The following is a 44751-nucleotide window of genomic DNA, read 5'->3' on the forward strand; positions in this document are numbered from 1 at the left end:
TCCTGATGCCGCTGCCCTTGGGATTCACTGGCGCGCGGCTCGACCGCGCCGACCAGGTTCGCACCGATGCTGCGGCCTTCGCGGCGGCGGTCGGCGATCCGCGCGCGCTGTGCCTCGTCCTCGACGGGATCGACTTCGTGCCGGGCGAGGGCGGAGGCCTGCGCTGGGAGCCGTTCGACCCCGCCGACGAGCGCGCGCCGATGCTGCTCGGCATCGACGACGCCGGGGTGCCGCATTTCGTGCGCGAGCCCGCACCCGGCCAGCGGATCGACGCGCGCTCGCGCACGGTGATGCGGCTACTGCCGCTGCTGTCGGGGGAGGAGGCGGCGCTTTATGGCGGCGCGCGCAGCCTGGTCGACTGGCACGCGCGGCACCGCTTCTGCGCCGTGTGCGGCAGTCCGAGCGACCTGTTTCGCGGGGGCTGGGGCCGCAAGTGCGGCAGCTGCGGTTCCGAACATTTTCCGCGCGTCGACCCGGTGGTCATCATGCTCGCCGAATGCGGGGACCGCGTGCTCGTCGGGCGACAGGGCGGTTTCCCGCCGGGTTTTTTCTCGGCGCTCGCGGGTTTCGTCGAGCCCGGCGAATCGCTCGAAGAGGCAGTGGCGCGCGAATTGTTCGAGGAGGCGGGCATCCGCGTCACCGACGTCTCCTATGTGGCGAGCCAGCCCTGGCCCTTTCCCTCGTCGCTGATGATCGGCGCGCGCGCGGTGACCAGCGACCCGGCGCTGACGCTCGACACGACCGAGATCGAGGCGGCGATGTGGGTCGACCGCGCCGAGGTCCGTGCCGCGCTGGCGGGCGAGATGGGCGCAAGCTTCATGGCGCCGCCGCCGCTGGCGATCGCGCGTTATCTGCTGGAAGATTGGGCGGGTTGACGAAGAGGAGGAAGCATATCCTCTTCGAGAGGGCCGGCATCTCCTATATGCCGGCCAGTATGACGGGCTGCGTCCTGGCTTTCCTCTATATCGGATTGGCCGGCCTGTTGATCATCGTGCCGCAGCTGCTCTTTCCCGACAGCGGGGTTATCCGGCTGTCAGATAGCGACATTTCTTTTGTTCTGGTGGTGGGGCCTGCGCTTTGCCAAGCGGCACAGCGCCTAGCGACGCGCGGATCGGCTATCGACGCAGCTTAGAGCCGGTTGCCGGTGATGCGCTTTATTTCCTTGGCGACCATCGCTTCTACGAGCGTCGGCAGATTGGCGTCTAGCCAGTCCTTGAGCATCGGCCGCAGCGCGTCGAGCACGACATCTTCCATCGTGCGGCCGCCGGCAGGCGACGCCGCGACCGCGGCGCTGACCGCCGGCGCGACCGCAGCGGTCAGCGCTTCGAGCGACTGGCGCGCGGCGTCGGCGCTCGCGGCGGAAACAAGCTCTTCGGTGTCCATGGTCTCAGCCGGGCTTGGAGGTGCCACCTCGGCCCCCTGTTCCTGATCGTGGAGTTCGAGGATTTCCTCGACCTGCGCGGGCGCGCGGACGTCGCGCACAGTGCCGGGCGCCTCGTCGCGTGCGATGACGCGCCGAATCGACGACAATATGTCTTCCATCGATGGCTCTCGCGAAAGATCGCCCATTACTGCCCCCATTTGTCCGGTCAGGACCCCACGATATCAGGGCCGCCCTTACAGGCGGTTAACCATCATCTTACTTGTCGGCGGCGGCGCTTGCCAAGCTTTATTGTGGGGCGTTGGCCGGCACGCTCGCGTCGGCGGCGGGTACCGCGCGGGTGTCGGTCGCGACCTGCTGCGGCTTGGGATCGTCGTCCCAGTCGAAAATCTTGCCCTTGACCCGTTCGTAATTGACCTCCGGATCATAGAGCGCGCCGCCCTCGATGCCCAGGTCGCGGGCCTCGGCCTTGCCCATCGCGGCGAGCACCGAGAAAGCGGCGACATAGCTGTTGCGCCGCGCCGACACGAGCTGGACCTGCGTGTTCAGATATTCCTGTTCGGCGTTCAAGATGTCGAGGATCGATCGGGTGCCGACGCTGTTTTCGGCGCGGACGCCTTCGAGCGACAGGCCATTGGCGCTGACGGCCTGCTGCGTCGCGGCGATGATTCGCTCGTTCGCCTGCCACGCGGCATAGGCGCCGCGCGTCTGGGCGATGACGCCGCGTTCGGTCGCGACGTAATTTTCGATCGCCTGGCTGGTACGCGACTGCGCCTGGCGGACCTGCGCGGCGGGGCGGCCGCCTTGGAAGATCGGGATGGTCAGCGACAGGCCACCGACCGCGCTGGTCGTGGTGTTCCGGACCGCAAGGATGTCACTCGAAATCGAGTTGAGGAAATTATTGTAACCCCCGCCGAGCGTCGCCGACAGCTTGGGCAAACGCCCGGCGCGCGCGGTGCCGATGTCGGCGCGGTTGGCTTTGACGAGTTCGTTCGCGGCCTCGATGTCGGGATTGTTATTGAGCGCGATCGCGACCGCTTCCTCGGGATTCGCTGGCAGGTTCGGCAGCGGCGGCGGCAGTTCGAGGTCGACCGGCGCCTCGCCAACGAGGCGCGCATAGGATTCGCGGCTGCCGATCAGATTGGCTTCGGCGGTGCGCAGGTCGCCCTCGGCGAGCGCGAGCCGTGCCTCCGACTGGGCAACATCGGTGCGCGTCAGGTCGCCGATCTCGAAGCGGTCGCTGGTTGCCTGCAGATTGGTGCGCAGCACCGCGACATTCTTTTGGTTGAGCTGGACGATCGCCTGGTCGCGCAGCACATCCATATAGGCGCCGACGACCTGCGCGAAGATGCTCGCCTCGGTCGCGCGCAAATCGGCCTGCCCTGCCTCGACGCGATATTTCGCGGCCTTGACCGCGCTGCGCACCGCGCCGCCCTGATAGATCGGAACCGACATCTGCGCGCCGAGCGACAAGACGCGACCAGGCGAGGTCGGACTGTTACCGGGGATGACGAGATTTTCCTGATAGTCCCCGGTCGCCCCTACACTGGGCAGCCCGCCGGCGCGCTGGATCGGCACATTCTCGTCGTTCGCGCGCTGGCCGGCGCGGGCGGCGGTCAGCGTGGGATTGTTCTCATAGGCCTTGGCGAGCGCCCCTTGCAGCGTTTCGGCGTGCGCGCCGCCCGAGAGCGTCAGCGCACCGACCGCGAGGCCCGCGAGCCAGCGGCTGCGGCGTGCGGAAGAAATCGTCTTGCGGTCGTGCGTCATCGTTGCAGCCTGGAACTGAGGGGAAGGGAAGGCGGTCAGAACCGGAATCCGGCCGGCCGCGCAAAACCCGGCAGCGGCGCGACGTCCATGTCGGCAAAGGGGCGCAGCGCCAGGGTGCCGCCGGTCTTCACCCCCTGGACGAGGCGCGACACCGCGCCGTCGCGGATCGCGGCGACGAGCCGGCCGCCCTCGACCAGCTGGTCGACGAGCGCCGCGGGCAGCGCCTCGATCGCGCCCTCGATGATGATGCGATCGAACGGCGGCTGGTCGGGGGCGCCGGCGCCGAGCGGTCCGGCGATCCAGTTGATCCGGTCGTCTGCCGGCGCCATCGCGGCGAGATCGGCCGATTCTTCGAGCGCGACGACTTCGACGCCAAGCTCGGCGAGGCAGGCCGCCGCATAGCCGGTCGCAGCGCCGACGAGCAGCACGCGCATCGCGGGCCGCAGCGACGCAGCGACGAGCAGGCGTCCGGTGACCAGCGGTGCGTTGAGCGCGCGGCCGCTGCCGAGCGGGATGGCACGGTCCATATAAGCGACACCCGCCATTGCGGGCGGCACATGATCCTCGCGCGCGACCGCGCCCATCGCGGCGACGATCGCCGGATCGATGACGTCGTTGGTGCGCAACTGGCTGTCGACCATCGCCGCGCGCATCTCGGCGGCTGTTGCCTCGTTCAATTTGGGCTCGCTCAATTTCGTCGCCATCAGCGCTGTCCGATTCCTGAAAATGATCCTCTTTGCGGGATGCTCTAGCCGAAGCGATGCTGTATTGCAATGCTAATACAGCAAGGACGCCCGCAGCGCCGCGCATAGCTGGCCAGCCCGGCTTCGCCAAGGCCCATCGGCGAATCCCGCCCCCGCATTTGGGGAATCCTTGACAAGCCGGGCAAAGCCCATCACTAGCGCGGTCCGTCCAACACCCGGCCCATCCGTCAGCGGATGCGGCATATTGGCATGAGGCCCGATGGCGGAGTGGTGACGCAGCGGACTGCAAATCCGCGCACGCCGGTTCGATTCCGGCTCGGGCCTCCACCAATTTTTTCCTTTGAAAACAATAACTTAGCGGAATTTGGTATTCGCCCACATGTCCGTGGGTTACGGCGATATCGCGCCGCTGTTTCGCTCTTAAGAGACTGAAATTGAGAGGAAAATACGCCGTAGTTCTGCGCCGGAATGGGTAGAGTCTCTGCCGCCAAATGTGCAGTGACGGATTCGATTTCTGAGTATCGGTTTGAGCTATCCAGGGAGGACTATCGGTAAGGCTCACATGCGATGCCATCGCCATCGCCGTCCATGCCTTCGCGATAGCCGGGCTCCCCGTGATAGATGGGGGCAGTGCCGGCCGCTCGAGCATCATCGCATCCGGACCATCGATCACCTGCTTGCGGTGCCCGCGCTCGCATAGCCCCCGTTTCTATGGCGATCTCTTTGGCGGTTGATATGACGGCGGCATGCTGTTCCGGGCTTGCAAATGCCCAGCCGCCACCTGCGACGGCGCCGATCAATCCCAGTCCGATTACCATGCCGCCCGACGACGAGGAATTATTCTTGCGCCGTTGATTGTACCGGCGGGGCTCGTGATAGGTTCGTCGGTGTCTCATTCCCTAAAGGTAACGCAGGATAGTAAAAGAGCGGTTCCCTGAATCCGACGCCCCGAGTTACACCACACGAAAGCTCGGTCGAGCGGGCGGATTTTCGAACCGGTCTCCAACGACAGAAGACGCTAATATCATTGCTCGGCCGGGCCGACAGGGCGCGGTAAGAGCTCGTGCAATGAGCGTTAAGTTACTGGTTCAGATCACTTTCTGACAAAGCATTGCGGTCGGTTCGAGTCAGATGCGTGCCTCCAACCATATTCATCGAACCAGAGAATGTGCTGTTTCGGCCGCGAAATGGCGCAATTGCGCGCCCCATCCGTCACGCATCAGTCTCTGCAGGGCGCCATTTCGGTTCGAAACCAACCCGAAAGGTCCAGAGTCTCTGGCCGCTTTTCTGCAGCTACGGATATGAGAATTGTCTGTGATGGGCCGATCGCCGATAAGGCAAGTTTGGGCAGCCTGATGGGTTTAGCTGAAATTCCCTCAGGAGGTGCGCGAAGCCCGTTAACCAAATAGCCAGCGGTATGTTGTCCAGAGCCAATGCCGAACCCAACGTAGCGACCGCACCACGATCGACGGACGATGTGCCGATGTGACGGGCACGTATGGACGTTTCAGCTCGCGGTCCTGTTGACGGCTCTTTTCGATCGCTGCCCGGTTCATCTGTCCTGCCCAGACGATGCGGCCCTTCCTGATTAGATAGTGGGAAGCGCAGGCGAAGTCGTGATTGCCAACAGACGGCCAAATCGAAGCGTTGTCGCCCTCCATGGTTAGGCTGTACTCAGTCCGCACGAGCGGCGTCGAAACCTCCTCCCCGCATCCGCACGCGCAATTGTGCAAGGCGACCTTGCATGTGTGCGAGACATACAGGATGCCATCATCGAGAACCTCCGGGATCTCGTCGACGAACACAGTCTCAAGTCTTTCCATCCGGCTCATGCCGCAGTCCGATTGGCGATGTTATTGCCCTCGATCATGTAGACCGAGTTCATCTCGCCGCGTTCGTCACGGAAGTAGCTCATCCAACGCTGCCAACGCATCACCGCCATCACGGCGCTCAGCGAGTTGACCGCGGCGATCTGGATGTCCGCCCGGTAGATCGCATCCTCCTCATTGTCGTCTCCGAACGGCAGCAACCTCGCTACGTCCGCCCACGGGGTGCCGGGACGGATGAACGTTGCGCGCGCGCAGCCGTCCAGGCACCCCTCCTCCAAGCCGACTCCGATACCGGTGTCGACGAACGGTATGCCCATCTGCAGCAGGCCCTGCGCGATCGTCCGACGCGCCGAACCCTTGTCGACGCAGACGAACACGAAGTCAAAGCCCTCGAGCTCGCCAATGTTGGATTCCGTGAGCTTCACTGGGTGCGGAGAGATGCCGGTGTGCATCCTGGCATAGACCTCGGCGTAGTAGTTCACCTTGAACGGAAACGCCTTCAGTAGCGCCGGCTCCGGCGAGCCTGGTGACCGAAAAAGGTTGTGGTTGAGCAGCTGGTCGCCATCGTAAAGGTGGATCTCCGTCACCCACGTCTTCGACAGGATGTCCAGCAGGAAGGATCCTGTGCCGCCAAGGCCGATAATCGCGACCCGGCCCATCAGCTTCCGGTTCACAGCGCCGATCCGATAGCGGGCCGACGCGGAATCCGGGATTGCGAAGGGGCTGTCATCGTTGGCGATGATGCCCCGTGCGTCGGTCCGAGCGTTGGCCGTCGAGTCGAGCGACCGGGCCGCACCGCCTATCATTCGTTCGTACGCAACCACCTTGTCGTAGATGTTGTCGTAGCGCTGGGTGACCTCCGGTTTCGAAGACAGGTAGTGATCGACGTCCAACTCGCCACAGCGCTGGCGGCACGAACTGTTGACGATGTTCACCATAGGGGAGCCGTCGCGATGGCACGGCATCTCCCCGGCGAAATACATGGTGTGGTCCAGCTGCGGCGTCGCCGTCAGGCCCGTCGCCGCATCAAGCGAGAGGGCGCACGTGAGAATCCCCCGCGCCAACGCGCGAGCCCTCGTGACGTAGGGGATGCCGTGAACAATCAGATGCGAGTTGTTCAGCGCCAGCTCGAAGCCCTCGTCAACAAGGCGCTTCAGGTGCGGATCAAGACTTGTCAGAGCGGCGGACATTGAACACCATCCCGTTCTTCACCTTGATGGTTTCGCCCTCGACGAGATCGCCCTCGGCGCTATGCACGCCGTGGAGATAGGTGATCGTGTAGTTGAATTTGTCGAAGTCGGGGTTCGGATAGGCGATTGCCGCGATCTCGCGGTAGGAGTGCGGGCGCTTCTCAACTGTCCGAGAGCGACCATTGACCTTGATGGTCACGGTCTTGGCCTCCCGGCTGCGGACACGTTCCACGCCCGGCCGGTCCAGATTGACCTCGCCGTCGTGGGGGATGACGGAATCGCCCGCGCTGTCGAGGATCAGCTCGAAGTCGTCGGGCAGACCCGCATAGCGAAGGATGTCGACCGCGGCGATCGCCGGCGCCCCCCATTCCCAGCCGCGCTCGTCCACCGAGAAGGTGAAGATGCGGTCGCTCCGGAAGGACAGGAAGACAGCGGTTTGCCCCTTCTCGAACGTCACCGTGTCCTCGAGGCCGATCGAGCAAGCGACGCCATCGACGATCTGGATCAGGACGAATTCGCTCGTCGGCGTCAGGCCCGCGGTGGCTCTGATCTGATCGCCGAGCTCGATCTTGTCATTGGTGCCATGCGGCTTACCATCGACGGTATACCGAAAGCGTTCGTCGCTACGCGCCAAGTCAGTCATTTCTCACTCCATCTGCCGACCCGAACTAAGGGAGACTGCCAGCGGCCGGCTGCTGCCATCAATTTGGGATGCGCAGCCGATCGGGTATTCGGATGCGAATCTTTTCACGTCCGAATTTCGGGGCAACGGCGCATTAGCTAGAGGCGGCAACAGGAGAGCCTAGTGATTGCTGAAGATGACGATCAGGACCCGGACGATGAGCGGGGCTGCCGAAAGTACACCTTCGAAGAGGTGGTGGAAGGGCTCCGGAGCCTCGGCGCGCCGCAGTTCGCCATCCTGAATGGGGTCAGCAGGGGTCTTGCTGGCACGGCAGGGATGGAACCCGACGAGCTCATGAACGAGGCGTTCGTCCGGGTCATCGATGCGCGCACCTGCCCCGTCGACGTCGACATGGTCGGTTTCTGTATCATGACCATGAAGAGCATCGCGTCGACCGCCCACCGCAAGCGCAAGAAGGAGGTTGCCGAGGGGACGAAGCACGTCCCGATAGCCGCGAACGACGGCGCCCTGGACCCAGCCGATGATGCCGTGTCACCAGAAAATGAGGCACTCTCCCGGATCTTCCATGGCGAGTGCCTAGCGAGGGTGGACGCGGCAATCTCCGACGACGAAGAGTTGCAGCTGCTGGTGATGGGCCTCTGCGATAACCTGATTGGCAAAAAGCTCGAGGAGCTCCTCGGCACCAACACAAAGGGTTTGGCTGCTGCCCGGAAGCGGCTCGCTAAGCGCCTGGCGAAGGCGTTTCCTGCAGGATCGCCCGTTAGATCGAAGGACTGAAGATGGAGGACAAGAAGAATCTGGACCGGCTGCATGATGTGGTGATCGAGGAATTCCTGGCGATGTCCCCCGAGGAGGTGATGGAGTTCACCACGCAGGAGGATCTCGATTCAGTGAAGTCGAACCTCGAGGACGCCATCGCGCAGGTCGGTCGCGCGCGTCTTGCGCGCGCCAAGGCCGCGGCGGCCACAGATGCCCGGCGGCCGCGACCAGTGGGATCTACCGGCGGGGGCGACGCTCTGCGCGCCGCGCGCGCCAACGATGCAGACTTCGACAAGAAGCTCACCCTTGCGGCCCGCAAGGGAGGCGCGAGCTACGAAGCCGATCGCGTTGGGATCGAGGAGGACCTCGACGAACTCCGCCGTTGGCATGAAGACGAGGATTCGGTTTGAACCTTCCCTTTACCCATCCCGAGAGGCTTCTGAAGAGTTTCGGGATTCGACAGCCAGATGAGATCGATCTCGAAGCTATCGCGTGGGAACTCGGGGCGAAGATAAGGTTCCGCGCACTCAACACGTGCGAGGCCAGACTGGTGGGCGCAAACGGAAAGGCGATCATCACAGTCGATGCAAGGATGCCGGTCACAAGGCGCCGGTTCTCGATCGGGCACGAGATCGGTCATTGGTGCCACCACCGCGGCCGGTGTCTCGTTTGCCGGCCCGAGGACATCGGTGGAGTCGGCAGCCGCAGAGCGGATGATCCCGAGCGGGTGGCCGACGAGTACGCGTCCGACCTCATCCTCCCGCGCTACCTGTTGACGCCACTGCTGAGGGATGTCCCCCGGCTCACCGTCGATGCGCTCGTCGAGGTCGCGGTCGAATTCAAGGCCAGCAGGACCGCGACACTCCGCAAGATCGTGGACATCGATCGCTACCCGGTGATGATGGTCTGCAGTAGCCGCTCCAAGCGCAGATATTTCCGGGGATCGCCGTCGGTCCCGGACAAGTGGTTCCCACGCAATGAGGTCTCGCCTGAAAGCTCGGCGTTCGACATGCTCTTCGGCTCAGCGACCGAGCAGTCGGCTCCACGTCCGGTGAAGGCGACGGCCTGGTTCGACCGCCAAGACGCTGGCGGCTTCATGCTTCAGGAGCAGAGCTTCGGCCTCCCCGGTAACGAGGTCATGACCGTGCTCACGTTCACGGACAGGAAGATGCTCGCGGCCTAGCCGACCGGGCGCTTCAATCGGAGATGAGCTTGCGCAGCTTCGTGGCGGTCAGGGGATCCGACAGCCGCCGCGGCACCATGTCCACGGTTCCGGTGTACTGCGCGTGCTCCGCCGCCTCGGACGATGGCTCTCCCTTCGAGTTCTCCACTCTGTGGAAGAAGAGCTGCGCGACCGTCTGACCCGGGTAGAGGGTCAAGGGCGTCTCGCCGAGGTTTCGAAGCTCGAGGGTCAGGCTGCCGGCGAAACCTGGGTGGATGCCCACGGCGGTTGCCACGATGAGCCCCAGCCGTCCCCAAGTCGATCGCCCCACCACATAGGCCATGAGATCGGATGGAAGCCGCAGATACTCGAGCGTCTGGGCCAAGAGAAACTGGTGGGGATGAATGACGATATTCTTGCCGAACGGCACGAATTCTTTCCGGTACAGGGTGGACAGAGAGAGCGGCGTGTCGCCGCTGCCGAACTCGTCAATCGATCCGTGGCGGGAGGGAGAGACAAGCCCGAAGTCGAAGCCTAATCGGACGTCGATCGCCGCCTGTCCAGGCTTGGCCTGCGAGGCCTCGTCGAGAAGAGGACTGACTATCAGTCGCTTCGAGAGATCCTCCGCGTTCAACCTCTGGCGTATCGCCTCGGACGACAGCGCGCTCATACCTGCTCTTCCCAGATCATCCGCGCCTCTGATAGCTCGACGGCCTTGAGCAGCAGCTCGTGCAGCTTCTCCATCTTGGCGGGAAGCTCGTTGTCAGTCGAGACGCCCGAGGGCGTTGGTATTCTGTCCAGCTGAGTCAAAAGTCCCGCCCACCCGACATTCAGGATGCCCGCCAGCGATGTCGCATGGACCGCGCCTCCCTTCCGAATCTCGATCGGAGGGACAAGGTGACGCAGCGGCTCGAGATGCTCGGCAAGATCTTCCCGGAGCCGGGCCGCATCGTAAACCATGCCCGGCTTAGCCGCCCGAACGACCCGTTCGGCCTCATCGAACACCAGAGGCGCGACTGCTTCCGCGAAGGGCATAAGCGCGACGCATATCGCCGCCGTCTCTGCTCCATGCTTCTGCTTGAGCTCCAGGTAAAGGTCGTCCGGGGACGGCAACGGCCTCAGGTGAGGGCTGTTCAAATCCGCGGTGAGTTCTGTCCCGGTCATCTCCTTGAACACCTCGACTTGGCTAGGCGAACTCTGTGCGAGCCGGTCGAGCACCAAGCGGCGCCGCATCTCGGACGGCGGGTGGGATGGCCCAATCCCATAGCCACCGCCAGAGAGCTCGAAGAACGCGCCGAGTGCGAATAAAAAGGCAGGACCGGCCAAGATGCAGCCGATCGCGTCGGATTTCATCTCGTTGACCCACGAAGCGAGCACCTTCTGAGTCATCATCAGATGCGCGGACGTCGAAAGTGTAATCCCTTCCGACGCCAGCCTCGCAGCTAGGTTGTTGATCACCGTTGCTGTGTCGATACTCGAGAGATCGACCTTGATGTCGTTTTGGATCGCATGGCCGAGTTCGTGGCCGACTATCGCGAAATGGGGGAGCATCCCCATTGCTTGGCTGGGGACTGTGACCCGGAGGAATGGCCAAGTGACCGCATCGGCAGCATCGATGAGCGTCTGGCTTGCATCGTTGATGTTGTTTACGAGGGGACGCAGATCGAACCTCGCAAGCTCATAGTTCGCCACATGATCGGCGCGGAAGAAGATAGTGTTGGTGATGCCCAGACCGTCCACCCAGCGCTGAAAAGGTCCGACGATCTGGTGCGGGATTTGTCCGGCATCTGTGCCATGCAGCCTTTGAAGGAAGCTGTAGGCGTGATTGGCGATCATTTCGGAATCGGTGATCAGCAAGGACGCATCGGCATCTGGCAGGGTGGTGTCTGCGGCCTTGGAGAGATATCCCTTGCCCGTGTCAATGAGGCCGGAGACCAAGTCGAGCCACATTCCCGGGCCTGGATGATGCCCAGGGTATGTCTGCCCCCGCAGCCTCGCAACCTCGGCCTCCAGGCGCGTCAGGAAAAACGCGCTGGACTGACGGGCGCTCTCAATGGCGATCCTACTGGAAATTGTAGTCCCGCATGGTCGGGAGCGGCGTCAGGGACCGTTCGCGCTCAAGGGCCTCTAGAAGCCTCGTGAGGAGCTCGTTCACCTGCTGTACGTCCTCCTGCTGGACGTCCTCGCCTGCCTCGACGCGCGTCAGCGTAGTCTTGGCTTCCGCCAGTCGCGCCGGCAAATCCGCGAAGGCATCGCTGAGATAGCGGACGAAGAGAGAGAAGCGCTCGAACGCGGGCTTGTTGTCCAGAGCGAAGGTGAGGTTCTGGGCGTTGAGTACATCGGCACCACGGTCCGCGTCGGTGACGATCTCGAGAAGACCGTGGAGTACACGGTCGCGACCCTGAGGCGGTTCGATGCCCTTCAGCACGGAGATACCGTTCCGCAACACGTGCCTGAGTCCGAGATCTTGAGAGGGCTCCATTTCGAATCGCATATTGTCTCCCCCGGCTGAACTTACAGTGGCACCACGTGGTTGCCTCCGTCCAGCATCGACATTTCTTCCTTCAGTTTTGTTAACATAAGAACAAAAAGTGAACAAATCAAGTTGCCAACGCCGTTCGACCACGGCACTATTTTGAGTTATGTAGCATAACTCAAAATATGACCCAAGAAGTTTCCTTCCCTGCTGTGACCATCGCGAAAGCCGCTGAACTCAGCGGTTTGAAGCAACACATGATCACCTATTTGGGGCGAATCGACGTCATGAAACCGAGTGGCGCATCGGGCCGCGGGCGCACGCGTCGCTACACGTTCAACGACGTTCTCTTTCTCCGCGTAATTGCAGAGCTCCTGCGGAGAGGGATTGAAGTAAAGCGCCTAGGAGCCGCGTTGCGACGTGCAAAGGAAGAGGCGGATGCGTGGGAGGACATCCGTTCGGCGCCGGGTCACTTCCTCGTGACCGATGGTACGGACGTGTACCTCCGTCGTAAGGGGCGCCTAGAATCCAAGAACGTGGACGGTCAATTTGCCTTCGCCTTTGTTTTGGACCTGGCATATGCCCACGGACCTCTGACGGATGATTGGCCTCGAAACGAGGCTAGCAATTGAGGCTGCGACGATGGAGGTGACCAGTTCACCACACGACGTTTTATAAATCCGACGCCAGGGATCGAACAGCATCGTGCTCCGAATTGGTCGCTCACCGACCTGCGTACGAGTAGGTTCGAACTAATTCCATGGCAGGTTTCGGGAACTTCTGCAGATGAGTCGAACGACCAGTTACAGGCGCAAACCCGCCTCACGATGGGTACGATCTTATGGTCTGACCTCGGCTTCATGGGCCGCCACTGCTAAACGAAATGTCTCAAGGATGTCCGCGATACATTCGTGAAGCGCGTTTAAACGAGTTTGAAGAATTTCGGCCAGCCGACGTTCGTCGCCGCGGTCTGCGATCCGCAGATCTTCTCCTCCACCCGCCATGCGGTGGCCAAACGAACCAATGTTGATGAAGCCCGCCTGTATAGATTCGCGATGTGCAATCTTGTCCCGAGTGGATGTGCCACGCTCTGTCCCGATCACAAATGAGAATTGATCGATATGCCGAGCGCAGGCTGCCGACAGAGCGGTCGCCACTGGCGCTGGGTGATATTTGGGCAGGGCTTTAGCAAACTGTCTGAATGAGGATTGATCGACCTTTAGATACGTCGAGATTCCCCAAGTCAGACTGTCTAACGCGCGACGATAGGCGAGGACAAAGGCCTGATACTCGAACGCCCATCGACGAGTGTTTCCGATCCCCGCAACGCTGTTGGGATGCACGGATTTTGAAAAGTCAAAGCGTGCGAGAATCAAGTGCAGCGCGTCTTCAATCTCTTGGATGCGGCCAAGGTGATAAACGCATGCGCGTAGGGCATCGCGGGACGCTTCGAGGCCTGTCATGAAGCGTACATAGCGTCGCTGCTCCGTGGCCGGATCGCTACGCCAAAGGGCGATAAATTCAGGGCGGGTATTCACCCATGCTATGAATTCGACAAATGGCCGATTGTACGCGGCGCTCATCTCAAAATCGGCGACGGATGCAATCTCTTCGATAGCGGTCGATATGTCGTCCCCAAGCAGCAGGCGTAATGTGTCGCGATGTTCGATAAGAAAGTCGTAGGCGACATTGAGATTGTCATTCATTGTTTTCACCAAGCGATGCAAGGGCTGCGGCAATGGCCTGAAGCAGGGCGTGCACGCGAAGGGTGGTTCCTAGTGCCGGGAGCTAACTCCACCCGCGCGCTACTGCTTGCGCGGCCGCGACCAGCAATGCCATATCGTCAACAGCGACGGCAAGCCGATCAAGTCGCGCGTGGATCGCGTTCACGTCTCCGCGCCCATCGAGCGCGATCAGACTCACTTCTTCCATGATCATGCCGACCTGCGTGCAGAGGCTGACTATGAGGTCGCGGCGATCATCGTCCATGCGAGTACGAAGGGGCATGCCGTCAGGGAAGTCCATAACCAGCTTCACGCCGCCTTCTCGAATATCGCCCGCTGCGCCCCCCAGTCGAATGGCCACTCCTGCGCCAGCATCCACTCGGGCGTGACATGGCCCGGCGCTGCTCCGGTCAGCAGCGCGCGCTGAATATCGGGAGCGAGTAGGCCGATAATAATCCGCTGCCGGATCCAGTCCGTCGCAGGCGCTTTCATGTTGGCGTGCCCGGATGTCGCCATAGGCGATGCGCCTATCTCGTCGAGCCGCAGGTGCGCAGTGCGAACAAGCGCGGCAAGGTCGGCCTTGATTTCGGTGCTGGCCATGCCCTTGTCGGGCGATGCTTTGGTCCGTCCCCGCCGATCGGGCGGGAGCGGGACCGATAGGTGTAGCCTGCCATCGTCGATCTTCGCGTCAGCGTCGATCAGCTCGGCGCGGCGGAGCAGCCGCGTGGCGCCAAGCGCGCTATCGTCGGCGATCTGTTCGACGTCGATCTCGACAAACAGCCGGTCGCCCAGCGCCGTAACCTTGGTGATGGCGTCGAACAGATCCGCGTCATGCTGGTCGACAATGAGGTCTTTGAGCCCGGTGCTGATCGCGCGCTCGATCCGGGAGGCCGAGAACCGCTGCCCCTCGCGGTTGGTGGGGATGTTCGCTGTACGGGGAAGAAGGCAGTCGCTGATATAGTAGCGGTACATCTTCTTCCCGCGCCCGTACGAGAAACTCACGCTCATTGGCTGGCCGTCGGAATCATGGATCTTACCGGTGAGCGGCGAGGAGGCCGCGCGGGTCTTGCGGGTGCTGCGCTTGACCCGGTTCGCCTCGAGTTGGTCCTGCGCGGCGTTGAACAGCCCGGCCGGAACGATCGCCTCATGCTCGCCCGCATGCGCCTTGCCCTTGTGAACGGCGAAGCCGCGGTAGACCTTGTTCCGAAGGATATGGGCGAGCGCCCCGACATGGAATGGCAGCCCGCCGTGGGTCTTGCCCGCGCGCGAGGTCCAACGCTTTGACCGTATAGGGGCGCTGGTCGGGGCCGAGAAGCGGCGTCATCAACAAAGTGCCGCCTGCGAGCGAGCGCGCATCGCCGATCGACGAGATGCTGATATCTATCCGGTCGCCAGGATTGGCGGACGCGGGCAGGACCGCAGTCACGATAACGACGGCGACGTTGCGGCTGTTGATCTGCTCCTCAGTCACCGCGGTTCCGAGCCGCGCCAGAACGTTGCGCAGCGCCTGACGGGTCACTTCGCTGCGGCGCGTGTCGCCCGATCCGGCAAGACCAGTGACCAGTCCATAGCCGATCAGCGCATTCTGGCGCCAACCGGCAAATCGTCCTAGCGCCGTCAACTGGACTTCACTGGCCGCGGCGGGGGCAGGGGCTGCCGTGACGACGACGGCCGCCGCAACAAGAAGGGAGAGAAGGCGACGCATGTTAGCCGATCCCGAGGAAGCTGAAGATGCGGTTGATGAGGCCAGGCTTGGCGCTCCGGCTCACGAAGCCTTTGCCGTCGAAATCGATCTGCGCGTCGGCGATCCGCGAGGAGATGACGCTGTTGTCGGCATCGATATCGACGGGCCGAATCCGCCCGCGGATGCGAATATTCCGATGCTCGCCGTTGACCAGCATATTATGCTGGCCCTCGACGAGGAAATCGCCGTTTGGTGCAAGCCCCGTCACTTGCGCCGTGATGCGAGCTACGAGCTGTTCCGAACGGGACACTTCGCCGGTGCCGCTGAAGGTGCCACCAAATCCCAGGCTTCCGCTCTCGTCGATCGAACCGGCGCGCAGCCCTCCCTGCAATTGGGTCTGCTTGCTCGTCCGATTGGTGACCCGGTTCAATGCGCTCGCATTTTCGAAAATGACAATGGTGACCGCATCGCCGACTGCGCCGGCTTTGATGTCGGAGGCGATCGATGGAAAGGACCCGCCCTTGTACAAATCCTCGGCGGCGGCGCCTCCTCCGGCACTGGCGACCGGCAGCAGCGCCGCAAGCGCGATCATCCTATTGCGTGTCATGAGGCCCCCCATCGTCCGCCAGCGGAGCGGATATGATTTTTCCATCGGACAATCGTACGAAGGCGTGCCGTCCTGCCCGCCCGGGTTGCACCAGAACAGCGGCGCGATCGATCGTCATCGGTCCTACCCGCGTGCGCAGCGTCATCGTCTGTCCCGTCGGTTGCGGCAGCAAGCTGGGCAAGGCGACCGGACCGAGGTAGCTGCCAGCTGCCAGCGCGACCGCCGACACGGGCGCGCGTGACGCCAGATCATAAGAGAGGCGTACCCGTTGCCTGCTAGCGTCGCATGCTATGGGGGTTGCACCCCCAGCGTCGATCGGTTCGCCCGCTGCGACGGGCTGGTTGAGCTCGAAGCAGGTGCGCGACGTAGCGCCCATGGCACGCTCGAAGTCGATGCGCAGTGTGCGGGGCTGTTGCGGGGCAAGTTTTACGTTCGGCAAGCGTCGGCGAATGAGCTCTCGCTGATCGGTCTCGGTCAGCAGGATGGTCCGGGCGCCGCCGGGTACGCGAAGCAGCCGCAGGTCACCGGACGTGCTCGCGGGCAGCGTTTCGGTCGCAACCAGGTGGCGCAGCAAGAGATAGTCGCCGCGAACCACGAGGACTTCCTCCCCCGGAACAGCGTCAGCCACAGGCAGGGCTGCGGCCTGCAGCCATAGAAGCCACATCATGGACAAATTACCTTTTCAGGCTATTTGTGATGCCCGCCAGTTGATCCGCGGCCTGAATGATCTGGGCACTCGCCGCAAAAGCCCGCTGGACGGTCAGCAGGTCGACCATCTCTTCGCTGAGATCGACGTTCGAACTCTCGATCCGGCCCTGCGCGAATAATCCTGCGCCATCCTCTCCCGGTGCGGCATCGATCAACCTCGCACCTTCGGCCGGACGATAGAGGCTGCGGTCGAGGCGATCGATATCATTTTCGCTTGCGACGCGAACCAGCGAGAGTTGGCCGAGTTCGACCCCTTGGCTCTCGGGCAGGTCGGCCTTGATCGTGCCGTCCGCCATGATTTCCAGGTTGGTCGCATCGTCGGGAATGGTAATATTCGCGCGCAGCGCATGGCCGCTGTCGCTGGCTAGCAGCCCGTCATCGAGCACCTTGAGCGTCCCGCCTCGCCAAAGCAGAAGCTGGCCGTCCGGACCCATCAGTTCGATGAAGCCCGCGCCCTCAATCGCAAGATCGAGACGATTGCCGGTGACGCGGATATCGCCCTGATGAAAAATCATCTCGCGCGGCGCAAATCGCACGCCGCCGGTGAGGAGATGGTCCTGAGAAGCGAGCAAGGCCGTCTGACTCATCGGCTGCATCTGCCGTGCCATGACCTCGGTAAAATCGCCGTCGACCCGTTTGTATGTCGGAGTATTTACATTGGCGACGTTGTTGGCGATCGTGTCGAGTGCGCGCTGCTGAGCCCGAAGGGCCACGGCGCCGATATCCATTGCCCCGTTCATCGGCCTGCCCTCGCAAAGGTGGTGATCGCTTGCCCAATAAGTTGATCATAATACCGCACGAGCTGGGCGGCACCCTCGGCTTGGCGGACATTTGCCATCATTGCGACCATCTCGTCGCTAAGCACGACATTGGACGACTCGAGCATGCCCTGCCGAATCTCGAAATCGCCTTCTTCGGCGGCGACGGGTTCGTTACTCGCCGGCATGAGGCCACCGAGCGAAAGCTCGCTCGTGCCCTGCGGGGACGTGAACACACCGATCGCGCCGACCGGCGCTCCGCTGTCAAGCATCGTGCCGTCACTCAATATCTTGATGTCGTCGCTTTCCATTATGGCATCGCCGCCGCCGGCGACTTGCAGCACCATGGCGTTCGCATCGCGCAAGCTGCCGTCCGGGCCTTTTGAGAATTGACCCGCGCGGGTGAAGAAATACTGATCGTAATGGCGAACGAGAAAATGACCGTGTCCCACGATAGAAATATCGAGCGGATTTCCGGTTTGTTTCAATGTGCCAGTAGAAGAATCCACGACAAACGCCTGCGAAGGGCGAAATAAATATGATCGATTCGAATCTTCGGATATGTGAGAAATATCGATATTTCTCTTAAATCCTGGGGTCGAAATATTTGCTATGTTTTTAGAAATACTATCAATTTTTCTCTCGGTATGAATCAAAATTGATGCTGCTGTGTCGATTAAATCGCCCAAAGTTGTACCCCCCGTGTATGCACAACAAATCGCCGCTACAGCCAGTGTGAGTCAAGAGCGCGAATGTAGCAATCGGATGAGCTGAGTTCACGATCTGTCATCGCGGCAGCAAGATTTAATACTTGAAGGCTGGGCTAGGTGGCGGCCACGACGAATGAAGTATGACGGGCTGCTGCGACAGCGCCACCTCCGGCTAGGGCAGCGCGCAAAGGTCCACCCATGACGTGGCCTCGCGCCTAGGAGTTTACCTCACAATATCCCGCTATTCTCCACTCAGCTGGGCGAGCTTCGGGTGCCCGGCTCTTTGCGGCATTTGCTCCCGCATCGCCGGGCTGGCCGTGTTCGGCGGTTTCCGAAAAGGGGCTGGAAACGGGCTGCTGTCCGCCAAGCGGAACCGTATTTCACAAATGTGAAAACGATATTCCCAATATTGAAATGCGGCAGGCCGGTAGGTATCGGCCGTGATCATGAGTCGGAATTGGGGGCAGGCGGACGCGTTGCGGCCATTCTGTTGCCGATCCCGGTATCTTCCTTTGGCTATCAAGTTCGGAGAAGCCGCTATGATCAATGCCGGAATGGACGCCGAAGTCTTCGACCAGTTCATCGAGCAGCTCGAACGCTATGTGAAGGAGCGGCTGATCCCGGCTGAACGCGAGATCGTCGAGACCGACCGGATCCCCGACGAAATTTTGGCCGAATTGCGCGATATGGGTCTTTTCGGCCTGACGATCCCCGAAGAATTTGGCGGCGCCGGAATGAACGTCAGCCAATATATCAGGACGATCCATAGGATCAGCCAGGCCATGCCGGCCTTTCGCTCGATCATCTCGATCAACATCGGCATGTTCGCCTCGGCGCTCAAGAATGGCGGGACCGAGGCGCAAAAGGCCGAATGGCTGCCGCGCGTCGCATCGGGCGATATTGCCGCATTCGGGCTGACCGAGCCGGGTTCGGGGTCCGATTCGGCGGGGCTTCAGACGACTGCCGTCGCGACCGACAACGGCTGGGTCCTGAACGGCACCAAAAGATATATCACCAATGCCCCTTTCGCGAAGATCGGCCTGATCATGGCGCGGACCAGCAAGGAGAATCTGCCGAAGAACGCCCATGTTTCCGCCTTTATCGTTCCCCTGGATGCACCCGGCGTTTCGATCGGCAAGTCGGACAAGAAGATGGGGCAGTCGGGCAGCCATATCGCGGACATCATCATGGAGGATGTCCGCGTCGGGGGCGAGGCGCTGCTTGGCGGGGAACTTGGCAAGGGCTTCGCTTATGCGATGATGAGCCTCGACAATGGCCGCATGTCGGTCGGCGCTGCGGCTACCGCCTATGCCCGCCGCGCGCTCGACAGCGCGCTGCGCTACGCGACCGAGCGCAAGGCGTTCGGCGAACCGATCGCCAATTTCCAGCTGATCCAGCAGATGCTGGCGGAGAGCGAGATCGATATCTACGCCGCCGAGTGCATGATGGAGGATGTTACGCGCCGCGCCGATGCGGGCGAGAATGTCCTTCGCAAGGCGGCGGCGTTCAAGGTGTTCGCCTCCGAGATGTGCGGGCGCGTCGTCGATGCCTGTGTGCAGGTCTATGGCGGTGCGGGTTATCTGGCCGAATATGATGCCGAGCGATTCTTCCGCGATGCGCGCATCTATCGCATCTATGAAGGCACGACCCAGATATTGCAGCTCCAGATCGCCAAACATATGTTGCGCGAATTCTCGGCGGCGGCGTGATCCTGTCGGCCCCGGCCTGGCGAGGTCATGCGCCGCGCGCGGATGAGGCGCGTTGATCATGGACCAGTTCGATCGTGCCCTCCAAGCGGCGCAAAGCTATCGCGCTGCGGCGCTGGCGGCGCTGGCGGCGCGGCTGGAGACCATGTCCATCGACCGCGAGCAGCGCGCCGCGCATGGCTTTGCCTGGGTCGCAACAACCGTCGCGGCACTGGAAGCGACGTTGGCGTGGCACGAAGCGAGCAGCGGACAGCGCGTCGACGCGCTGGTCACCGAAATCGCCTTTGCCGAAGGAATCGGCCAGCTCGTCGGCGGGCTGCCGATGGGGCAGAATGAGATTTTCCGCCCGGCTGACCTGGGATTGGTGAAAGCGGCTGCGAAGCTGGCGGCGGATTGCGCGGCGCTGCTCGACGCCGACCAGGCGACGGCGCGCGCCGAACTCGCGGCGCTGCTCGCCGCCGGGCAATGGCCGAGCGAAACGCTGCATGAAGCCGATCTCGACGCGATCCGCGATCAATATCGGCGCTTCACCGACGCCGAGATCGTTCCGCACGCGCATGGCTGGCATCTCGCCAATGCGCTGATCCCCGATAAGACGGTGGCGGCGATGGCCGATCTCGGCACCTTCGGTGTCTGCATTCCCGAAGAATTTGGCGGGCTCGGCCTCGGCAAGCTGGTCATGTGCATCGTCACCGAGGAATTGTCGCGCGGCTGGATCGGCACCGGGTCGCTCGGCACGCGGTCGGAGATCGCGGGCGAACTGATCGTGCTCGGCGGCACCGACGCGCAAAAGGCCGACTGGCTGCCGCGGATCGCGAGCGGCGAGATATTGCCGACCGCGGTGTTCACCGAACCCGATGTCGGCTCCGACCTCGGCTCGCTGCAAACGCGGGCGCGCCGCGACGGCGATCATTGGGTCATCGACGGCGCCAAGACCTGGATCACCCACGCCGCACGATCCGACCTGATGACCCTGCTCGCGCGCACCGTCCCCGATGCGAAGGGCTATGCGGGCCTTTCCATGCTGCTTGTCCCGAAGCCGCGCGGCAGCGAGGACGCCCCCTTCCCCGCAGAGGGCATGAGCGGCAGCGAGATCGAGGTGCTCGGCTATCGCGGGATGCGCGAATATGCGCTCCAGTTCGATGCGATGCACGCGCCCGCCGATGCGCTGCTCGGCGGCGAGGAGGGGCAAGGGTTCAAGCAGCTGATGCGCACCTTCGAAGGCGCGCGCATCCAGACCGCCGCGCGCGCCGTCGGGGTCGCGCGCCGCGCGCTCGAACTCGGGCTCGACTATGCGGTGACGCGCAAGCAGTTCGGCAAGGCGATCATCCATTTCCCGCGCGTGTCGGACAAGCTCGCGATGAGCCTCGTCGATTTCGTCACCGCGCGCGAACTCTCCTACGCCGCGGCGCGTGCCAAGGACGGCGGCAAGCGCTGCGACATCGAGGCGGGCATGGCCAAGCTGCTCGGCGCGCGCGCGGCCTGGTCGAACGCCGACGCCAGCCTGCAGATCCACGGCGGCAACGGCTATGCGATGGAATATGAGATCAGCCGGGTGCTGTGCGACGCCCGCATCCTCAACATCTTCGAAGGTGCAGCCGAGATCCAGGCGCAGGTGATCGCGCGCGGACTGGTTGGCGGCCGCAACTGATCGCGGCTACCGGCGGCCTCCGCCGGTCGCGACCAATTGGTCAGGCGCGAATAGAAGACCAGTTGAGCTCGAAGCGCGCGAGATATTTGCGGAGGCGGTCGGCGTCGTTGGTGCTCTTGCGCACGGAGCGCGAGGCCGCGAACAGGCTACGCCCCGCGTCGGACAACGATGCCGCGCCGCGGCACGCCTCGATGACGAAGGCGAGCTGGACACGGTCGAAGGGGTCGATCGCGGCGAGCCGGTCGGGGCCGAGGATCGCATCGAGGCCGTCGCCGGGCGACGGCTCGCCGCTCCACGTCGCGTGCAGCCGCGCGATTTCGAGTCCCACCGCGTCGCTGTCGATCCGCCCGGTGGCGCTCAGCGTCGCCATGCGGGTGACGCTGGCGGCGAGGTCGCGAAAATTGCCCTGCCATTTCGCTGTCGTGCTTTCGGCGAAACCGAGGTAGCGGTCGCGCGCTTCCTTGTTGAAGGTGACCCGCGCGCCCTCGCGCTCGGCGAAGCGTTCGAGTTCATAGTCGAGGTTGGGGGCGATGTCCTCGCGCCGCGCGGCGAGCCCGGGCAGCGAAAAGGTCCACAGGTTGAGACGAGCGAACAGATCGTCGCGAAAGCGCCCCGTCGCGACCTCGCCCACGAGGTCGCGGTTAGTCCCTGCGATCAGTTGGAAATCGCTCTTCGCCTCGCTGTCGGCGCCGACTGGGAGGAAGCGGCCTTCCTCGATCGCGCGCAGGATCATCGCCTGTTCGTCGAGGCCGAGTTCGCCGATTTCGTCGAGGAAGAGCAACCCCTTGTCGGCGCTCTTGAGCAGCCCCGGACGGTCCTGCGCAGCGCCGGTGAAGGCGCCTTTGCGGTGGCCGAACAGCGCCGACATCGCGCTGTCGCCCTTCAAGGTCGCGCAATTGACCTCGACGAACGGTCCGCTGATCTGGTGGCGCAGCTTCTTGAGCTCGTAGATCTTGCGGGCGAGCTGGCTCTTTCCCGCGCCGGTCGGCCCCATCAGCAGGATCGGCGCGCGGCTGCGCACCGCGACCTGCTCGATCTCCTCGATCATCCGGTTGAAAGCGGGATTGCGCGTCTCGATCCCGCTTTTCAGGAAATTCGCGCTCTCGGCGCTCGCCTCGGCAAAGCGGGTCGCTATCGAATCATAGCGCGACAGGTCGAGGTCGATGACGTTCCACGTCCCGATCGGCTGCGGCGCGCCGCGCTGCGGCTGGGTCTGGAGCAGCCGGCCGGGCAGATAGCGCGCCTCGGTGAGCAGAAAGAGGCAGATCTGTGCGACATGGGTGCCGGTCGTGATGTGGACCAGATAATCCTGCGCATCGGGGTCGAAAGGAAAGTCGCGCGCGAAATCGAGCAGCTTGCCGTAAACTTCTTCGAAATCCCAGGGGTCGTCGAAGTCGAGCAGTTGCTGCACGACCTCGGTCTCGGGCGAGACGTCGCGGATATCGTCCATGACGAATTCGGCGAGGCGGCGATGATGGCTGCCGTGGAGCAGGATGAAGCGATCGACGCGCAGATCCTCCTGCATGCAGATGCTCACTGTCGGGCGCCACTTGTTCCAGCGCGACGGGCCGAATTTGGCGGCGTCGAGAGTCGAGCCGAGGAATCCGATGACGGTGACGGGCTTCATGATTTGATTTATACTGTGATATAAATCACGATACAAGATGATCGTATTCCCGATTATGCGCGATCATTCGTTTCGGGTCGGCGATTTTTTCTATTGATTAAAAACAATAAGTTACCTGAATTTTGGATGCTCGCCATCCAATTGGCACGCCTCGTGCAGTTCTGTTGGCGTCGGGTTCACGTCCCCGGCAGCAGCGGAGCAAGGGGCGGCCGGAATGGGCCGGCCGCCCCCAAGCTCCCGAGAGATTTTCGAAGGAGTTGGACGATGGCCAACAAGACCCTTTTTTCGGCGGCGCTGTCGCGCTTCCTGCCGCGCACCGACACGGTGAACGACGCCGGCGGCGCGGCCTATGCCTATGGCCCCGAAGCCAGGCTCGCGCAGCTTGCCGCGACCGGCACGCTGTCGGACGGCTTCTATTCGGGCGCCGACGCGCAGCTCGCCGACGTTCTGGCGGCAGCGCAGGCGGTGTCGCCCGATTTCGTCGCCAAGGCCGCGGTCTATGCGCGCAAGGCGGGTGCGATGAAGGATATGCCGGCGCTGCTCGCCGCTTACCTGACCGTCGCCGACCCCGACCTCGCGGTCCCGGTTTTCGGCCGCGTGATCGACAACGGCCGCATGCTGCGCAACTTCGTGCAGATCATGCGATCGGGCCAGGTCGGCCGGCGTTCGCTCGGCTCGCGTCCGAAGCGGATGGTGCGCGAATGGCTGGAGAAGGCCTCGATGCCGCAGCTGATGGCCGCGGCGACGGGCAATGATCCCAGCCTCGCGGATATCGTCCGCATGGTCCACCCGGCACCGGCCTCGGCCGAACGCCGCGCCTTTTACGGCTGGCTGATCGGCAAGCCCTATGATGTCGCGGCGCTGCCGGCGGAAATCGCGGCGTTCGAAGCCTGGAAGCGCGATCCCAAAGGGTCGTTGCCCCCGGTGCCGTTCGAATGGCTGACCGCCTTTCCGCTGACCGCGGAGCAATGGGCCGAGCTTGCGGGCCGCATGGGCTGGCAGGCGCTGCGCATGAACCTCAACACGCTGGCGCGCAACGGCGCGTTCGACGTGAAGGGGACGACCGACAAGGTCGCGGCGCGGCTGTCGGATGCCGATACGATCGCGCGGGTTCGCCCGGCACCGTATCAGCTGATGGTCGCGCTCGATCAGATCGGCGATGCGGTTCCGCTTCGCGTGCACGCGGCGCTCGAAGAGGCACTCGAACTGTCGCTCGCGACGGTTCCGGTCCTCGCGGGCCATGTCGTGGTCTGTCCGGACGTCTCGGGCTCGATGAGCTGGGCGGCGACCGGCCAGCGCAAGGGTGCGACCTCGGCGGTTCGCTGCATCGACATCGCGGCGCTGGTCGCGGCGGCGGTGCTGCGCACCAACCGCCAGGCGCGGGTAATGCCCTTCGATGTCGACGTGGTCGGCATGGCGCTCGATCCCAAGGCGCGGGTCGCGGTCAACGCGGCACGGCTGGCGGCGATCGGCGGCGGCGGCACCAATGTGTCGGCTCCGCTCGCCCGGCTGAACGCCGAGCGCGCAAGCGTCGATACGGTGGTGATCGTCTCGGACAATGAAAGCTGGATCGATCCGACCCGGCGCGGCGCCACGGCGACGATGAACGAGTGGAACAGACTGAAGGCCCGAAACCCGGGCGCGAAGCTGATCTGCATCGACATCCAGCCCTATGGCACCACGCAGGCGAAGGATCGCCAGGACATCATGAATGTCGGTGGCTTCACCGACGCGGTCTTCGACGCGATGGCGCGCTTCGCTTCCGGCGAAACGCGCGACTGGGTCCAGATCGTCAACGAAACGGAGGTTTGAAAGGGTCGTGGCGAATGCAGGCAGGACTACATTCCAAGGCGCTTGATCCATTGGGGATGCGCGGGGAGGGATCCTTGCGAGCGGGTTCGATTCCCGTCTGGCGAAAATGTCTTGTCGATACTCGTCGCCACGACCCATCATGACCATTACGGCGAATGCCGGGAAGGACTACAGACGGTCGCGGGTTCGAATCCCGCCGGGTCTTCCTATGGCCCGTAGCTCAGTGGGAGAGCATCAGCCTTCGGGTGTGTCTTTTCTGATTCTCGTCGCCGTGACCCGGCTTGAATTTTGACAGGGTATCGCAGCGAATGCCGGTGGGACTACATCGGCACCATGAAGGCCCGACGAGTAAAGCGCCCCGGCTCCCCAAAAGGGACCGGGGAGATGCGGGTTCGAATCCCGCCTTGCCATGTAGCTTAAGGGCCGCGTCTCACCATCTCTCGTCGCTGCGAGATCCTTGTCGGCCGGCGGATGCCGGACGGGACTACACCTTCCAACGGAGCCCCATGCGGGGCAATGTCTCGTCCAAATCCTCGCCGCCGGCACCCCTTTCACGCTGGCGAATGCCGGTGGGACTACATCAGGGCACCTGAAACGCCGGTTCGAATCCGGTCGGGTCAGCACCGCGAAAGCGGACTGACGCGTCGTCTAGCGGTCGAGGACGCAGGTCGAATGTCTCACCATAACTTCGTCGCCAGCACCGATAACAAGTCGGCGAATGCCGGCGGGACTACAGGGTCAGAGCGTCCATCCCAAGGGGTGGGAGGTCGGCGGTTCAAGTCCGCCCCCGGCTTGCCGGAGTAGCTCAGGAAAAATGTCTCGCCACGCCTCGTCGCCGGCACCATGAAGATGAAGAAGAAGGAGGTCAGCCATGACCCAGACGACCTATGAAGTGCTGAATGTCGAGGGCGGACGCCCGGTCAAGATGTGGACCCGCGGCGTGCCCGTCGAGGACATGGCGCGCGACCAGCTTCGCAAGGCGGCGAGGATGCCGTTCGTGTTCAAGCATGTCGCGGCGATGCCCGACGTCCATGTCGGCATCGGCGCCACCGTCGGATCGGTGATCCCGACCAAGGGCGCGGTGATCCCGGCAGCGGTCGGGGTCGACATCGGCTGCGGCATGATGGCCGCGCGCACCACGCTGATGGCACACGACCTGCCCGACAACCTCGAGGGCATTCGCAGCGCGATCGAAGCGGCGGTCCCGCACGGCCGCTCGGTCGGACGCGGCAAGCGCGACAGCGGGTCGTGGGGCGATCCTCCGGCGGCGATCGTCGACGCCTGGGCGACGCTCGCCGAGCGGTTCGGGCGCATCGTCGCCAAGCACCCGCGCCTGAAGAACACCAACAACCTCACGCATCTGGGGACGCTCGGGACGGGAAACCATTTCATCGAGCTGTGCCTCGATACCGAGGCGCGGGTGTGGGTGATGCTGCATTCGGGATCGCGCGGCGTCGGCAACGCGATCGGCACCTACTTCATCGAACTGGCGAAGAAGGACATGCGCAAATGGTTCATCAACCTGCCCGACGAAGATCTGGCGTACTTCCCGGAAGGGACCGATCATTTCGACGATTATGTCGAGGCGGTCGGCTGGGCGCAGGACTTTGCGGCGCTGAACCGGCGCATGATGATGGCGAATGTCATCGCCGCGCTCCGGTTCCAGATCGCCAAGCCCTTCGAGGCCGAGGCCGAAGCGGTGAACTGCCATCACAATTATGTGACGCGCGAGAACCATTTCGGCGAGAATGTGCTCGTGACCCGCAAGGGGGCGGTGCGCGCGGCGAAAGGCACGATGGGAATCATCCCGGGTTCGATGGGCGCGAAATCGTTCATCGTGCGCGGGCTGGGTAACCCGGAAAGCTTCGATAGCTGCAGCCATGGCGCGGGCCGCGTCATGAGTCGCACCGCGGCGAAAAAACTCGTCACGCTCGACGAGCATATCGCCGACACCGCGGGCGTCGAATGCCGCAAGGACGAAGGCGTCATCGACGAGACGCCGAAGGCGTACAAGCCGATCGAGGCGGTGATGGCGGCGCAGGCCGACCTCGTCGAGATCGTCCATACGCTGAAGCAGGTGGTGTGCGTGAAGGGGTGATCCCCTTCACGCCGCCGTCGGGGGAAGGCATGCACATAATGACCTGCAAGCGATGCGGAGCCGGGCTTTCCCGGCCTGTTTTGCGCGTGCTTTGCGAAGATGCCGAGAGCAGGATCCTTGGCGCTGGAGATTGGCCTGTTGTTCTGGCTTATGAGTTCCAGTGCGAACGAAAGTCGCCGCGCGGTTACATATACCCGCCCGATGCGCGCCACGTCACGGCGTTCTGGCTGCATCCAGATGCCATCGTGACGGGTGCGGTGCTTGACGATCGGGCCCTCGATGAACCGTTGCCCGAAGAACATTACGATCCCGTGCTGCATTGTGGCTGCGGCCAGCGATTTGCGTCGTTCGAGTCAATTTTCGACGCGGTGCCGCATGTTGAAGTGCATGAGCCTGACATCCAATGGAAACCAGAAGAAAAGTGATGACCATCGCACCCGCTATCCGCCGTGAAATCGAAACCCGCCTGGCTGCCGTCGAGGCGGAGGATGACGTGCGGCTTTTGCTCGCGATCGAATCGGGGTCGCGCGCCTGGGGCTTTCCCTCGCCCGACAGCGATTATGACGTGCGCTTTCTCTACGTCCGGCTGCGTCGCGACTATCTGGCGCTCAGCCCGGTGCGCGACGTGATCGAGCGGGAGATCGTCGACGAGATCGACCTCAACGGTTGGGATGTCCGCAAGGCGCTCGGGCTGATGCTGCGCAACAATTCGGTGCTGTCCGAATGGATCGAATCACCGATCCGCTATCGCGACCCCCACCCGGTGATCGCGCGGATGGCCGAGCTCAAGGATCGCCATTTCGATCCCAACGGCTTTGCGCTGCACTATGCCAAGCTCGGCCGGACGGCGATCGCGCGCTGGATGCAGGATGCGCATGAGGTCGCGGTGAAGCGCTATTTCTATGCGCTGCGCCCGGCGCTCGCGATCCGCGTGCTGCGGCGCGATCCGTCGCGCCGGCCGCCGATGCAATTGCAGCAATTGATGGCCGAGGCGGACTTGCCGCGATCGGCCACCGAGGAAATCGAGCGGCTGGTGGCGATGAAGGCGGACACGCGCGAGGCGGGACCGATCGCGCGCGTATCCGAAATCGACGCGCTGATCGCCGACGAATTGACGCGCGCCGACGAGGTCCCCGCTCGGCCGCCAAGCGAAGCATTCGCGGCGCAAGCGAATGCGCTGTTTCTGGATTTGGTAGAAGAATAACAATGATCATCATCGACGGATCGGAAGGCGAAGGCGGGGGGCAGGTGCTGCGCTATGCGTGTGCGCTCGCGCTGCTCACCGGCACGCCCTTCACGATCGAGAATATCCGCGGCGGGCGGGAGAAGCCGGGGCTCATGCGCCAGCATGTGACCGCGATCGAGGCCGCATGCGTGATCGGCGGCGCCGAATGCTCGGGGCTGGCGGTCGGGTCGAACAGCATCAGCTTCCGTCCCGGGCGTGTGACGCCGGGCGACTATCATTTCGCGGTCGGCACCGCGGGCAGCACCGGGCTCGTCCTTCAGGCGATCCTCGTGCCGCTGATGATGGCCGATGGCCCGTCGCGTATCGTGATCGAGGGCGGCACGCACGCGATGGCGGCGCCGCCGTTCGAATTCACCGAACGCACGCTGCTGCCGATCATCAATCGCATGGGACCGACGGTGCAGGCGCGGCTGATTCGCCACGGCTTTTTCCCGCGCGGCGGCGGGCGGATCGAGATCGATATCGCGCCCGCCCCGCTGCGCGCGATCGAGTGTATCGAGCGCGGCGAAGCATACGGGCGTTCGGTGACGGCGCTGGTCGCGGGCATCCCGTTCGATGTCGCCGAGCGCGAGCTCAAGACGGCGCGCAAGATACTGGCGGACTGGCCTGCCGAAGCCTTTGCTACGCGCCAGCTTCCCGCCGAGTTCGGCCCGGGCAATGCGCTGCTGATCGAAACCGCCTTCGAGCATGTCACCGAGGTGATGTCGGGTTTCGGCAAGCTCGGCGTGCCTGCAGAGCGGCTCGCACAGACCGCGTCGCGGCGTGCGGCGGGCTATGTCGGATCGGGTGCCTTTGCCGGACCCTATCTGCAGGACCAGCTGCTGCTGCCCTTTGCGATGGCGGGCGGCGGGGTGTTCACGACGGTCAAGATCAGCCAGCATTCGCGGACCGCGATTGAGCTGATCCGCCGCTTCATCGGGATCGACACCGCGATTGTCGAGGTCGAAGATGGCCCGTGCCGGGTCGCGGTCGGCAAGGCCTGATCCTGCGCGGTGCCGCAAAATAATTAGCAATCTAACTATTGTGGCTCGAGGCCGCTTGTCGCATGGTCGCACGCCGCATCGCTGATGCGGCGTGCGATTGCGGGAGGGAGCGACCAGTGCAGATCATCACCGACGACCGGGCCATCGACGGCGCAGCGCTCAGCGAGCGGGTCGACCGCGCTGCGGGCGCGCTCGCGGCGCGCGGGGTCGGAGCAGGCGACTGCGTCGCGATCCTGCTGCGCAACGACATCGCCTTCATCGAGGCGAGCCTCGCGTGCCGGCGGCTCGGCGCCTATTGCGTGCCGGTGAACTGGCATTTTTCGGCCGAGGAAATCCTCTATGTCGTCGCCGATTGCGGGGCGCGGCTGCTGGTTGCGCACGCCGACCTGCTCGCGCGCGTCGCCGATGCCTTGCCCTGCCCGGCGATTGGCGTGCCGGTGCCGCCGGCGATTGCCGCCGCCTATCGGCTGGCGCCGGTGGCGGGGACGGGCGAAGATTGGGATGCCGTGCTCGCCGCGGCTGAGCCCTGGACCCTGCCGTCGCCGCCGGTGGCCGAATCACTGATCTATACCTCGGGTACCAGCGGCCATCCCAAGGGGGTGAAACGCCGGCCGCCGCAGCCAGACCAGGTCGCGGCGAGCGAGGCGATGCGGTCGCTTATCTATGGCATTGGCGCCGGGGCGCGGGTGATGGTGCCCGCGCCGCTCTATCACACCGCGCCGAACCTGTTCGCGCACCGCGCCGCGGCGCTTGCCGACCTGCTCGTGCTGCCGCCGCGCTTCGACCCGCTGCGCCTGCTCGCCGATATCGAGACGCACCGGATCACACATCTCTATGCCGTGCCCGCGATGTTCAGCCGGCTGCTCGCGCTGAGCGAGGACCAGCGCCGTGCGCACGACCTCTCGTCGCTGCAATTCGTGCTGCACGCGGGCGGGCCGTGCGGGCCCGACGTCAAGGCGCGGATGATCGGCTGGCTGGGGCCGGTGATCGAGGAATATTATGGCTCGACCGAGGCGGGGCCGATCACCCATGTGTCGAGCGGCGAGTGGTCAGCCTGTCCGGGTACGGTGGGTCAGGCGATCCCCGGGGTCGAGATTCGCATCGTCGACGAGGCGGGCGACGCGGTGCCGGTCGGCGAGGTCGGCGAGGTGCAGTCGCGCAATCCGGGCTACCCCGATTTCACCTATCTGGGGCGCGAGGCCGACCGCGCCGCGCTCGACCGCGGCGGCTACCTCGCGTCGGGCGACCTCGGCTATCTCGACGCCGACGGGCGGCTGTTCCTCTGCGACCGCAAGCGTGACCTCGTGATCTCGGGGGGCGTCAACATCTACCCCGCCGAGATCGAGGCGGCGCTGCAGACGGTTGACGGCGTCGCCGACTGTGCGGTGTTCGGCATTCCCGACGACATCAACGGCGAATCACTGCTTGCGGTTGTCGAGCCGGTGGCGGGCGCGGTGCTGACGGCGGAGGGCATCGGCGCGGCGCTGCGCAGCCGGATCGCATCGTACAAGGTGCCGCGGCATATCGAACTCACCGACGCGCTGCCGCGCGAGGAAACGGGGAAGATCCGCAAGCGGCTGCTGCGCGATCCCTATTGGGCGGCGGCGGGGCGGAGCATCTGACGCTCAGACCAGCTTGGTATCGATCGGCAGCCCGCCCTTCAGCGTCAGCGTGACCGGGGTGCGCTCGGCGATGTCGGCGAGGCGCGCCGATTGTTCGGCATCGAGACCGGCGATCTTGAGCGTACGGTCGATGCGGCGGTCGGGATGCTGGCCCGAGAGGCGGAGACCCACCTCGACCGATTCGAGCGGCCATAGCTTGCGGTCGGCGTACATGCGCAGCGTGATCGCGGTGCAGGCGCCGAGGCTGGCGAGCAGCAGGTCGTAGGGCGCGGGGCCGACCGCGCCGCCGCCGAGCGCGGGCGGTTCGTCCGACACCAGCTTGTGGCCGCCGACGTCGATCTCGGTGCGATAGCGGTCCTTGCCGATGATCGCGCTGCCATGCGCCATGCTGATGTCTCCTGTCGTGGGTCAGGCGGCGATGGTGCGCCGGAGCCAGGGAATGAGCAAGGCCTCGACCTCGGCGGCACGCTCGGCCTGAGTCCAGTGGCCGCAGCCTTCGAGCATATGCGCCTCGAGATCGGGGACGACCGCACGCATCAGCGGGACCGGGTCGGCGGTGCCGAGCACCAGCGCGGGGTCGCTGCTGCCGCCGATGAACAGCGCGGGGCGGCGGATGACCGGGTCGAAATGACCGGCCCACTCGAAATCGCGGCCGTGGTTGCGATAGCGATTGAGCGCGCCCGCGAAACCGGTGCGTTCGAAAGTTGCGGCAGCATGGGCGAAATAGCTGGGGTCGAGCCAGCCGGGGAGCGTGTCGGGAAAGCTTATGCCGTCGAGAAGCTGCGCGCCGTGCGGCTTGTCGTTCGGCCAGTCGCCCGGCGCGGCATCGCCCGAGATGCTGTGGTAAAAGGCGTGGAGAAAGCGCGCGGGGTCGGCCTCCAACTCGGCCTCGGCGACGCCGGGTTCCTGGAAATAGGCCTGGTAAAAAAAGCGCCCCTTGTCGGTAAAGCGGCGCTTGAACATCGCATCGAAGGGCGCGGCGGCGCGGCCGAGCCAAGGGATCGACAGCGCGGCGACCGCGCCGAAGCGGTCGGGGCGCGCCATGATCGCATTCCAGACGATCGAGGCGCCCCAATCGTGGCCGACCAGTGTTACGCGTTCGCCGGGCGCGAGCGCATCGGCGACCGCGGCGAGATCGGCGACGATCGCCTCAATGCGATAGGCCTCGACCGCTTCGGGCCGGTCGCTGTCGCATAGCCGCGCACGTCGATCGCCGCGGTGCGATAACCCGCCGCGACAGACGCCGCAGTGAGGCGCTGCCACGACTGGCGCAGTTCGGGAAAGCCGTGGACGAAGAGGACGAGCGGCCCCGATCCGGCGACGTCGGCGGCGATGCGGACGCCGTCGGGCGCGGTGACGTAAGTTGGTGCCTTGCTCATTCCGCCCCGCTTGTCTCGTCGTCTACCGCCAGGCGGTATCGCCCGGAAGACCGAGGCGCAAGGCGGCCTGCCACGCGGGCGAGGTCGGGTCCTTGCGGCGGTCGGCGAGCTTGCCCATCGCCTTGACCATGATCCGGTCGCGGGCGCCGAGGTCGTGCTCGGGGCCGAGTTCGAGCCGCTCGCGCACCACGGGCGGGAGCAGCGACACCGCCGCGCGCGCGAGCGCCTTGTGCAGGAAGCGCGGCACCGAGGGCGCGGCGCGGCCCGAACGGATCATGTCGAGGAATTCGCTGTTGATCGGGTGCGGCTCGAAGCGCGGCAGCAATTGCTCCATCATCGCCAGGAATTCGGCTTCGGACTTGGGCGTGCGCGTGACGCCGTACAGTTCGGCGACGGGCTGGCCGTCGGCCCAGAAGCGCGCCTGCTCGGCCGCCGACAGCGGGCGCACGAAGCGGTGATAGGCGGTGAGGAAACCATATTGCGCCGTGGCATAGACCCAGTTCAAAAGCTCGGGATCGAGCGCCGTATAGGCCTCGCCCTTCGGCGTCTCGCCCGACACCTTGGCGTGCATGCGATTGACCCCGCCGATGACGCGGCGCGCGGCGCTGGCCGGGCCGTAGACTCCGACCATCGCCGCCATGCCGGTGCGCTGCGAGCGGCCGATCGGATCGACCTTGTAGATCGAATGGTCCCACACCCCAGAGCGAATGCGCGCGTCGGCGAATTCGAGCAGCACCGCCGCGACCCCGCCGACCGCCATCGCGATCGGGTTCTTGAAGATGCGCCATTGCAGCGAATCGGGCGCAAGCAGCGAGGCTTCGCCGAACGGCTTGGTGAAATCGATCGCCATCGCCGGCGGCGTGTTGCTCATGCGGTTCATCGGCTTAGCGTCCCATCACAATTGACCTCTTCGCCAAAGTTGTTATCAGATGTGATAATAGCTTGCAATGGATGCGATATGAACCTCGACTGGAGTGACGAAGAAACCGCCTTTGCGGCCGAGATGCGCGACATTCTTGCACACGCGCTGACGCCGGAGCTGCGCGCGGGGGCCGAGGGAGCGACCAGCGTCTATCCCGACCATCATGTCTCGATGGACTGGCAGGCGCGGCTGCACGCCGAGGGGCTGGCGGCGCCGCACTGGCTGCCTGAACATGGCGGGCGAGACTGGACCCCGGCGCAATATTATCTCTACGCCCGCGAACGCGCGCGCGCCGGGGCGCCGTCGGTTTCGCCGATGGGCATCCACATGGTCGCGCATGTGATCGCGGCCTTCGGCACCGACGAGCAGAGGGCCTATTTCCTGCCGCGCATCCTGACGGGCGAGGTGTTTTTCTGCCAGGGCTATTCGGAGCCGGGGTCGGGCTCGGACCTTGCGTCGCTCCAGATGAGCGCGGTGCCCGACGGCGACGACTTCCTGCTCAACGGCTCGAAGATCTGGACGACGCATGCGAGCGAGGCGAACTGGATCTTCTGCCTCGTCCGCACGTCGAAGCATGAGCGGCCGCAGCAGGGGATCACCTTCCTGCTCGTGCCGATGGACCAGCCGGGGGTGACGGTGCGCCCGCTGACGATGATCTCGGGCGAGCAGATCCAGGCCGAGGTCTTCTTCGACGACGCCCGCTCGGCGCGGTCGAACGTGATCGGCGAGGTCGATCGCGGCTGGACCGTCGCCAAATATCTGCTCGAATTCGAACGCGGCGGCTCCGCGCACGCCCCCGCGCTGGCGATGCGCGTCGATTCGCTGGCGAGGCAGGCGGGTGAGACCATGGCAGGCGACCAGGTCTTTGCGCAGAAGCTGGCGCGTGCGCGCATCCGGGTCGACATATTGGAGATGATCGAGCTCAAGCTGCTGTCGGGTGCGGGGCAGGGCGAGAGCGTCGGGGTTATGGCGTCGATGCTCAAGATCATGTCGACCGAGCTGGCGCAGCATATCACCGAACTCGCCTGTGAGGCTGCGGGGCCGGCGGGGCTGGCGTTCCAGCCGCATGCGGGCATGCCGGGCGCCGAGGTGCCGGTGCATGTCGTGCCGGCCGATGGGTATGTGACGGGCGAGCCGTGGCAGGCGATCGCGCCGCTGCGCTATTTCAACGAGCGCGCGGGATCGATCTATGCCGGGTCGAACGAGATTCAGCGGAATATCCTGGCAAAGGCGGTGCTGGGGTTGTGATCGGATAATCCTCCCTGTCGCGAAGCGATGGGGAGTGCAGGGTTGGATTGCCCCCGGCAATCCAAGTCCAGTCCGGGGGACTGGACGACCCAGCACTCTCGCGAAGCGAGTGGTGGAGGGGCTCGCAACGTCTCATTTTTGCCCCTCCGTCAGCGCTTCGGCTGCCACCTCCCCATGGCTTCGCCACAGGGAGGATTATAAGACCATCCCCGCCGCATAACGTGCAGCGTGGAAATCGCCCGTCCCCAGCCTTTGCTCGATCGCGGTGGCGCGCTTGAAATAATGGCCGACGCGCAGTTCCTCGGTCATGCCCATCGCGCCATGGAGTTGCACCGCTTCCTGCCCGATCTTGCGCAGCGCGTCGCCGATCGTCGCCTTGGCGGCGGCGGTCGCCTGCGCATCGCCGGGCTTGAGCGCCGCAAGCAGCGCGGCGGCGGCGATCGATTCGCGCAGCATCAGCATATCGACCATCCGGTGCTGGAGGGCCTGGAAGCTCGACAGTGTCGCGCCGAACTGCTTTCGCTGCTTGGCATAGAGCAAGGTGTCGTCGAGCAGGACACGCGCGAGGCCCGAGGCCTCGGCGGCAAGCGCGGCGATGGCCGTGTCGACCGCAGCTTGCAGCGCCGCTTCGCCGTCCTGCCCGCGCCCGATCTCGGCCGCGCTGTCGATCCATAGCCCATCGAGGTCGATGTCGGCGGCGGGCGTGTCGTCGATCGTCCAATAAGGCTGGAGACGGTCCGCGAGCGATGCCGCGGGCACGAGGAAGAGGCGCAGATTGTGCTCGGCATCGCGCGCGGGGATGACCACATGATCGGCCTCGGCAGCAAAGGCGACCGCGACCTTGCGTCCGGTGAGCATCCAGCCATCGTCGGCGGGCGTTGCGTGCGCCGCGACCGCGCCGATATCGCCGCGCGTTGCGGGTTCCTCGATCGCGGTGACGACCAGTGCTTCGCCTCGCCCGATCACGGCGGCGCGCGCCGTCTCGCCGAGCGCCAGCAGCAATTCGCCGGTCAGGACATGGCAGTCGATATAGGGGGTGACCGCGAGCGCCGCGCCGAGTTCCTCGGCGACGATCATCGCCGCGACGCGCCCGCCGCCGAAGCCGCCGACACTGGCCGGCAGTGCTGCCGCGCCGATACCGATGCCGCTGTCGGCCGCGCGCCACAGTGCGAGCTGCGCCGCCGGATTGCGCATCGCGCGGCGCGTTTCGAACGGCAATTGCTGCGACAGGAAACGCGCGAGCGTGTCGCGCAACATCCGCTGGTCGTCGTCATATTCGAGGTTCATGCGCGGCTTATGCGGCGCGTTAGCTCAATTATCAAGGCTGATAATTTTTGACGAGGCCGGCTAGCAATGTCTCGACCGTGTGTTGACGATAGCGCGCGTGGAGGTCGTCGTCGGCGTGGGGTTTGCCTTGAAACACCACCTGCAAAGTCAGGCGGTTCGAATAGAGGCCGTCGGCGGCGCCGATCGTGTTGAAATAGAAAAGCTTTGGATCGACCGGGTGAAATTCGCCCGCGGCGATGCCTTCCTCGATCATCCGCGCCTGCGCCCCTGCGATTTTCTTGAGCAACTCGTCGCCGATGTGGCGGACGCGCTCGGGCTCGGCGTCGCGGACCATATATTGGATCAGCCGGTTGAGGTAAGGGATGCGGTAGTAGGTATCAACGATGCCCTCCAGATGGATGCGCATGCGTTCGGTCGGGGTGACGGGCAGGCGGAATAGCGCGTCGAGTTGGCCGATCGCGCGTAGCACGTCGCGGTCGAGCAGGGCGGCGAGCATGCCTTCCTTGTCGCCGAAATAATAGCGGATCATGCCGTGGTTGACCCCGGCGCGTGCCGCGATCTCGACGATCCCGATATCGATCTTGTCCTGTTCGCGCATCAGCGCGCTTGCCGCGTCGAGCAGGGCATCGCGGATCGATCCGCGCGTCCGGCTTTCCGCCTTGTCACTTCGGGTGGCCATTATCGCTCCTTGCCGCCGACAGACCATCATTGCGCGCGAAATGCAATTGCCGGTTGCATTATCTATCATGATTGATAATTATCATATCTGATAATAAGCTCGATCAGGGAGAGAGACGATGGCGGTTGCGGTGCGTGCAATGGGTCTGGCCGGGGTGGCATGGGCGGCGATGGTGGCGAGCCAGCCGGCGCTGGCGCAGGATGCGCCTCCCGCAGCAGAGGCCGAGGTGGCGGACGATGGCGTGATCGTGGTCACCGCGCAGCGCCGCGCCGAGAGCATCAACGACGTCGGCATCGCGATCCAGGCCTTTTCGGGCGACACGCTCGAAAACCTGCGCGTCACCTCGACCGAGGATCTGCAGGCGGTGGTGCCCAGCCTCAACGTGTCGCGCGGTTACCAGGGCATTCCGATCTACACGCTGCGCGGGATCGGCTTCAACACGATCAACCTGTCGGCGACCTCGACCGTCGGCACCTATCAGGATGAGGTCGCGCTCGCCTATCCCTTCATGAACAGCGGCCCGGTCTACGACCTCGAGCGCGTCGAGGTCTTGAAGGGCCCGCAGGGCACCCTCTACGGCCGCAACACCACCGGCGGGCTGGTCAATTTCATCACAGCCAAGCCAAAGTTCGGCGAATTTTCGGGCGGCGTCGCGGTCGATGTCGGCAGCGAAAAGACGCTGAACAGCGAGGGTCATCTCAACATCCCGCTCGGCGACGCGGTCGCGATCCGCGCCGCCTTCCGCACCGAGGACAGCTGGGACGGGTGGCAGAAGAGCATCTCGCGCGACGAGAGCCTTGGCGAAGTGCACCGCTATGGCGGCCGCCTGACGCTCACCGCCGAGCCGGTCGACGGCATGAAGATCGAACTTGGCGGCAATTTCTGGATCAACAAGTCCGACACGCTGGCGGGGCAGGCGGTGGGTTTCACCCCCAACACCGATCCCGCCAACGGCACCATCTTCAGCCTGTTCAACGCGCCGGGGCTTCCCGCCTATGTCGCGGCGAACGGCACCAAATGGGATTCGAACAGCGCCGACTGGGCGCCGCTGTCGCAGCGCGGCCCCAATATCGGGCGCGGCACCGGGATCGACGGGCCGCTGCAGGAGGACAGCGACTTCATCGGGCTGCGCGGCCTGATCCAGTTCGACCTGACGAGCGATCTGAGCTTCATCTCGTTGACCGGCTACAACCGTGTGAAGCGCGACGCGACCTATGACTGGAGCGGCGCGCCCTATGAGATCCTGATCCAGCGGGCGCAGGGCAAGATCGAGAGCTTCTCGCAGGAGATGCGCTTCCAGGGTTCGACCGGCCCCGCCGAATGGGTCGTCGGCGGCTATTATGCAAAGGATGTCGTTAGCGACACCAACCAGACCTTGTTGGGGCAGAATGCCAATGTCGGCGCGATCCGCGCGCTGATCCTCCAGCTCGGCCTTTTGAACACGCCCTTCAACAGCCCCGGCTACACCGCCGCCGATGTCGCAACCTCGTTCCGCACCTATCGCGACGTCGCCGATTTCGACACCGAGACCTTCAGCCTGTTTGCGAGCGCCGACTGGGAACTCGCCGATACGCTGAAGCTCACCACCGGGGTGCGCTATACCGAGGACCGGCAGGACTATCAGGGCTGCTCGCGCGACTTCAACGGATCGATGCTGCCCAACGTCAACCTGTTCAACCGCGCCTTCTTCTTCCAGGTCTATGGCGCCTTCACCGCGCCGATCAGCGCGAATCAGTGCAACACCTTCGACGTCGACACCGGGACCTTCGGGATCGTCACCTCGAACCTCAAGGAAGACAATGTCGCGTGGCGCGGCGCGCTGACGTGGGAGCCGACCGACGACACGCTCGTCTATGCTTCGGTCAGCCGCGGCTATAAATCGGGATCGACCCCGGTCAACGCCGCGAATATCGCGACGCAGAACCGCCCGGCGAAGCAGGAGGAACTGACCGCCTATGAAGTCGGGACCAAGCTCGGGCTCGCCGACCGCAAGGTGCACCTCAATCTGGCGGCCTTCTATTATGATTATCGCGACAAGCAGCTCGCGGTCTATTTCGCCGATCCGATCTACACGACGCTGCTCCGCCTCGATAATATCCCCAAGTCGCGCGCCTATGGCCTCGACGGCGATATCAGCATCCAGGCGACCGACAGCCTCAATGTCACGCTCGCGGGGACGTGGCTCAAGACCGAGCTTCAGGGCTATGTCGGGATCAACGCCGCGGGGGCGCCGTTCGACTTCGACGGTTTCGCCTTCCCCTACAGCCCGAAATTCTCGGGCGCGGCGACGGTCACCTACGACACGCCGGTGGGGAACGACCTCGGCATCCGGGCGATCGTCAACGGCCGCTACCAGTCGAAGACCGGCAGCACGATCGAGGATTTCGCGCCGCTGCAGATCAAGGGCTATGGCATCCTCAACGCCAGCCTCGCGCTCTACCAGCAGGATGGCAAATGGGAGGTCTCGCTGTGGGGCAAGAATATCACCGACACCTATTACTGGATGTCGGCGGCGACGAACGCGAACACCGCGGTGCGCTTTCCGGGACGTAGCCCGTCCTACGGGCTGAGCGCCAAGTTCAACTTCTAGGCGACGCTCGCCAGTGATTCGGTCGAGAATCGCTGGCGATAGTCGTTCGGCGACAGGCCGGTGATGCGGTGGAACAGGCGGCGGAACGCCGCCGCATCCTCGTATCCGACCGCCCACGCGATCTGGTCGACGGTGCGGCGCGTGAACTCGAGCAGTTCGCGCGCCTTGCCGACGCGCAGATGCTGCGAATATTCGATCGGGGTCATGCCCGTCGCGGCCTTGAAGCGGCGCTGGAAGGTGCGTTCCTCAAGCCCCGCCTCGGCGGCCAGTTCGGCGACCCCCGCCATGCGGCCTTCTTTCGACTGGAGCCAGTGCTGTGCCTTGAGGATTGCCTCGTCGCCGTGGGTCAGGCGCGGGGCGAAGCTCGCGTAGTTCTTCTGCTCGCGGCCGCCGGGGTCGATCAGGAAGAAGCGCGCGGTCTCCATCATCACCGTCGGGCCGAGCAGCCGCTCGACGATGCGCAGGCCGAGGTCGGTCCAGGCCATGAGGCCGCCGGCGGTGATGATGTCGCCGTCGTCGATCAGCATGCGGTCCGATTCCATGCGCACGTCGGGGAAGCGCGCGCGGAACTCGTCGGCGTAAAACCAGTGTGTCGTCGCGGCGCGTCCCGCGAGCAGGCCCGTGGCGGCGAGAGCGAAAGCACCGCCGCAGTTGGAGGCGAGCGTCGTGCCCTGCGCATGGCGGTCGAGCAGCCAGCGGGCGTAGGGGACGACCTCGTCGGCTTCTAGCAGCTTGTGCAGGCTGCCCGGCGCGATGAGGTAGGTCGGGGCGGTGGTGCAGGGTTCGTCGGGATGGCTGTCGTAGCAGCGCGCAAAGCCGCCTGTGTCCTGGAGGCGCCAGTGGCTGACGCGGATGCCCAAGCGCTCATGCTCGGCGGCAAAGCGGCCGGCGACGTGGAAGAGGTCGGTGATGCCGCTGACCATGCCCATCTGGCAGTCGGGGTAGAGCATCAGGCCGACCTCGGGCATCTTGGGTGCCGGATTCTGCGGATGTTGGCGAAGGTGCCGCATAGCGTGACTTTCGTTTGTCGGATTTGGCTCGCATAATGTCGTTTCCGCCAATGTCGCGCAAGCGAAACCTCGCCTAGATAGAAGGCACAGGGACGGAGGGTTCCGCCCCACCCAAGTGAAAGGAACCACGACATGACCACGATCACCACCAAGGACGGCACGCACATCTTCTACAAGGACTGGGGTCCGAAGGACGGGCAGCCGATCATCTTTTCGCACGGCTGGCCGCTGAGCGCCGACGCCTGGGACGCGCAGATGGTGTATTTCGCCAATCAGGGCTTTCGCACCATCGCCCACGACCGCCGCAGCCATGGCCGCTCGGACCAGGTCTGGGAGAACAACACTATGGATCAATATGCCGACGACCTCGGCGAACTGATCGAACAGTTGGGCCTGAAAGATGTCATCCTCGTCGGCCACTCGACCGGCGGCGGCGAAGTCACCCGCTATATCGGCCGGCACGGCACGGATCGTGTCGCCAAGGTCGCGCTGATCGGTGCGGTCCCCCCGCTGATGCTCAAGACCGAAGCCAACCCGGGCGGCCTGCCGCTCGACGTGTTCGACGGCATCCGCAAGGGCACGTTCGACAACCGCCCGCAGTTTTTCAAGGACCTGACGCTCCCCTTCTACGGCTATAACCGCGAAGGCGCCGTCATCAGCGAAGCGATCCGCGACGATTTCGTGCGGCAGGGCCTGAACGGCGGCCTGAAAGGTCTGCTCGACAGCATCCGCGCCTTTTCGGAAAGCGACTTCCACGAAGATCTGAAGCGCTTCGACAAGCCGACGCTCGTCCTCCATGGCGACGACGACCAGATCGTGCCGATCGGCGCCGCAGCGCTGTCGACGGTCAAGATCGTCAAGCATGCCGTGCTCAAGGTCTATGAAGGCGCCGACCATGGCCTGACGGTCACCCACCAGGACCGGTTCAACGCCGACCTTCTCGACTTCATCAACAGCTGATAGGCAGCGGGGCGCGGGCACCAGGTCCGCGCCCCCTCCTGCCAAGAAGGAGACGTGCCATGATCCTCGGTCTCACCATCCCGCAATTCACCTTGCTCCACGTCGCGATCAGCCTCGTCGCCATCCTCGCCGGGCTGGTGGCGCTTCCCGCCTTTGCGCGCGGGTCGATCCTGCCCCGCGTCACCGGCGTCTTCCTGTGGATGACCTTGCTCACCAGCCTGACGGGCTTCCTCTTCCCGATCGCGAGCTTCACCCCCGCGCTCGGCTTCGGCATCCTCTCGACCTTGCTCCTCGCGGCGAGCTTCTGGGCCTGGTACGGTCGCAAGCTCGCTGGCCGCGCCCGGACGATCTATGCGGTGACCGCGACGATCGCGCTGTGGCTCAACCTGTTCGTGCTGATCGTGCAGAGCTTCCTGAAGGTCCCCGCGCTCAACGCGCTCGCGCCGAACGGCAATGAGCCGCCGTTCCTGATCGCGCAGCTGCTGTTGCTGCTCGGCGTCGCCTTCCTCGGCTATCGCGCGGTGAAGAGCGGGCGCCCGGCGACCGTCGCCGCCTGACCTCCTGGCTGCCACCAAGGCCCGCGTCTGTCATCGAGATGACAAGCGCGGGCCCTAGCGCGTCGGTATGACGATGACCGCCTGCCCTGAAGACGCCGCGCCTTGGTGGAAGGGCGCGACGCTCTATCAAATCTATCCGCGCAGCTTTGCCGACAGCAATGGCGACGGCGTCGGCGACCTCGCGGGTATCGCGGCGCGGCTCGATCATGTCGCGACGCTCGGCGCCGATGCGATCTGGCTGTCGCCCTTCTACCCCTCGCCGATGGATGATTTCGGCTATGACGTCGCCGATTATTGCGACGTCGACCCGGTCTTCGGCTGCCTCGCCGATTTCGATGCGCTGGTCGCGCGGGCGCATGCGCTGGGGCTGCGGGTGATTATCGACCTCGTCTTTGCGCATACGTCGGATCGCCATGACTGGTTCGCCGAAAGCCGCGCGAGCCGCGAGAACGCCAAGGCCGACTGGTATGTGTGGGCCGACGCCAAGCCCGACGGCACCCCGCCGAGCAACTGGCAGTCGGTGTTCGGCGGCCCCGCCTGGACATGGGACGCGCGGCGCGGCCAATATTATATGCACAATTTCCTGGCCAGCCAGCCGCAGCTCAACCTGCACGAGCCGGCAGTGCAGGAGGCGCTACTCGACGCCGCGCGTTTCTGGCTCGACCGCGGGGTCGACGGCTTTCGCCTCGATGCGATCAATTTCGCGATGCACGATCCGATGCTGCGCGACAATCCGCCCGCGCCGCCGTCGGGCCGGCCGCGCAGCCGGCCGTTCGATTTCCAGCACAAGCTCCACAACCAGTCGCACCCTGGCATCGCGGCCTTCCTCGAACATATCCGCGCGCTGACAGATCTTTATCCCGGCCGCTTCACCGTCGCCGAAGTGCCGGGCGAGGAGGCTGCGTGCGAGATGAAGGCCTTCACCGCGGGCGAGGGGCGGCTGAACAGCGCCTATGGGTTCGATTTTCTCTATGCCGACCGGCTGACCCCGGCGCTGGTCCAAACGGCCGTCGGCGCGTGGGACGATGCCGCGGGGACGGGCTGGCCGAGTTGGGCGTTCGAGAATCACGACGCGCCGCGCGCGCTATCGCGTTGGGCGATCGCCGGGGTCGAGGCCGCCGCGCTGGCGCGGATGAAGATGGCGCTGCTCTGCGCGCTGCGCGGGACGATCATCGTCTATCAGGGCGAGGAACTCGGGCTGGGGCAGGTCGAGATTCCGTTCGAGCGGCTGAAGGATCCCGAGGCGATCCGCAACTGGCCGCTGACCCTGTCGCGCGACGGCGCGCGGACGCCGATGCCGTGGATCGCCGACGCGGCGCATGCCGGATTTTCGGACGCCGAACCATGGTTGCCGCTCGGCGACGACCATGTGTCGCTCGCGGTCGACCGGCAGGCGGCGGACAAGGGCTCGCTGCTGCACTGGACGCGGCGCCTGCTGGCGCTGCGCGCCGCGCACCCGGCGCTTCGGCTGGGGGCGACCGAGCGCTGGGTGGTCGAGGGCGACCTGCTGGGATTCGACCGGGCGCTGGGCGGGGAGCGGCTGCGCTGCCTGTTCAACCTCGGCGCCGGGACGATCGACGTCGCGGCGCATATCGGCAGCGGCGCACCGCTGCTGCAGGTCAATGGCGCCGATGCGGCGATGCTGCCGCCCGCGGGGGCGCTGTGGCTCGACCGGGCAGGGGGATGATCGCCCGTATGCCGACCGCGCCGCCCGGGGCGACGGCGGCCCGTAGCTGAGGGAAGCCAAGCTCAGCTACGGGTCGCAACAGTATCTCTACTGCTTTGGTAGAGTGACAGCGCGGTCCGATTCTGGCTAGACGGGAGTCGTTCCGAACGGCGCGGCAAAGCCTCCGTTCATCGCCGCAAGGAGCCGGACCGGACCGACGCCCATGACCAAGACGGGACTCATCATCCGGCATGTGCCGCACGAGGGGATTGCGGGATTTCGCGAGCCGATCGAGGCGGCGGGCTATGCGCTCGACCGGATCGACGTCGGCGACCCCGAGTTCGGGCGGATCGACCTGAGCGAGCCCGATCTGCTCATCATGATGGGCGGGCCGATGGGGGTCTATGAACAGGCCGAGCATCCATGGATTGCGTGCCAGCTGCGCCGGCTCGCGCGCCGGCTCGAGGCGGGACGGCCGACGCTCGGCGTGTGTTTCGGGGCGCAGATGATCGCCGCGGCGATGGGCGCGCGCGTCTATCCGGGGCCGGCGAAGGAGGTGGGGTTCGACGCGCTGACGATCCTCGATTCCGCATCGCCGCTCGGCCAGCTGGCCGATGTGCCGGTGCTGCACTGGCATGGCGACACTTTCGACCTGCCCGAGGATGTCGAACTGCTCGCGTCGAGCGCGGCCTATCCGCACCAGGCGTTCCGGCGCGGGCGCCATATCCTGGCGTTGCAGTTCCACGCCGAAATGGGGCTCGACCCGCGCTTCGAGCATTGGGTCGAGCAATGGCCCGAGGCGCTGGTGGAGGTCGGGCGTTCGCCGGATGCGATGCGCGCGGACCATGCGCGGCTGGGGCCGGGCGCGGTCGACGCGGGGCGGCGGATGGTGGCGCAGTGGTTGGGGGAATTGGCGGGGTAGGGGAAGCCGGCGCCTTCAGCCGTCGCGATGCGGCGACGTTGCTATAGTGTCGAAGCGCGCCTCGCCGATCTCTGATTCATGGCGCGACGCGAAGCGGTAGACGAGTGTCGCGATAACCACCGTGCCGAGCAGGATCAGTCCCGGAACGATGAAGCCTGTCGGCCAATCCGCTCCCTGCGAAAAGACGATCGCTGCCGCGACTCCGCAAACGGCCACGACGGCCGTGCCACTGCGTGCAGGACCTGGATCCTTATAGGCCGCCTTGTTGCCGGGCGCCGTGGCGCACCACGCGACGAACAGGATCCACCATCCGAGCTGGACGTCGTGACGAAGATCTTTGAGGAAATCCACCGACGGCATGTGCGTGGCGATATAGGAAACGACCAGCCAGGCACCCGTCGCGATCAGGAAGAAGGCTTGCGTGACCGGCCTCCAGAATTGTCTGGTAGCCAGCTTGCGAATTGAAAAATCCATTGGCGCGCTCGCATCCTTTCGAGGTCTGGGCAGGATGCACCAAAGGGAAGACGTCCGCAATCGGTCGGGCGCGAACCGGATCCGGTGTGCGGATGGGATCGGGCGCAATCGACGCGGCGACGATGGTGGCGCATCGGCTGGCGGAGGTTGCGGGGTAGGGGTCGTTGGCGGACCTTGCTCTCCCCTCCCGCAGGCGGGAGGGGTTGGGGG

Annotated in this window: 47 protein-coding genes and 1 tRNA gene; 21 read left to right on the forward strand and 27 right to left on the reverse strand. The window is 64.5% G+C overall.

All coding sequences use genetic code 11. The features are described from left to right. The first annotated feature begins 5 nt into the window (after positions 1-5). Positions 6-875 (forward strand): NAD(+) diphosphatase, encoded by an 870-nt coding sequence (nudC, locus tag B1A78_RS04905; protein ID WP_077145923.1) that lies wholly within the window; start codon positions 6-8, stop codon positions 873-875. Positions 876-934: 59 nt separating this feature from the next. Further along, positions 935-1132 carry a hypothetical protein gene (locus B1A78_RS04910; protein ID WP_144037687.1) on the forward strand — a complete coding sequence of 66 codons (198 nt, stop codon included), beginning with the start codon at positions 935-937 and terminating at the stop codon, positions 1130-1132. On the opposite strand, the gene B1A78_RS04915 is transcribed toward B1A78_RS04910, so the two are convergent. The 3 genes from B1A78_RS04915 to B1A78_RS04925 form a co-directional block, all read right to left on the reverse strand. Continuing rightward, complete coding sequence (locus tag B1A78_RS04915; RefSeq protein ID WP_077145886.1) at positions 1129-1569, reverse strand: DUF2497 domain-containing protein; 441 nt, start codon at positions 1567-1569, stop codon at positions 1129-1131. The two genes, B1A78_RS04910 and B1A78_RS04915, sit on opposite strands and share 4 nt — an antisense overlap. Before the next feature lie 100 nt (positions 1570-1669). After that, on the reverse strand, positions 1670-3148 hold the full coding sequence (locus tag B1A78_RS04920) for a TolC family outer membrane protein (protein WP_077145887.1): 1479 nt from the start codon (positions 3146-3148) through the stop codon (positions 1670-1672). A gap of 35 nt (positions 3149-3183) precedes the next feature. Continuing rightward, the gene (locus B1A78_RS04925; protein ID WP_077145888.1) at positions 3184-3852 is read right to left on the reverse strand and encodes a protein-L-isoaspartate O-methyltransferase; all 669 of its coding nucleotides are present in this window, start codon (positions 3850-3852) and stop codon (positions 3184-3186) included. A 253-nt stretch (positions 3853-4105) separates the two neighbouring features. On the opposite strand from B1A78_RS04925, the gene B1A78_RS04930 reads away from it, so the two are divergent. After that, positions 4106-4179: transfer RNA gene (locus tag B1A78_RS04930), tRNA-Cys, on the forward strand. Positions 4180-4397: 218 nt separating this feature from the next. Here B1A78_RS04930 and B1A78_RS23295 read toward each other — a convergent pair. From B1A78_RS23295 to B1A78_RS04950, 4 genes are all read right to left on the reverse strand, one after another. Next, the gene (locus tag B1A78_RS23295) at positions 4398-4748 is read right to left on the reverse strand and encodes an excalibur calcium-binding domain-containing protein (protein WP_083733845.1); all 351 of its coding nucleotides are present in this window, start codon (positions 4746-4748) and stop codon (positions 4398-4400) included. 501 nt (positions 4749-5249) lie between these two features. Then, a complete protein-coding gene (locus B1A78_RS04940; RefSeq protein WP_218667940.1) occupies positions 5250-5684 on the reverse strand; it encodes a DUF6527 family protein in 435 nt (144 codons plus the stop codon). Beyond that, the gene (locus tag B1A78_RS04945; RefSeq protein ID WP_077145889.1) at positions 5681-6871 is read right to left on the reverse strand and encodes a ThiF family adenylyltransferase; all 1191 of its coding nucleotides are present in this window, start codon (positions 6869-6871) and stop codon (positions 5681-5683) included. The genes B1A78_RS04940 and B1A78_RS04945 overlap by 4 nt, the downstream gene beginning before the upstream one ends. Further along, entirely contained in the window at positions 6846-7514 is a 669-nt protein-coding gene (locus tag B1A78_RS04950) for a multiubiquitin domain-containing protein (protein ID WP_218667941.1), read from the reverse strand. The genes B1A78_RS04945 and B1A78_RS04950 overlap by 26 nt, the downstream gene beginning before the upstream one ends. Positions 7515-7676: 162 nt before the next feature. Here B1A78_RS04950 and B1A78_RS04955 point away from each other — a divergent pair, with 162 nt between their 5' ends. The 3 genes from B1A78_RS04955 to B1A78_RS04965 are packed head-to-tail and all read left to right on the forward strand — an operon-like array spanning position 7677 to position 9456. Further along, positions 7677-8291, forward strand: coding sequence for a sigma-70 family RNA polymerase sigma factor (locus B1A78_RS04955; RefSeq protein ID WP_077145891.1), 615 nt, complete (start codon positions 7677-7679; stop codon positions 8289-8291). A gap of 2 nt (positions 8292-8293) precedes the next feature. Beyond that, the gene (locus B1A78_RS04960) at positions 8294-8683 is read left to right on the forward strand and encodes a hypothetical protein (RefSeq protein WP_077145892.1); all 390 of its coding nucleotides are present in this window, start codon (positions 8294-8296) and stop codon (positions 8681-8683) included. Continuing rightward, positions 8680-9456, forward strand: a complete 777-nt coding sequence (locus B1A78_RS04965; protein WP_077145893.1) for an ImmA/IrrE family metallo-endopeptidase — start codon at positions 8680-8682, stop codon at positions 9454-9456. Before B1A78_RS04960 ends, B1A78_RS04965 begins: the two co-directional genes overlap by 4 nt. Before the next feature lie 13 nt (positions 9457-9469). On the opposite strand, the gene dcd is transcribed toward B1A78_RS04965, so the two are convergent. From dcd to B1A78_RS04980, 3 genes are all read right to left on the reverse strand, one after another. After that, entirely contained in the window at positions 9470-10105 is a 636-nt protein-coding gene (gene dcd, locus B1A78_RS04970) for a dCTP deaminase (RefSeq protein ID WP_077145894.1), read from the reverse strand. After that, positions 10102-11385: a hypothetical protein gene (locus B1A78_RS04975; RefSeq protein ID WP_077145895.1), complete on the reverse strand. Its 1284-nt coding sequence runs from the start codon at positions 11383-11385 to the stop codon at positions 10102-10104. Before B1A78_RS04975 ends, dcd begins: the two co-directional genes overlap by 4 nt. A 112-nt stretch (positions 11386-11497) precedes the next feature. Beyond that, complete coding sequence (locus B1A78_RS04980; protein WP_144037688.1) at positions 11498-11929, reverse strand: hypothetical protein; 432 nt, start codon at positions 11927-11929, stop codon at positions 11498-11500. Positions 11930-12096: 167 nt separating this feature from the next. Here B1A78_RS04980 and B1A78_RS04985 point away from each other — a divergent pair, with 167 nt between their 5' ends. Further along, positions 12097-12543, forward strand: coding sequence for a MerR family transcriptional regulator (locus B1A78_RS04985; protein WP_077145897.1), 447 nt, complete (start codon positions 12097-12099; stop codon positions 12541-12543). A 207-nt stretch (positions 12544-12750) separates the two neighbouring features. Here B1A78_RS04985 and B1A78_RS04990 read toward each other — a convergent pair whose 3' ends face one another. From B1A78_RS04990 to B1A78_RS05030, 8 genes are all read right to left on the reverse strand, one after another. Further along, entirely contained in the window at positions 12751-13617 is an 867-nt protein-coding gene (locus B1A78_RS04990) for a hypothetical protein (protein WP_077145898.1), read from the reverse strand. Between the two features lie 82 nt (positions 13618-13699). Further along, positions 13700-13900, reverse strand: coding sequence for a hypothetical protein (locus tag B1A78_RS04995; protein ID WP_144037689.1), 201 nt, complete (start codon positions 13898-13900; stop codon positions 13700-13702). Between the two features lie 44 nt (positions 13901-13944). Further along, positions 13945-14877, reverse strand: a complete 933-nt coding sequence (locus B1A78_RS05000) for a recombinase family protein (protein ID WP_372236865.1) — start codon at positions 14875-14877, stop codon at positions 13945-13947. Further along, the gene (locus B1A78_RS23065) at positions 14780-15340 is read right to left on the reverse strand and encodes a flagellar basal body P-ring protein FlgI (RefSeq protein WP_077145901.1); all 561 of its coding nucleotides are present in this window, start codon (positions 15338-15340) and stop codon (positions 14780-14782) included. Before B1A78_RS23065 ends, B1A78_RS05000 begins: the two co-directional genes overlap by 98 nt. Before the next feature lies 1 nt (position 15341). Then, positions 15342-15911, reverse strand: a complete 570-nt coding sequence (locus B1A78_RS05015) for a flagellar basal body L-ring protein FlgH (protein ID WP_218667942.1) — start codon at positions 15909-15911, stop codon at positions 15342-15344. Between the two features lies 1 nt (position 15912). Next, positions 15913-16593, reverse strand: a complete 681-nt coding sequence (locus B1A78_RS22205; RefSeq protein WP_077145902.1) for a hypothetical protein — start codon at positions 16591-16593, stop codon at positions 15913-15915. Positions 16594-16600: 7 nt separating this feature from the next. Beyond that, positions 16601-17374, reverse strand: coding sequence for a flagellar hook-basal body protein (locus tag B1A78_RS05025; RefSeq protein WP_077145903.1), 774 nt, complete (start codon positions 17372-17374; stop codon positions 16601-16603). After that, positions 17371-18081, reverse strand: coding sequence for a flagellar hook-basal body complex protein (locus B1A78_RS05030; RefSeq protein ID WP_077145904.1), 711 nt, complete (start codon positions 18079-18081; stop codon positions 17371-17373). The genes B1A78_RS05025 and B1A78_RS05030 overlap by 4 nt, the downstream gene beginning before the upstream one ends. 560 nt (positions 18082-18641) lie before the next feature. Here B1A78_RS05030 and B1A78_RS05035 point away from each other — a divergent pair. Both B1A78_RS05035 and B1A78_RS05040 read left to right on the forward strand, forming a co-directional pair. Then, positions 18642-19811, forward strand: a complete 1170-nt coding sequence (locus B1A78_RS05035; RefSeq protein ID WP_077145905.1) for an acyl-CoA dehydrogenase family protein — start codon at positions 18642-18644, stop codon at positions 19809-19811. Between the two features lie 58 nt (positions 19812-19869). Next, a complete protein-coding gene (locus B1A78_RS05040) occupies positions 19870-21459 on the forward strand; it encodes an acyl-CoA dehydrogenase family protein (RefSeq protein ID WP_077145906.1) in 1590 nt (529 codons plus the stop codon). Between the two features lie 40 nt (positions 21460-21499). Here B1A78_RS05040 and rtcR read toward each other — a convergent pair whose 3' ends face one another. Then, entirely contained in the window at positions 21500-23086 is a 1587-nt protein-coding gene (gene rtcR / locus B1A78_RS05045) for an RNA repair transcriptional activator RtcR (RefSeq protein ID WP_077145907.1), read from the reverse strand. 264 nt (positions 23087-23350) lie between these two features. On the opposite strand from rtcR, the gene B1A78_RS05050 reads away from it, so the two are divergent. The 6 genes from B1A78_RS05050 to B1A78_RS05070 all read left to right on the forward strand — a co-directional run bounded on the left by B1A78_RS05050 (position 23351) and on the right by B1A78_RS05070 (position 30847). Further along, on the forward strand, positions 23351-24898 hold the full coding sequence (locus tag B1A78_RS05050; RefSeq protein WP_077145908.1) for an RNA-binding protein: 1548 nt from the start codon (positions 23351-23353) through the stop codon (positions 24896-24898). 871 nt (positions 24899-25769) lie between these two features. Continuing rightward, entirely contained in the window at positions 25770-26996 is a 1227-nt protein-coding gene (locus B1A78_RS05055) for an RtcB family protein (protein ID WP_077145909.1), read from the forward strand. After that, the gene (locus B1A78_RS22210) at positions 26981-27421 is read left to right on the forward strand and encodes a hypothetical protein (protein WP_144037690.1); all 441 of its coding nucleotides are present in this window, start codon (positions 26981-26983) and stop codon (positions 27419-27421) included. The genes B1A78_RS05055 and B1A78_RS22210 overlap by 16 nt, the downstream gene beginning before the upstream one ends. Next, entirely contained in the window at positions 27421-28200 is a 780-nt protein-coding gene (locus tag B1A78_RS05060; protein ID WP_179101980.1) for a nucleotidyltransferase domain-containing protein, read from the forward strand. Before B1A78_RS22210 ends, B1A78_RS05060 begins: the two co-directional genes overlap by 1 nt. A 2-nt stretch (positions 28201-28202) precedes the next feature. Continuing rightward, the gene (rtcA, locus tag B1A78_RS05065; protein ID WP_077145911.1) at positions 28203-29225 is read left to right on the forward strand and encodes an RNA 3'-terminal phosphate cyclase; all 1023 of its coding nucleotides are present in this window, start codon (positions 28203-28205) and stop codon (positions 29223-29225) included. 116 nt (positions 29226-29341) lie between these two features. Beyond that, on the forward strand, positions 29342-30847 hold the full coding sequence (locus B1A78_RS05070; protein ID WP_256837482.1) for an AMP-binding protein: 1506 nt from the start codon (positions 29342-29344) through the stop codon (positions 30845-30847). Between the two features lie 3 nt (positions 30848-30850). On the opposite strand, the gene B1A78_RS05075 is transcribed toward B1A78_RS05070, so the two are convergent. The 4 genes from B1A78_RS05075 to B1A78_RS05085 are packed head-to-tail and all read right to left on the reverse strand — an operon-like array spanning position 30851 to position 33106. Further along, on the reverse strand, positions 30851-31234 hold the full coding sequence (locus B1A78_RS05075; protein ID WP_077145913.1) for an OsmC family protein: 384 nt from the start codon (positions 31232-31234) through the stop codon (positions 30851-30853). Positions 31235-31255: 21 nt separating this feature from the next. Further along, positions 31256-32002: an alpha/beta hydrolase gene (locus B1A78_RS05080; protein ID WP_256837484.1), complete on the reverse strand. Its 747-nt coding sequence runs from the start codon at positions 32000-32002 to the stop codon at positions 31256-31258. Then, a complete protein-coding gene (locus B1A78_RS23070) occupies positions 31939-32226 on the reverse strand; it encodes an alpha/beta fold hydrolase (protein WP_256837485.1) in 288 nt (95 codons plus the stop codon). Before B1A78_RS23070 ends, B1A78_RS05080 begins: the two co-directional genes overlap by 64 nt. A gap of 22 nt (positions 32227-32248) precedes the next feature. After that, entirely contained in the window at positions 32249-33106 is an 858-nt protein-coding gene (locus tag B1A78_RS05085; protein ID WP_256837483.1) for an oxygenase MpaB family protein, read from the reverse strand. 78 nt (positions 33107-33184) lie between these two features. Between B1A78_RS05085 and B1A78_RS05090 the strand changes: the two genes are divergently transcribed. Beyond that, entirely contained in the window at positions 33185-34396 is a 1212-nt protein-coding gene (locus B1A78_RS05090) for an acyl-CoA dehydrogenase family protein (RefSeq protein WP_077145914.1), read from the forward strand. Positions 34397-34591: 195 nt separating this feature from the next. Here B1A78_RS05090 and B1A78_RS05095 read toward each other — a convergent pair whose 3' ends face one another. Both B1A78_RS05095 and B1A78_RS05100 read right to left on the reverse strand, forming a co-directional pair. Then, positions 34592-35683 (reverse strand): acyl-CoA dehydrogenase family protein, encoded by a 1092-nt coding sequence (locus B1A78_RS05095; protein ID WP_077145915.1) that lies wholly within the window; start codon positions 35681-35683, stop codon positions 34592-34594. A gap of 31 nt (positions 35684-35714) precedes the next feature. Further along, positions 35715-36362 (reverse strand): TetR family transcriptional regulator, encoded by a 648-nt coding sequence (locus tag B1A78_RS05100; RefSeq protein WP_077145916.1) that lies wholly within the window; start codon positions 36360-36362, stop codon positions 35715-35717. 118 nt (positions 36363-36480) lie between these two features. Between B1A78_RS05100 and B1A78_RS05105 the strand changes: the two genes are divergently transcribed. Then, positions 36481-38952, forward strand: coding sequence for a TonB-dependent receptor (locus B1A78_RS05105; protein ID WP_077145917.1), 2472 nt, complete (start codon positions 36481-36483; stop codon positions 38950-38952). Here B1A78_RS05105 and B1A78_RS05110 read toward each other — a convergent pair. Further along, on the reverse strand, positions 38949-39920 hold the full coding sequence (locus B1A78_RS05110) for a GlxA family transcriptional regulator (RefSeq protein ID WP_077145927.1): 972 nt from the start codon (positions 39918-39920) through the stop codon (positions 38949-38951). The genes B1A78_RS05105 and B1A78_RS05110 overlap by 4 nt on opposite strands. A gap of 174 nt (positions 39921-40094) precedes the next feature. Here B1A78_RS05110 and B1A78_RS05115 point away from each other — a divergent pair, with 174 nt between their 5' ends. From B1A78_RS05115 to B1A78_RS05130, 4 genes are all read left to right on the forward strand, one after another. Continuing rightward, positions 40095-40922 (forward strand): alpha/beta fold hydrolase, encoded by an 828-nt coding sequence (locus tag B1A78_RS05115; RefSeq protein ID WP_077145918.1) that lies wholly within the window; start codon positions 40095-40097, stop codon positions 40920-40922. A gap of 59 nt (positions 40923-40981) precedes the next feature. After that, a complete protein-coding gene (locus B1A78_RS05120) occupies positions 40982-41479 on the forward strand; it encodes a hypothetical protein (RefSeq protein WP_077145919.1) in 498 nt (165 codons plus the stop codon). 67 nt (positions 41480-41546) lie between these two features. Beyond that, a complete protein-coding gene (locus tag B1A78_RS05125) occupies positions 41547-43166 on the forward strand; it encodes an alpha-amylase family glycosyl hydrolase (RefSeq protein ID WP_077145920.1) in 1620 nt (539 codons plus the stop codon). A gap of 202 nt (positions 43167-43368) precedes the next feature. After that, positions 43369-44067 (forward strand): glutamine amidotransferase, encoded by a 699-nt coding sequence (locus B1A78_RS05130; RefSeq protein WP_077145921.1) that lies wholly within the window; start codon positions 43369-43371, stop codon positions 44065-44067. A gap of 15 nt (positions 44068-44082) precedes the next feature. On the opposite strand, the gene B1A78_RS05135 is transcribed toward B1A78_RS05130, so the two are convergent. Further along, positions 44083-44541, reverse strand: a complete 459-nt coding sequence (locus tag B1A78_RS05135) for a hypothetical protein (protein WP_077145922.1) — start codon at positions 44539-44541, stop codon at positions 44083-44085. Between the last annotated feature and the right edge of the window lie 210 nt (positions 44542-44751).

The organism is Sphingopyxis sp. KK2, assembly GCF_001990265.1.
Lineage (GTDB): Bacteria > Pseudomonadota > Alphaproteobacteria > Sphingomonadales > Sphingomonadaceae > Sphingopyxis.

Excerpts from the sequence above, each read along its gene's own strand:
- nudC (WP_077145923.1), top strand. The coding sequence starts at position 6 with ATGCCGCTGCCCTTGGGATTCACTGGCGCGCGGCTCGACCGCGCCGAC.
- B1A78_RS04910 (WP_144037687.1), top strand. The coding sequence starts at position 935 with ATGACGGGCTGCGTCCTGGCTTTCCTCTATATCGGATTGGCCGGCCTG.
- B1A78_RS04915 (WP_077145886.1), bottom strand. The coding sequence starts at position 1,569 with ATGGGCGATCTTTCGCGAGAGCCATCGATGGAAGACATATTGTCGTCG.
- B1A78_RS04920 (WP_077145887.1), bottom strand. The coding sequence starts at position 3,148 with ATGACGCACGACCGCAAGACGATTTCTTCCGCACGCCGCAGCCGCTGG.
- B1A78_RS04925 (WP_077145888.1), bottom strand. The coding sequence starts at position 3,852 with ATGGCGACGAAATTGAGCGAGCCCAAATTGAACGAGGCAACAGCCGCC.
- B1A78_RS23295 (WP_083733845.1), bottom strand. The coding sequence starts at position 4,748 with ATGAGACACCGACGAACCTATCACGAGCCCCGCCGGTACAATCAACGG.
- B1A78_RS04940 (WP_218667940.1), bottom strand. The coding sequence starts at position 5,684 with ATGAGCCGGATGGAAAGACTTGAGACTGTGTTCGTCGACGAGATCCCG.
- B1A78_RS04945 (WP_077145889.1), bottom strand. The coding sequence starts at position 6,871 with ATGTCCGCCGCTCTGACAAGTCTTGATCCGCACCTGAAGCGCCTTGTT.
- B1A78_RS04950 (WP_218667941.1), bottom strand. The coding sequence starts at position 7,514 with ATGACTGACTTGGCGCGTAGCGACGAACGCTTTCGGTATACCGTCGAT.
- B1A78_RS04960 (WP_077145892.1), top strand. The coding sequence starts at position 8,294 with ATGGAGGACAAGAAGAATCTGGACCGGCTGCATGATGTGGTGATCGAG.
- dcd (WP_077145894.1), bottom strand. The coding sequence starts at position 10,105 with ATGAGCGCGCTGTCGTCCGAGGCGATACGCCAGAGGTTGAACGCGGAG.
- B1A78_RS04975 (WP_077145895.1), bottom strand. The coding sequence starts at position 11,385 with ATGTGGCTCGACTTGGTCTCCGGCCTCATTGACACGGGCAAGGGATAT.
- B1A78_RS04980 (WP_144037688.1), bottom strand. The coding sequence starts at position 11,929 with ATGCGATTCGAAATGGAGCCCTCTCAAGATCTCGGACTCAGGCACGTG.
- B1A78_RS04985 (WP_077145897.1), top strand. The coding sequence starts at position 12,097 with ATGACCCAAGAAGTTTCCTTCCCTGCTGTGACCATCGCGAAAGCCGCT.
- B1A78_RS04990 (WP_077145898.1), bottom strand. The coding sequence starts at position 13,617 with ATGAATGACAATCTCAATGTCGCCTACGACTTTCTTATCGAACATCGC.
- B1A78_RS04995 (WP_144037689.1), bottom strand. The coding sequence starts at position 13,900 with ATGGACGATGATCGCCGCGACCTCATAGTCAGCCTCTGCACGCAGGTC.
- B1A78_RS23065 (WP_077145901.1), bottom strand. The coding sequence starts at position 15,340 with ATGCGTCGCCTTCTCTCCCTTCTTGTTGCGGCGGCCGTCGTCGTCACG.
- B1A78_RS05015 (WP_218667942.1), bottom strand. The coding sequence starts at position 15,911 with ATGATCGCGCTTGCGGCGCTGCTGCCGGTCGCCAGTGCCGGAGGAGGC.
- B1A78_RS22205 (WP_077145902.1), bottom strand. The coding sequence starts at position 16,593 with ATGATGTGGCTTCTATGGCTGCAGGCCGCAGCCCTGCCTGTGGCTGAC.
- B1A78_RS05025 (WP_077145903.1), bottom strand. The coding sequence starts at position 17,374 with ATGAACGGGGCAATGGATATCGGCGCCGTGGCCCTTCGGGCTCAGCAG.
- B1A78_RS05035 (WP_077145905.1), top strand. The coding sequence starts at position 18,642 with ATGATCAATGCCGGAATGGACGCCGAAGTCTTCGACCAGTTCATCGAG.
- B1A78_RS05040 (WP_077145906.1), top strand. The coding sequence starts at position 19,870 with ATGGACCAGTTCGATCGTGCCCTCCAAGCGGCGCAAAGCTATCGCGCT.
- rtcR (WP_077145907.1), bottom strand. The coding sequence starts at position 23,086 with ATGAAGCCCGTCACCGTCATCGGATTCCTCGGCTCGACTCTCGACGCC.
- B1A78_RS05050 (WP_077145908.1), top strand. The coding sequence starts at position 23,351 with ATGGCCAACAAGACCCTTTTTTCGGCGGCGCTGTCGCGCTTCCTGCCG.
- B1A78_RS05055 (WP_077145909.1), top strand. The coding sequence starts at position 25,770 with ATGACCCAGACGACCTATGAAGTGCTGAATGTCGAGGGCGGACGCCCG.
- B1A78_RS05060 (WP_179101980.1), top strand. The coding sequence starts at position 27,421 with ATGACCATCGCACCCGCTATCCGCCGTGAAATCGAAACCCGCCTGGCT.
- rtcA (WP_077145911.1), top strand. The coding sequence starts at position 28,203 with ATGATCATCATCGACGGATCGGAAGGCGAAGGCGGGGGGCAGGTGCTG.
- B1A78_RS05075 (WP_077145913.1), bottom strand. The coding sequence starts at position 31,234 with ATGGCGCATGGCAGCGCGATCATCGGCAAGGACCGCTATCGCACCGAG.
- B1A78_RS23070 (WP_256837485.1), bottom strand. The coding sequence starts at position 32,226 with ATGAGCAAGGCACCAACTTACGTCACCGCGCCCGACGGCGTCCGCATC.
- B1A78_RS05085 (WP_256837483.1), bottom strand. The coding sequence starts at position 33,106 with ATGAACCGCATGAGCAACACGCCGCCGGCGATGGCGATCGATTTCACC.
- B1A78_RS05090 (WP_077145914.1), top strand. The coding sequence starts at position 33,185 with ATGAACCTCGACTGGAGTGACGAAGAAACCGCCTTTGCGGCCGAGATG.
- B1A78_RS05095 (WP_077145915.1), bottom strand. The coding sequence starts at position 35,683 with ATGAACCTCGAATATGACGACGACCAGCGGATGTTGCGCGACACGCTC.
- B1A78_RS05100 (WP_077145916.1), bottom strand. The coding sequence starts at position 36,362 with ATGGCCACCCGAAGTGACAAGGCGGAAAGCCGGACGCGCGGATCGATC.
- B1A78_RS05105 (WP_077145917.1), top strand. The coding sequence starts at position 36,481 with ATGGCGGTTGCGGTGCGTGCAATGGGTCTGGCCGGGGTGGCATGGGCG.
- B1A78_RS05110 (WP_077145927.1), bottom strand. The coding sequence starts at position 39,920 with ATGCCCGAGGTCGGCCTGATGCTCTACCCCGACTGCCAGATGGGCATG.
- B1A78_RS05115 (WP_077145918.1), top strand. The coding sequence starts at position 40,095 with ATGACCACGATCACCACCAAGGACGGCACGCACATCTTCTACAAGGAC.
- B1A78_RS05120 (WP_077145919.1), top strand. The coding sequence starts at position 40,982 with ATGATCCTCGGTCTCACCATCCCGCAATTCACCTTGCTCCACGTCGCG.
- B1A78_RS05125 (WP_077145920.1), top strand. The coding sequence starts at position 41,547 with ATGACGATGACCGCCTGCCCTGAAGACGCCGCGCCTTGGTGGAAGGGC.
- B1A78_RS05130 (WP_077145921.1), top strand. The coding sequence starts at position 43,369 with ATGACCAAGACGGGACTCATCATCCGGCATGTGCCGCACGAGGGGATT.
- B1A78_RS05135 (WP_077145922.1), bottom strand. The coding sequence starts at position 44,541 with ATGGATTTTTCAATTCGCAAGCTGGCTACCAGACAATTCTGGAGGCCG.